We start from the raw sequence: 57,671 nt of genomic DNA on the forward strand, positions 1-57,671 counted from the left end.
CTGCTAACGGGAGTTTCTGTTGCTAACGGGTGGGGCGACCCCAAAAACCTGCACGCAACTCGGCTTAAAAACGACGAAGGGCGGATGGAGAGTCTCCATCCGCCCTTCGTTCACTGAGCTCAAACCGAAGTTCGAGCCTCAGCTAGACGATCAGTCTTCTTCGTCTTCTTCCTGCTTCTCGACAACCAGCGATTCGGTGGTGAGAACCAGTGCTGCGATCGATGCTGCGTTGCGCAGTGCCGAACGGGTGACCTTGACCGGGTCGATCACGCCCTTGCCGATGAGGTCGCCGTATTCGCCGGTTGCGGCGTTGTAGCCCTGGCCGAGTTCGAGTTCTTCGACCTTGGACACAACGACGAAGCCGTCCTGTCCGGCGTTTTCGGCAATCCAGCGAAGCGGCTGACGCACAGCGCGGCGCACGATGTCAGCACCGGTGGCTGCGTCACCTTCGAGGCCGAGGTTTTCGGCTGCAGCGGATGCGTGCACGAGTGCGGTACCGCCACCAGCGACGATGCCTTCTTCGATGGCTGCACGGGTAGCAGCGACAGCGTCTTCGACGCGGTGCTTTCGTTCCTTGAGCTCAACCTCGGTGGCTGCGCCGACCTTGATGACGGCAACGCCGCCGGCCAGCTTAGCCAGGCGCTCCTGTAGCTTTTCGCGGTCCCATTCGGAGTCGGTCTTTTCGACCTCAGCGCGAATCTGGGCGACGCGACCGGCAACAGCTTCGTCTGCTCCGCCGCCGTTGACGACCGTGGTGTTGTCCTTGGTCACGGTGACGGTACGTGCGGTGCCGAGCTGTTCCAGCGTGGCCTGTTCGAGCTTCATGCCCATGTCCGGGGTGATGACTTCGCCGCCGGTGAGGACTGCGAGGTCTTCCAGGATTGCCTTGCGGCGGTCGCCGAAACCGGGAGCCTTGACGGCGGCAACGTTGAGGATGCCGCGCATCTTGTTGACAACCAGCGTCGACAGAGCTTCGCCTTCGACGTCTTCGGCGATGATCAGCAGCGGCTTGGATGCCTGCTGAACCTTTTCGAGCACCGGCAGGAGGTCCTGGATGTTCGAGATCTTGCCCTGGTTGATGAGGATGTAGGGGTCCTCAAGCACTGCTTCCTGACGGTCTGCATCAGTGATGAAGTACGGCGACAGGTAGCCCTTGTCGAACTGCATGCCCTCGGTGAATTCGAGTTCAACCGCGGAGGCCTGGGATTCGTCAATGGTGATGACGCCGTCCTTACCGACCTTGTCGAAGGCGTCGGCGATGAGCTCGCCGATTTCTTCGGACTGTGCCGACAGTGCTGCGACGTGTGCGATTTCCTTGGAACCGGAAACGTCGCGAGCGATTTCGAGCAGGCGGGCCTCAACGGCTTCGACTGCTGCTTCGATGCCGGCCTTGAGCTGGCCGGGGGCTGCACCGGCGGCAACGTTGCGCAGGCCTTCGGACACGAGTGCCTGTGCGAGAACGGTTGCGGTGGTGGTGCCGTCACCTGCGACGTCGTTGGTCTTGGTGGCGACTTCCTTGGCCAGCTGAGCGCCGAGGTTTTCGTAGGAGTCGTTGAGTTCGACTTCGCGGGCGATGGTCACACCGTCGTTGGTGATGGTGGGTGCGCCCCACGCCTTGTCGAGGACGACGTTGCGGCCCTTTGGTCCCAGCGTCACCTTGACGGTGTCGGCCAGAACGTTGACGCCCTTTTCGAGTGCCTTGCGGGCTTCGTCGTCGAACAGAAGGGTCTTAGCCATGGTTCACTTCTCTTTCTGTAAGCCGTTGCCTGTACGGCAAGCGCCGCCCGTCAGGCGGCGGTTGCTGTGGGTGCGGAAGTGATCAGGCGATGACTGCGAGGACATCGCGAGCCGAGAGCACCAGGTACTCTGCGCCTGCGTACTTGACTTCGGTGCCGCCGTACTTGGAGTAGATGACCTTGTCGCCGACTTCGACGTCGACGGGCACGCGGGTACCGTTTTCGGCAACGCGGCCGGGTCCGACTGCGACGACTTCGCCTTCCTGCGGCTTTTCCTTGGCGGTGTCCGGGATGACGAGGCCGGAGGCAGTGGTCTGTTCGGCTTCGACCTGGCGGACGACGATCCGGTCTTCAAGCGGCTTGATGTTCACCGACATGGAGGAAACTCCTTCGATCAGTTGTATGAAGGTTGCTGTGTTCAACTTGAGCGGAGGGGACAGCTGGGGCGCTGTCTTCTGACCATGCGCCGCCTGCTTTGGTCTGTTTCCTGCCGTCGTCGCGGGTGCCGGCTGGAACGGTCCTTGACGAGTGCGGTGTGCTGAGGTTTTCGGCTGAGCCCTGTGCTCAGCTCATTGTTCAGCGATTAGCACTCGCACCACTCAGGTGCTAATTCCGACTGTAGTCTGCGCTTGGCACTCGGTCAAGCGGAGTGCTAACCAGGCACATCTGGCTGCCTGGCGGTCACTCCAGGCAAACAGCGGATGCTCGTCAGTTCAGGCCCACTCCCCGATTGCCCGCAGCGCGTTGGCGGTGGTGATGTTCGCAATGTGCTCTTCAGATACTCCGCGAACTTCGGCCAGCTTGCGCGCGTTGAGTGCAGCGAGATACGGCCCGCCGGGCTTGCCGCGGTGTGGGTGGGGTGTGAGGAACGGTGCGTCGGTTTCAGTCAGCAGGAGTTCGTCCGGTACGACCGCCGCGGCTTCGCGCAGCCCGGCAGCGTTTTTGAACGTGATGTTGCCGGCAAAGGACATGAAGTATCCGCGGCGAGCGCATTCTTCGGCCATGTCAACATCCCCGGAGAAACAGTGGAGGATGGTGACGTCTGGCGCACCGACTTCGGCCAGGGTGTCGAGGACATCCTGGTGTGCTTCACGGTCGTGAATCTGCAGGGCGAGGCCGCGGCGCTTGGCGATTTCGATGTGCGCGCGGAAGGATTCCTTCTGCGCGTCCATGTCGGCGCTGTCGGATGCGTCGGTGCGGAAGTAGTCGAGCCCGGTTTCACCGACAACCCGCACGCGTTCGCGGCCTGCGAGTTCGTCGATTTCCGCCAGGGCATCGTCCAGCTGTCCTGCGCGGGCAAGCGTGGGCGCTTCGTTGGGGTGCAGAGCGACTCCACCCAGCAGCCAGGGCCTTCCAGCTTCGGCTTCGGAGGCCACGATGTCGGCCGTCCAGCGGGCGGCCGGCAGGTTGCATCCGATCTGGACTACTCGTTCGATGCCGGCCGCCATGGCGGATTCGTAGAAGAACGACAGCGGCGGGAACTGTTCGTCTTCGCCGGGCACGACGTCTTCTGCGATGACTTCGCCGGCCTTCAGCGGCAGGCGCACGCCGGTGCAGATGTCCAGGTGGGTGTGGGAGTCAACACCGGGCGCTGCCAATTGTTCGGGTACGTCCGGGTACTCTCCCGCTGCGCGTGAGGCCACGCTTATCAGTCCTCCGGTTCGACGTATTTGGGGAACACGGGTTCGGGTTTGGGAAGCTCAGTGCCGCCTGCCAGGCGTTCGTCCAGAGCAGCGAAGCTGCGCGGGTCGCTGGCTTCGATGTTGTGTGCACCCGCTTCAGCCTTACCGGCTTCCACACCCAGAAGGTCAAGGACCTTGGATGCGGATTCGGGCATGATCGGCTGGACCAGGATGGTTACGCGGCGCAGAACTTCAAGCGTTGTGTAGAGCACAACCGCCATGCGGCGTTCGTCGGTTTTGCGCAGCTTCCACGGTTCTTGTGCCGAGAAGTAGCGGTTGGCGGCTTCAAGAACTCGCCACAGGGCGCCCACGTAGCGGTGCAGTTCCTGCAGGTCGACTTCCGATCGTGCCTTGTCGAGCAGTGCGGCAGCGGCTTCCAGGAGTTCACGGTCGTCGTCGGTGAATTCGTCGTCGGAAACGTCCGGCACAATACCGCCGAGGTTCTTCGCGACCATGGACAACGAGCGCTGTGCAAGGTTGCCGTACTCGTTGGCGAGGTCTGCGTTCTTGCGCGAAATGATGCCTTCGGCGGAGTACGAACCGTCCTGGCCGTAGGAGATTTCCCGCAGCACAAAGTAGCGCAGGGTGTCCAGGCCGAAGCTGTCGATGAGGTCGTAGGGGTCGACCACGTTGCCGATCGACTTGGACATCTTTTCGCCCTTGTTGAACAGGAAGCCGTGCGCGTGAACGCGCTTGGGCAGTTCAACACCTGCACTCATAAGGAATGCCGGCCAGTAGACCGCGTGGAAGCGCAGGATGTCCTTGCCGATGATGTGCACGTCGGCGGGCCAGAATTCGCGGAACGATTCGGATTCGGCGTCCGGGTAGCTCACGCCGGTCAAGTAGTTGGTCAGCGCGTCAACCCACACGTACATGACGTGCTTGTCATCGCCTGGAACCGGCACACCCCAGTCGAAGGTGGTGCGCGAAATCGAAAGGTCCTGCAGTCCCTGCGACACGAACCCGATGACTTCGTTGCGGCGGCTGTCCGGGCCTACGTATTCGGGGTGCTCTTCGTAGAGCTTGAGCAGTTTGTCCTGGTAGGCCGACAGACGGAAGAAGTAGGACTCTTCTTCTGTCCATTCGACTTCCGTGCCGGTGCTGATGGCCACGCGGGTGCCGTCTTCGCGCACCGTGGTTTCGTCGTCTGCGTAGTACGCTTCGTCCCGCACGGAGTACCAGCCGGCGTACTTGTCCAGGTAGATGTCGCCGGCATCGACCATTTTCTGCCAGATGAACTGGCTGGCCTTGATGTGGTCTTCGTCCGTGGTGCGGATGAATCGGTCGTAGCTGCTGTTGAGGTCGTCGTGAAGCTTCTTGAACTTCGCAGCGTTGAGGTCGGCGAGTTCGCGGGTGCTGATGCCCTCTTTCTGAGCTGTCTGCTGCATTTTCAGACCGTGTTCATCAGTGCCGGTCATGAAGAATGTGTTTTCGCCGTCCAGGCGCTTGAACCGCGCGATCGTGTCCGCTGCGATGTATTCGTATGCGTGGCCGATGTGCGGCTGGCCGTTGGGGTAGGCGATCGCCGTGGTCATGTAGAAGCTCATGTGGCACAGTCTACGGCCGGACACTGACATGACGAGGTGCCGCCCACCATCCGAACCGGCACCTGACTTTCACTGGGGTCAGGCTCCGGCCCCGGGTCACTCCCTGTGCAGGTACGCCTCGTAGACTTCGCGGGTCTTCAGCCCCGCGGTTTTGGCGACCTGTGCTGCTGCGTCCTTGCCGCGCATGCCCTGGGTGACGAGTTCAGACACCCTCTCCAGCACATCCTCCGGCTCTACACCCGGACCATCGGTGCCGGAAACGACCAGGGCGATTTCACCTCGTACGCCGTCGGCAATGTCGAGCAGCACATCCGCGGCGCGACCGCGGATGACCTCTTCGTGCAGTTTGGTGAGTTCTCGGCACAGTGCGATTCTGCGGTCGTGGCCGAACACCTCGACGATCGCTTCGACCGACTGGACGATTCTGTGCGGGGCTTCGTAGAAGACCATGGTGCGCTCTTCGCGTTCCAGCGATTGCAGCAGGGCGCGGCGTTTGCCGGATTTGCGCGGCAGGAAGCCTTCGAAGGTGAAGCGGTCGGTGGGCAGGCCCGACAGCGCCAGCGCGGTTGTCACAGCGGTGGGGCCGGGTGCGCTGGTCACGGGCAGTCCGCGATCGGATACGGCTTTGACCACGTGGTAGCCGGGGTCGGAAACACCGGGCATGCCGGCATCGGTGAGCAGCACGACGCGCATTCCGGACTCGACGGCGTCGGCGATTCTTTCGGCGCGGGACTGTTCGTTGTGGTCGAACAGGCTCATGATTTTGGCTGTGTGCTGGACTTCGAGCCGTTCGGCTAAATCGAGAAATCGGCGGGTGTCTTCAGCCGCAATGAGATCGGCGGCGGCGATTTCTTCGCGCATGCGCGGCGATGCGTCCCCGAGGTTGCCCAACGGCGTCCCCACGAGCACGAGGGCAGCGCGGTCTGAGCTGTCAGTCACGGTCGTGTCCTTTTGTTCTGGAAGTGCCGAGGTGTTGGGGAGGTGCCGAGGTACCCGCCGGTCAGCGGCCCAAGCGCGGTTCGGCGCGGGGCAGGTTCCGAAAGCTGGGGGTCAGGATCCTGCGAAGGCACCGAAGCCGATGAGAACGCCGAAGAGCGCGAGGAAGCCCAGCATGAGCAGCACAAAGATTGCAGTGCCCAGGTAGCCGCAGATCAGTCCGCCGATGGCCAGGCCTCGACCCTGTTCGCCCGTCTTCTTGATCTGGGAAAGCGAAATGTGTCCCAGCACGATGCCGACCAGCATGCCCAGGAACAGCGGGCTGAAAGCCCAGCCGAGAACGAATCCGACAAGAGAACTGACCAGCGATCCGATTGCCATGCCGTTGGTGCCCGGTTGCTGGTAGTACCCAGTCGGCTGTCCGTAGGGCTGGCCGTACGCCTGCACGTACTGCTGGCCATAGGGCTGTGCGTAGGCCTGATCCCGGTAGCCGTAGGCCTGCTGCCCGTATGCCTGGCCTTGGTAGCCGCTGTTGTCAGGCTGTGAATACGGCTGAAGACTGCTCTGCGGCTGTTCCTCAGGCGGCTGGGGAATATACGAGCTGGACACTGCGGCTCCTCGAAGATCGGGGTGCGTACGCGCCCAGTGTAGCCCCGCCGCCCCCAGCGCTGTCAGTTCAGCTGTGTCGGTGCCTCCATCTAAACTGGCGCCGTGAGTTCATTGGCATCGGGTACGCGCAGCAGCGCCGGAGCACAGCGCATCCGGCTAACCGGGCTGCGCGCTTGCGTGCCGCAGAACCCTGCGCTCACCTCCGTGTGGGGCTGGGTGTGGCCGCTGCTGATCGCCGCTGTCGGCGGATTTCTGCGCATGCTGCGCTTGGACCATCCGCGCGAACTCGTTTTTGACGAAACCTATTACGTCAAGGACGCCTACTCGATTGCCCATCACGGGGTCGAACTCAAATGGGCTGAGGACGCCAACGGCAAGTTCGCCGCCGGCGATTTCTCGGCGCTGACCGATGACCCTTCGTATGTTGTCCATCCGCCGCTGGGCAAATGGATGCTCGGGGTCGGTCAGCTGCTTTTCGGCGACGGCACCAATCCTTTTGGCTGGCGCTTTACGGCAGCGCTCATCGGCACCATCAGCATTGTGATCATCGCCCGCATTGCCATCCGCATGTTCGGTTCGGTGTGGCTGGGTGCAGCGGCCGCCCTGCTGTTGGCGGCTGACGGGCAGCATTTCGTCCATTCGCGCACGGGCCTGCTAGACATTTTCGTCATGTTCTTTGTGCTCATCGCGTTCTTGCTGCTGCTCATTGACCGCGACGACGCCCGCAAGAAGATCCTGCAGCGCACAGGTCCTAGTGTCGACAAGCAGCACACGGGCTCCAAACCGTGGTTCATGCCGGCTTCTTTCGGCCCATCGCTGGGTCTTCGTCCGTGGCGACTGGCCGGCGGCATTGCCTTAGGTCTTGCCTGCGGCGTCAAATGGAACGGCCTGTACGCGCTGGCTGTTTTCGGCATCATGATTGTTCTGTGGGATGTCGCCAACCGTCGCGCAGCAGGCATTCGCCGCCCGTGGCTTGCGGCACTCGGCAAAGACTCCGTGCCTGCGTTCATGTCCCTCGTTCCGGTGGCCGGCATCGTGTACCTGCTGTCCTGGATCGGGTGGATCCTCAGCCCCAAGGGCTGGGACCGCAGCTGGGCCGCCGACAACAGCGGCTGGTGGGATTTCCTGCCTGACTGGTTGGTCAGCCTCGCGCACTACCACTACACGGCCTACAACTTTCACGTCGGACTCAACAAACCTCACACCTACATGTCCAACCCGTGGGGCTGGCCTGTGCAGTGGCGCCCCACCAGCTTCTACTACCGTTCCTACGGTCTTGGTGAACACGGCTGCACGGTTGAGAAGTGCTCGGCTGCGATTCTCTCCGTGGGCAACCCCGTGGTGTGGGGCTTGGGCACCGTGGCTCTCGTCGTTGTTCTGCTGGCCTGGGTGCTGCGCCGCGACTGGCGGGCCGGCGCGATCCTCGCCGGGCTTGCCGCAGTGTGGCTGCCGTGGTTCAACTACCAGCACCGAACAATCTTCACCTTCTACACCATCGTCATGGTGCCGTTCATTGTTCTTGCACTCGTCTACGCGCTCGGCATTGTGTGGGGAACAGCCACCGGCAGCACATCAGCACGGTCATTGCGGGCCCGCCGCCTGGCCGTCGCTGTGGTCCTCGCGGCAGCGGTCCTCGTATTCGCCTTCTACTACCCCATCTGGACGGGCACCACGTTCCCCTACGATTCGTGGCGCATGCGCATGCTCAACCCCACCTGGATCTGACCGAACCCCACGCCCAGCACCAGCAGAACTGCGCAGCACAGCCACACCTCGGCAGCCTGCCCACCCAGGAACCTCCTCCGATTTCGGAGGAAGGTTAACCGGAATCTATCTGTCGCGTAGCTTCAATTTAAGGTTCCGTTCGCAAGGGGATACCGATAATGGCCCCCTATGACCATTTCAGCCAACACTCCCCCGTCCCCCGCCGCAGATAACGCAGCCAGCGAAAAATCCGCATCGGCGGTGGCAATCATTCCGGCCCGTGGTGGTTCCAAGGGCATCCCGCTGAAGAACCTGCAGAAGATCGGTGGGCGCTCCCTGTTGGCGCGAGCCATCGAAGCAGCTCAGCGAAGCACTGAAATCGACACTGTCGTCGTTTCCACTGACCACCAGGGCATTGCCGAAGAAGCACGCGCTCACGGGGCCGAAGTTGTTATGCGTCCCGACGACATCAGCGGCGACACCGCTTCGAGCGAATCCGCTCTGCTGTACACGCTCGCGCAGCTCAGCCGCACCCACCGCCCCTTCGACATCACGGTGTTCATTCAGTGCACCTCGCCTTTCATCAACCCGCAGGACCTCGACGAAGCCACGGCAGCTGTCGCAGCTGGTCGTCACGACGTTGTGTTCTCGGCCGCTGTTGATCATTCGTTCCTGTGGAAGCTCAGCCCGGACAACACTGCCGAGGCCGTCGGCCACAGCGCGGAGTTCCGCCCCCGCCGTCAGGACCGCGAACCGCACTTCTCTGAAACCGGCGCGTTCTACGTCATGCGCACTGCCGGCTTCCAGGAATCGGGGCACCGCTTCTTCGGTTCGATCGGCATTCAGGAAGTCCCGGAAGATGACGCCCGCGAAATCGATTCACTGTCCGACCTCACGCTGCTTCGCGCACTGGCTGATCAGCGTCAGCAGGACACTTCACAGCTGAGCGAACTCGACATCGACGCTGTTGTCACGGACTTCGACGGTGTGCACACGGATGACCGCGTGTTCGTAGCCGAAGATGGCACGGAGTCGGTGCCGGTCCACCGCGGCGACGGCATGGGTGTGTCTCGCCTGGTCAAGGCTGGTGTGCCGTTCCTCATTCTGTCGAAGGAACGCAACCCGGTGGTCACCCGCCGCGCAGAGAAGCTGCGGGTAGAAGTTGCTCAGGGCATCGACAACAAAGCCCACGTGATTGCCGGCTGGATGGCTTCACACGGCCTGGATCCAGCCCGGGTTGCCTATGTCGGCAATGACATCAACGACCTTGAAGCCTTCAGCGAGGTCGGCTGGCCGATTGCGGTTGCCGATGCTCACCCGGCTGTTCTTGCCGCCGCACGTCACGTGCTGGCATCAGAAGGCGGCCGAGGTGCCGTCCGCGAGGTCTGCGACCTCGTCCATGTGCCCACCCGCCATTCGGCAGGTGTCCAGGAATCCCAGCCATCCACCACCCTCTGAGCCAAAAACCTCCCACCCGAAAGGATTGACATGACTGCTGTCCCCTACTCCAGCACCAGCGAAGGCAAGACCATCACCCCCGTTGCCATCGGCGAACACAAGGTCGGACCGGGCAACCCCACCTACCTGATCGGCGAAATCGGCATCAACCACAACGGTGATGTTGAACTGGCCAAGCAGCTCATGGACGTTTCCAAGGTTGCCGGCGCACAGGCTGTGAAGTTCCAGAAGCGCAACCCCGAAGTTGCTGTTCCGGAGCACCAGAAGTCAAAACCGCGCTCCACCCCGTGGGGCGAAATGACCTACCTGGAATACAAGTACCGCGTTGAGTTCGAAGACGAGCAGTACACCGAAATCGACCGCTACGCCAAGGAACTGGGCCTGCAGTGGTTTGCCAGCCCGTGGGACGTTGACTCAGTGAACTTCCTCGAAAGGTTCGACGCTGTCACCCACAAGGTTGCTTCGGCGTCCATCACCGATGTCAAGCTGCTTGAGGCTCTGCGCGACACCGGCAAGCCGCTCATCATGTCCACCGGCATGTCGACTCTCGAGCAGATTGACCGCGCCGTGGAGATCCTCGGCACCGACAACCTGGTTCTTATGCACGCCACCTCGACCTACCCTCTGCCGGCGGAAGAAGTGAACCTGCTGGCCATCCCGGCTCTGCGCGAACGCTACGGCGTTCCGGTCGGGTACTCCGGCCACGAACTGGGCACCACCATCACCACCGCGGCAGTCGCCCTGGGTGCTGTGACCGTTGAACGTCACATCACACTGGATTCGACCATGTGGGGTTCGGACCAGTCGGCCTCCATGGAACCTGCTGAGTTCATTTCGCTCGGACGCCAGATCCGCGAAATCGAAACCGCCCTCGGTGACGGCAACAAACGCGTCATGCCGGGCGAAGAACCCAAGATCGCTTCGCTGCGCGTTCACAGCTGACGCTCGTAACTGCCAATCACCCAGCTGACGAGGCGCCGCTTGCCGGACGCTTGCTCGTTCGCCTGCCGGCGCCTCGCCTGCTTGTGCCCGCCCTCCGCTACGTGAAAGTACCCGTGTGAGTACGCCTCTGCTATCGCTCATCATCCCGGCCAAGGACTGCGCCGAATACCTGCCAACACTTTTTGAATCGCTGCTGTTCCAAGGCACGGAACCCGGCGGAAACTTCGATCTCAGCGCACTGCAGATCATCTTCATCAATGACGGCGGAACCGACAACACGCCCGAGGTCCTCAATGAGTACGGTTCGCGCTTTGCCGATTTCACGGTCCTGACCAACCCCGAAGCCACCGGCTTGGCGAACGGTCGGAACCAGGGATTGGAAGAAGCACGCGGCCGCTATATTCAATTCCTTGACGGCGATGATTGGCTCTCCCCTGGGCTGCTCACAACGCTTACTGCTGCAATCGATGGCTTGGGTGTTGATTTTGTCCGCACGGACCATACGACGGTCCTGGGCAATAAGCGCGAGATCCGCAGGGCGCCCATGGCACTGCGCAATCGCGCCCTCAATCCGCGGGTAGGGATTCTGCCGTCCCACAAGTCAACAATGGTCGACTACCCCTACGCATGGGCGGGAATCTTTGACGGGAAGCTGCGCGAAACAGGAATGCTGCACTTCCCCAAGGACTTCATGACTGCAGAAGACCGCAGCTGGATCTGGAATCTGCATCTCAATGCAGAGTCATTCGCTGTAGTCAGCCATCCAGGTGTGTGTTACCGCCGCGGACTGTCCAGTTCGCTCACACAGATTTTCGATGAGCGCCAGCTCATGTTCCTCGATGCTTTCGAGCTCATCTTCGATCTCATTGATAACGACCGCGAACGCGAACTGCTATACCCCAAAGCCGCACGCAACTGGCTCGCTTTGCTGCACCACCACCACAAGCGATTCATTGACCTGGCGGCGCATGCCGAAGCCATGCATATCCTCGGCCTGAATGACAGTCAAGCTTCGGGGCGCGAAGCTGATCCCAGTGCTGGACGCCATTCTCAACAGTTCGAGGATGCCGTTTCATTGGCAATCCAACGCATCGAAGCCCAAAAAGCCGAGCAAATACCTCCCGCTCAACACATCCCCCACTCGCTCATCGAACAGCTACGCAACCGCGGACAGCAGGTGTCTGCACGAATTCCACGCACTGTGCTCTTGGCCGAAGTTGCTGACAGTACCACCGAACGCCGAAGCCACGTGGATTGGTTTTTGCCCAGTGAAGTCGATGTGACTGGAAAGGCACCGAAATGAAACAGCTCTTCTTCACATCGACATTTTCGCAAATCGTCACCCTCGCCGCCGGTATTGATGCAGGCGCGTATGACACAGCCCATCTTCCAGCGCTTGCCGCAGTGCCCATCGGAGCGGATTTGGGCAGCTTGAGTGAACTCTCGGCGCAGGACCGGGCCGTGGAGAAATCAGACCCCGTGAGCGAACGGATTCTTGTGGTGTCGAATCACTCCTACGCCCCGGAGCTCAGCACCCCCGTGCACATGACGCCAGATGCGCGTCCGCTCCTGAGTCGCTTCGATCGAGTCATCGATTTCAATGCCACACTCCACCCCGTTCTGCCCTCAGTGTGGAACCCGCAGCAGGCTGAACTTCCCGCGTGGGAACGCGTGCTGCGCACAATGTGGGACCTCGGAGAAGAAGAGCTCGAACTCATCGTTGAATCTCCGCAGGTCAACCCAGCAAAGGCAATCGGCCGCGTATTCTCTACCGCGCTTCAACGCGTTCACGCCGATGGCCTTATGAGTTACGGGCCCACCCGCAATTCGCTGCTTCTCACCAACGGACAGCGAATGACATCGCTGCATTACCTGCCGTACGTCGAAGGGGTCGTTCCCCGGCTACTGAGCGAATTCGATGCAGTCCCAGTCCCGTTGGATGTCACGTATTTCCGTGGGGTCGTTGATGAACTCGTGGAGGCTGCTAAGAGTCCACTCGAAGCTGAGCTCGGCGCGCTGCGCGGCCAGCCGACCGCACTCGTCGTGGGCCAGTACTTGGCGCAGCTGGGGCTTATTACGGATGACGATGAAGCTGGACTCCACCAGCAGATGGTGCGCGAGGCCGCATCACGAGGCGCCCGCCACGTGGTCTTCAAACCTCACCCCGCTGCACCCCCGGCCGCGCTTGAACCTTTGCGCCGTGCAGCGCAGGAAATTGGAGTTGGTTTTTCGGTTTTTGCCCGCCCTATCATTGCTGAAGCCGTCATCAGCTTCCTCCAACCGACAGTGGTCGTGGGCTGTTTTTCGACAACGCTCGCCGTTGCACGAACCGTCTATTCCATTCCCGCAGTCGCAGTCGGCACATCACAAGTTCTGCAGGCCATTACGCCGTTTGAGAATTCCAATCGTGTGCCGGCAGTCTTGTGCGATGTTCTCATGACCGGCGATCCCACCCCATTGACCTCTGCTCAGCAAACGCATATTCAACAACTCATCGATTCGGTCGCATATGCGGCACGGCCAAACATCGTGCCGCATCTGCGGCCGACAGCCGAAAGGTTTCTTGAGACCGCTCAACACACTGCAGATCTTGGCTACTTCCGCCGGCGGCGGCTCACAAAGCTTGGCTTGCCTGGAGCACTGCCCAAGAAACCCAAGGTGGCTAAGCTGCAGCCAGGCGGTCTGCGCATTGAACAGCGTCTGCCACGTCCACTGCGGCGTCCTTACCGGATGGTGCGACGCCGCTTGCGCTCGGCTATGAAGAACCGCCGCTGACCACGTGTGTTCCCGTGTGCGCTTCCCGCAATAGCGAGCACACATGCCAAGCTCACGGCGACGGCTGGCCAGTACGTGTAGCGGAAGTGAAAGGCCGGAATCACCGGAATGTAGGCAAGCATGTAGACCAGTGCTGATGTAGAAAGCGCAATGATTTCTCTGCCAAATTGCGGCCGGAAAACGATAGCCGCAAGGCACATCAATGTGCTCAGGGCAAGCCAAAACCATGCTTTGAATACAGCAGTTGGTTCAGCGGCGAACACTACCCCACGGACAGTTTCACTTACAGGATTAGGCGTAAACGGCATTCCAATTTCAGCGCCTCGACCATGTTCTCGCAAGGTTACCAATTGAGTGGTCGTCAAATACCTAGAATAATTTTCCAGCCGGTAGTCAAACCAGCGAAACGGATGGGTGAGCACGTGCTGTTTCCACAGCTGTTTGAGTTCACCAGCGTGCTCTACTGGCTGATAGGCCTCTCCATCAAGTCCGCGACCCCAGCAGCGCCAATAGGCATCAGAAATCCACCCAATGTCCAAACAATGGCGGCGCGCAGTATCCAAGCGGGTAATGAGCTCTGGTGACGCTCCACTCTTGTGCAGCTCTTCACTGGGAACAGAGAACATGACGTCATCCAGAATGATCTGGTCGATCTGGTGCGTTTGTTCAATGGTGTGGGTTGATTCCACCCACAGATTCATGCCGACCCCGGCACAGCCAACCGCTGCCACTACAGCAAAGCTCCGGACTGCAAACCTGCCCGCACTGCCAGCAGCAGTGCGCAGTCGCCGTGCAACTGACGAACCCGTCATATGCAGCCGTCCCAGCACCGCCTGCCGGGGACTCCAAACAGCGGCAGCATAAAGAACCACCGGCACAACGGCTGCCACGGCGTTCTTGCGCACAAGAACCGCAAATGCAATTGAAATGACAGCCAGCACCATGAGTCCAATGGGCGCCACGTTAACTCGGCCTTGCCGCTTGCGGCACTCTGCAGCGAGGAACACCGCCCCGCAGCCAAAAACAAGTGCTGCGGCCATCGTAGTGTCCTTCCACAAAAGGACCAGCTGCGACAGCGTCCACGGCGTGACAAGCACTGCCAGGGGAAGGCACGCTAGCCCTGGGCGGTCGGTACGGAGCAGAATCGTCCAGCAGAGAAGCCAGATTCCCGTGGCCATGAGCAAAACATTGATGCTCAGCAATACGTCCATGGTTCCCATGAGCTGAGCCAGTGCACCCCACAGCGCACTCATAATGGGCGGGTGCCAGTCCGACATGGGAGTCTGTCCAGTTGCCTGGTTGGCTTGTTCGTAGATGTCGTTTTCAATTTGGCCCGGAGCAATGAAGATCCGCATGGCAATCGCCCACAGAAAAGCGCCGCCGGCCAAGTACCACACGCTCGGCCGGTTGAAAGATTCCGCGCGAACCGTCAAAGCTCCAACTTCTTAGCGATGGAAGGTGCAAGCGTCCACATGTACGTACCTGTAACGTGGTTGTGATCCCGGTACACCAAGGTTGAACCTACTATCGCTGGACAGACGCCATGTGGTTCTTCTGTGCAGAACATTGACGTAGTGCCCACGAATTTCACGTCTGCGTTTTGAGCTGCCGTGCGCATCACGCGATTCGCACCGGTATTTTCCGAACTGTCAGCCCGAGGAATATCGCACGCTTCCAGGTCATCAGTGTGCCGCGCCAAGCAGTCGGGCACATTGCCCGGAGGCACGGGATTGTCCTGCAGCGCATACACCGTGGCGCCGGTCTTCTTCAGCTGCTTGAACATCTTGGAGTATCCGGTGACGCCGGGGCGTTTCTCTCCATCCATGCGCTCAAAGCCAACCTTGGCGTAACCGGCCACGACTATTTTTTGCGGCCGGAGATCTTTGAGCCGCTCAAGTGTCTCTTTGTTGGCTTGCTTGCACTTAATTGTGCCGTCGGCTTCCAAGGAACGCTCGCCCAGGGAGAACGGACACGAGTTGTGAAGGTAAACGACAACCCTCCAATCAGTGCCTTCGACAGCCTTTTTCAAGGCAGGTGTCCACTGCGAAGCGTGAGAATCACCAACGACAGCCAGTGTCTTCTTGCCGTCGGGATTGGCAATGACACACTGAGGTGTTGTTAAGGAATCAGCCGGCGCTGGCGTCTGGTCACAGTCATATTCTGGTTCGTCGTTGAGGGCGTCGGTGATACTTGGAACGGTCACGCCTTCTTGACCCACAAATCGCGTGAAATCGTGCCGGCCCAATGAATTGTGGCCGAGCTCGTCGGCATGCTTATGCAGCAGGGTTTCCACCGCCACTTTTTGCTGATGCTGATCAACGGCAAAGGCCAACTGCGGCAGGACGGCTACAGCGGCTGCAGTCACCATGGATACGCCTGCGGTGAGAATTGTTTTCCACTGAAAATCTGTCCAGTGCCGCCACCGGCGCACGGGGTTTTCAACAAAGAAATAACTGCCAGCAGCAAAAAGAAGCGCCAGCACGAAAAGAGCTGAGCCCGCAAACAATCCGGGATGGCGCCCCTTTGCTGCCACGAAAAACGTGATGAGGGGGAAATGCCACAAGTACAGCGAATACGACAGGTTGCCCACCAGCTGAACTGGCTGCAGATCAACCACGCGGTGCAGCGACAAAGGCCCCGAGGTACGGCCCGCCGCAATAACCGCCATCGTTCCGAGAACTGGCAGAAGAGCTGCAACGCCAGGAAACGGCGGTTGAGCACCCGTGTAGAAAATACAAGCCACACCAATTGCCACAAGGCCACCCAATGCAAGCACGCTACGCACAGTGCGGAACCGCTCGGTATCCACCATGACAAGCGCGAGCAATCCCCCGGCACCAAGCTCCCACACGCGCGACTGGGTGACAAAGTAGGCCTCTGGTTCGCCCGCGAGGGTGATGGTTGCCGAATAGACAAAAGACGCCGCAACAACCAACCCGAACACCATCGCGAGGAGAACGCGGAAGCGGCGGTGAGCGGCGCCTCGGCTACCCCAACGGAACGCGATCCTACCAGCACCGAGGGCTAACAGCGGCCAGAAGAGATAAAACTGTTCTTCAATGGACAGCGACCAGAAGTGCTGAAACGGCGAATCCGCGGAATCTTGGGTCAGATAGTCCACGGACTTAAAGGCGAGCGCCCAGTTCTGTACGTAGAGCGCAGAAGCCATACCCTGCACGGCGGCCGCCGTGAGCTGCGTAACGGGCAGCAGGAACACAGAAGCAATAGCCGTGAGCACGATCGTCAGGGTTGCCGCCGGCAAAATGCGTTTGGCCCGGTTAACCCAGAACTTCAGGAGGGACAACCGCTCCGTGCGCTCCACCTCGCGAATCATGTGCCCGGTAATAAGGAAGCCGGAAATGACAAAGAACACGTCCACGCCCACAAAGCCACCGGGCAACCAGGATGGGTTGAGGTGATAAATGACTACCGTCAGAACCGCGATAGCACGCAGCAGCTGAATTTCAGGGCGGAAAGTCCGCGGCTTGCCCCGCTTTGAGGGAACAGCGGGCGGGGCAGAACGGACGGGGTCGAGAACGGCAGACATCGAGTGGAGCCTGCCAGCCGAAGAAAAACCAGCAGGAACTTAAAAGTAAACGCTCGGTGTCATGAGCCGGGTGCAGAAGGGCGCGACTATGGGTGCCGCGTCAGGCGGCGAGCAGCTCAGAGCTTAAGCGCTCGCTTAGTCCGGGTATCGAGTGTTTCTGCGTTGCTAGCGGTGGTGTGGTTTTTCCCGGTATACAACAACCGAACCAATAACTGCCGGACACTGAGCGATCTCCGAACAGAAATAGGGAGTGGGGTCCCAATAGCGCAAATTGAGCTCCTGCGCGGCGTTCTGCAGTGCCTGCTGCAATCCATTGCGCAGCGGCTTCTTGCGCGTGAAGTCACACTCAGCAGGGTTGTTTTCGCTCCGTACCAAGCAGTCAGCCATATTCTGTGGCGGCAATGGGGTGTCGCCAAAGACCGTTAAGTCAATGCCGGCGTCCTTGAGCGGTTTGAGTGAATCGTGTCGAGTTTGATGGAGGGTAACGAAACCCGGAAGGACCCGCCATCATGGCAGCACCACGCAAGTACCCCGCCGAGTTCAAAGAACGAGCGATGCGCATGGCGATCGACGCGCGGAAAGATCCCGAGGCGCGCACCGGTGCTTACAAGCGCGTCGGTGAGCAGCGCGGTGTCCATCCCGAGGCGCTGCGCACCAGGGTGAAGCAGGCGTCGGCTTTCTTCGCGGCGGAGCTCGACTGCCCCTCCCGATGAGTGAGCGCGTCCGGTTCGTCGCGGAGCATCGCGGCAAGCACGGGGTTCGCCGATCTGCCGAATTCTGGAGGAAACGCCTGCGCAGGTCGCCCCGTCGACGTTCTATGCGGCCGTGTCCAGGCCGCCGTCGGCGAGGGAGATTCGTAACGAGCAGCTGTTGGTGCTGATCCGGAAGGAACATGCGGAGCTGCGTCGTCAGGGCGAGAGGGCCGCGGAGCCGACGGTCCGCCGCCTCATGAGCGACGCTGGTGGGAGGGGATCTCGCTCTCGACGCGCTGCGGATGGGTATCTGGCGTCGTCAGCATGCCGGCGACGGCCACACCGGCCTGATCCATCACAGTGACAGGGGTGGTCCGTATCGAGCGATCCGTTATGCGGAGCGCCTCGACGAATGCGACGCGGTCGCTTCCGTCGACTCCAAGGGCGATAGCTACGACAACGCGATGGCTGAGGCGCTGAACTCGCTCGATAAGGCCGAGCTGATCCGCAACCGCGGCCCTTGGACGGGTATCAACGACGTCGAGACCGCGACGGCGGACTACATCGACTGGTTCAACAATCGTCGCCTGCACGGCGAGATCGGGCACGTCCCACCCGCCGAGTTTGAAACGGCTTACCGCGCTACCCAGCGCGGGCTTTCACTGCCCCACCCCAACCGGAGCCGGGTGTTCACTTCTCGTCCGTATCAATCCTGAGTGCCTTGACCACATAGTCGGACATGGTTTCCGAATACGATGCCGAAATATGGTCCTGGTCGCGGTACACAACCACCGAACCGACGACGGCGGGGCATGTTGTGGACTGTCCGCAGAAATAGGGCGTGGGATCCCAACGGCGAATGTCGAGGTCCTCCGCAGCCTTTTTCAGTGCGAGGTCAGCACCGTCTGGTTTGGGGTCTTCGCGCTTGAAGTTGCACTCTGCCGGATCGGCTTCGTTCAGGCCCATGCAGTCGGCCATGTTGAATGGAGGAACAGGAGTGTCGCCGAACGCTACGACGTCGATGCCAGCGTCCTTCAGCGGTGTGAGCGTTTCGATGTACCCGTCATAGCCGACCACATCAGATTCGGCGAGTCCCTGCTCCCGCGCTGCATCCACGTCATAGTCGTCAACGTCCAGATTGGCGATGAGCACCTTGTCAGGTTTTTCGTCCACAAGGTGTTTGACGAGCTTCTTCACCGGCTCGACGCAGTTGAGCCCTTCGTTCTTGTAATTGCGCGGGGTGGCGTTGAGCCCGCAGGCGTTTTTCGCATACACCTGCAGTTTCCAGTCTGTTCCTTCGAGTGCTTTTTCCAGTCCCGGCACCCACTGGGCCGCGTGGGAGTCCCCCACGACAGCCAGTTCCTTTGATCCCTCCGGGTTGAGCACAGTGCAACCGCGGATGGTGTCCGATTCCTTTTTATTCGGATACGGGTGGCACTTTTCGGGGAACTTCGGACGGTCCTCAATGAGGTCGACCGCTTTGGGGAAGTAGTCCTTCTGTCCTTCCGCGTGCATGGGCAGGTCAAGCGACTCCAGCGGATCGCTGATTGCCCGAGCACCGAACAGCGGTTCACCGTCTTCAGGTTTCTGCGTGGCCTGATCGTCTGCAACAGTGTCGTACTTTTCCTGTGCTTCGGGCACCCGTTCGTATTCACGGTTGACTGCCCACTGCGGAACAAGCGCCACCGCCGCGGCAACGACCATGGACACTGCTGCGGCTTCGACCGTCAACCACCTGCGCTTCTTGAACATTTCGTTACGGCGCAGCGGCTCTTCGACAAAGTTGAAGCTCAGGTAGGCCAGAGCCAGTGCGAAGACCAGCAGACCCGTACCTTCGATCGTGTTGGCGTGACGTTCGAACTGCGCGGTGAAGAACACCACCAGCGGGAAGTGCCACAGGTACAGCGAGTACGACCAGTTGCCGATCTTCTGCACGGCTTTCAGATCAACAATCGGGGTGAGCGACCCCAATCCCTGCGTGCGGCCGGCGGCAATGACAGCCATCGTGCCCAGAACCGGCAGAAGCGCAGAGACACCTGGGAATGCAGGTGTCGTGCCGGTGTAGAAAATGCAGGCCACAAGAATTGCGGCAATACCGGTAAGCGCCATCGCCGTGCGCAGGCGCGGGAACCGCTCCGTGTCCACCATGACAACGGCCAGCAGACCACCGGCGCCGAGCTCCCAAATGCGGGACTGTGTGACGAAGTACGCCGTGGGGTCCCCCGATCCCACCAGCACTGCCGACCACACGAACGACACCAGGATGATGATGGCAAAGAGCACGCCGACAACCACCCGAAACGTCCTGTGGAACTGCTGTTCGGGCGACACGTGGTGAGCACCCCCAGTGCCGATCTTGCGCAGGGCACCGGGGACGGCGCCTCGGGAGTGGCGGGCGACAGTCCGGCCCGCAATCCATACGGCGAGAATCACCGCCAGCGGCCACATGATGTAGAACTGCTCTTCGATTGAGAGCGACCAGAAGTGCTGGAACGGTGACGGCGAATTCTGCGCACCCAGATAGTCAACAGAGTTGATGGCCAGCGCCCAGTTCTGCACGTAGAACGCCGAAGACAGCCCTTCGATTGCCGCTTGGGACAGTGAGCTGCGCGGCAGGAAGTACAGGGAGGCCAGGGCGGTGACCACAATGGCGACGGTCGCGGCCGGAAGGATGCGGCGGGCACGGTTGGCCCAGAACGTCAGAAGGTTGACCGTTTGGGTGCGTTCGGCTTCGCGCAGCATGTGCGCCGTGATGAGGAACCCGGAGATGACGAAGAAAACGTCAACGCCCACGAATCCGCCCGGCAGGAAATCCGGGTTGATGTGGTAGATGACCACGGTGACGACGGCCAGTGCGCGCAGCATCTGGATTTCCGGTCGAAACCTACGGTGCATGGGCTCCTCGTTCGTTTGGCGGCCTGTGGGCGGTCAATTGGCTGTCTGTGTGATTCGCACTCTAAGACTAATAAGAGTCGGCGGCGGAATCGTGCGCGACTGGCTGGATGTCCTTTTCAGTGCGGCTCTGCTTGGCGACGCGGTTCTTCTTTTCGGCGCGGAGCCTGCGGGTGTGTCTGCGGGATGCGGCGATCAGCAGCCAGCCGAACATCGCTCCGGCAAACGGCCAGTAGCTGTAGCGGTACAGGTCTGCCGGTGCTGTGGGGAAATACGTCAGAACGTACAGAATGATCGAGGTGAACACGGCGCACGCTCCCAGGGACCGGGTGCGGGTGCGCAGGCTGACGACGACACCGGCAATGCAGGCGGTGAACGCCGTTATCCCTAAAAACATGAACGGCATGTAGCCGTAGGCTGCAGCGTAGACGTAGCCGGAGTGGATGTCCCGGGCTTTCGGGTGGGTGGGCGGCAGGTCCACCTGGTCTCCCCGGACGGCTGAGGATGCCACGGACGAGGTGCTGGTCAGGAACCGCCACGTTGTTTTAGCTCGGTATTCGGCGTAGTCACCCAGGTGGTGTGGAACAGTTGCCTTCCACAGGGCGACCACCGCGTCGGGGTCCTCAACTTCTGTGTACGCTCCGTTGACGCCCAGGCCGTAACAGTTCCAGTAGGCGTCCCAGATGATTTCGCGGCCTTCTTGTTCTTCGCGCTTTTTGCACGTTTCGCGGGCGAACATGATGCGGTCTTTTTCTGCCTGCGGAGCATCCGCGCTGCGGATCGCCTCTTCGGGCATGCCGAAGACGATGTCATCGATGAACACCTGGGTGAACTGCGAGTTCTGCGTGGCGCCGGTGGCGGCGGCGAGTGCTTTGTCTGCTGCGAGCACAGTTCCGCCGACAACGCCGGTGGCGATGATCGAAATGGCGCCGACTTTGGCCAGTTCGCCGCGGACGCGGCTGCCGCGGGCCCGCAGGAACCACAGAACGAACACCGCAACAATGGGCAGCACTGCAACGGCGGAGTTTTTGCGCACGAGTGCCGCGTACACCAAGCTGCCGAACGCCACCGCGGCCCACACCCAGCGGCCCTTTGGCTGGAGCAGCACCAGGAACATCATGAGAACAGCCAAGTACAGGGCGAGCGCCAGCTGCACGTCTTTGTAGAACACACCCAGGATGTTGATCATGTTCGGCATGAACAGCATGAACAGGCCCAGGGCTGCAACCCAGGTGCGCCGTGAGATCTTCAGCAGCACGTAGCTGGTGAGCAGTGCGCACACCCAGCCGAAGAACACCTGTGCGCACAGCAGTGCCGTGACGGTGCCAAAGACCTTTGTCAGCTGGTGCCACGTCCAGGTCATCGAGACCGGCTGCCAGTCGTTGTACGGGACTTCGCCGCGAATCTGCCGCACCTGGAAAACCCCGTCGGGGCTGATTCCACCGGGGTACATGGCAAAGATGATGAGGCCGGCAAGCACCGTGCCGATGGCTGCGAGCACGCCCATGACCCGGCGGTGCTCCGCGCTCAGAGGAGCACGTTCAGACACGGCGGGCAAAGGGGGAGCGTGGGGTTGGGCAGCGGTTTTGGGCACAGGAGAACTGTACGGGCTGATCCTGCAAAACCAGTGAACTCCCGGGCGTCTGCCCGTGTGAGAGCTATCTCATCGCACCCGGCGTCGTCCCTGGCGTTCGGCCCACAGAACGAGCCAGCCGAGTATTGCGGCCAGCCACGGCCAGAAAACGTACCGGTAGTCATTAGCTGGTGCGGTGGGCACGTAGGTCATGAGGTACAGAACGGCAGAACTGAAGATGGCCAGCCCGGCGAGCGAACGGCGTTTCTTCTTCGCACCCACAGCGATTCCGGCGGCTGACATTCCCAGTGCCGTTGCACCCAAGTAGAGCCACGGGAAAGTGGCAACGCCGAAGTCGACAACGTAGATGCGCAGGGATGAGCGAAGTGCCTGCGACTGTGCGGGGTAGTCGAAGTTGCGGTCGCGAACGAACTCGAGTTTCGAGGTGAAGAGGAATTTCGTGGTGGTCTGCGCCCGGTATGCGACATAGCTGTCCAAGTGCTGCGGCACCGTCTGCTTCCAAATGCTGGTGACGGCTTCCGGGTCTTCGATTTCTGTGTAGGCGCCTTCCGCTCCCTTGCCGTAGCAGGCCCAGTATCCGTCCCAGATGATCTCCGGCCTGCCGTCTTCATGGCGCACGCGATTCTTATTGCCGCACGCGGCTTTTGCTTGGGCCAGCCGCGTCTTCTCCGCCGCGGAGGCGTCTGCGTCGTCAATGGCCGCCTGCGGCACAGCAAAGATGAGGTCGTCGAGCATCACCTGGGTGTACTGCGAGTTCTCGGTCGGCTTGAGCGCAGCTTTCAAACCGGTGTCAACGCCCATGAGCACCGCGCCGAAGCCGACAACGGCCGCGACCGCGGCAATCAGTTTGCGCCGTTTGGACAGCGTGCGCTTTTCTCCCCCGGGCTTCTTGCTCTTGATACGCACCAGCAGCCATACGGCTATGACCGCAATGATCGGCAGGACGGCCACCGCGGAATTCTTCCGCACCAGCCCGGCATAGACCAGGGCTCCGAAAGCCAGCACCGCGAATACCCAGCGAAGCTTGGGCACAACCGGTATCAGCAGCATGAGGATAACCGCGAAGTACAGTGCCAAACCCAGATGGGTGTCTTTCCACACGACTCCGACGAGGTTGACGGTGTTGGGCAGGAAGAGGATGAACAGCCCAGCCAGAGCACTCGAGCCGCGCCGGGACACTTTCAGCAGGTAGTAGGAGGTCAGCACAGCACAGACCCAGGCAGCAGATACCTGCAGGACGAGCATCGAGTTGATGGTCCCAGTGAGGTCAATGAGCCACTGCCACGTCCAGGTCATGGCTATGGGGTGCCAGTCGTTGAGGGGAAGAACCCGCCTAGCCTGCTCCAGCTGAAAAACGGTGTCCTTGGTGAAACCGCCGGGGGCCATCGCGGCATACAGCAGCCAGGCCAGCAGTGCGCCGATGACCGCAGCGGCGGCGAGGATCTGACGGTGGCGGCGGTTGAGGGGCGCCTCAGCGGCGGGGTTACCAGTGCGCGCAGAGGTCAACGACCGCGGCTTTCCACCGCGCTGCGGGCGATGTCCTCCAGGGTGAACTGGGCTTTCCACGCCAGGTCGGCGTTGATGGCCGCGGGGTCGGCAATAAGCTGCGGCGGGTCGCCGGCACGACGATCGGCCATGATGGGCTCGAGGTCTTCGCCGAGTGCCTTCCCAACAGCGTCAATGACTTCGAGGACAGAAGCGCCAGTGCCCGTGCCGACGTTGAACGATGTTCCGCGGATGTTGCCGCCCTTGAGGTAGTCGAGGGCGGAAATGTGGGCTTCTGCGAGGTCAGCAACGTGGATGTAGTCGCGGATGCATGTGCCGTCGGGGGTGCTGTAGTCGTCACCGAAGACAACCGGCTGCTGGCCCTGGTCATAACGGTTGAGAACAATCGGAATGAGATTCATAACCGCGGTGTCGGCAAGTTCCGGCCATCCGGTACCCGCCACGTTGAAGTAGCGAAGCTTCACAGCAGACAGGCGGCCGGCGGCCATTTGGGCGTCAATGAGCCATTCGCCGATCAGCTTGGTGTGGCCGTAGGGGTTGATGGGGTGGCAGTCAGTTGTTTCGCGCACCATGTCGACATCGGGCATACCGTAGACCGCGGCCGATGACGAGAACACGAGCGTTTCAATGCGGGCGTCTTCCATGGCCTGCAGCAGGTTGGTGAGTCCTCCCACGTTCTGCTGGTAGTACCACAGCGGGCGTTCGACGGACTCGCCTACCTGCTTCTTCGCGGCAAAGTGGATGACGGAGTCAACACGGTGTTCGGCAAACACTCCGCGCAACACCTCAGGTGCCTCTGGTGAGGCCAGATCGACTTCGACAATCGGAAGTCCGTCAACGCGCGAACGCACACCGTTGGACATGTCGTCAACGATGACCACGTCATCGCCGCGCTGCTGCAGCAGTCGTACTACGTGCGAACCGATGTAGCCGGCACCGCCGGTCACCATCACTGCCATGTGTTTACCTTCCGGTCATCTGTTTGATTCACGCTGGGCCCATAGTCTCACAGCGCACCCCGGCCTTCTCACAGTCTTCGCCGGGCCGCACACCTAGGAGGATACTGCGTGGCAGGAACGTACATTCTGGCTGAATCACCTCTGCAGCTGCTGTCAGGGCTGGAAGCTCTGCACGCTGTTCAGCACAGAAATGACGTGGTGGTCTGCATACGCGAAGACAGCCCCTCGCTGGCGGCGTTCGCAGGCAACCTGCCGGCGGGACTGCTGCCGGATGACTGTCTGCTGCATTCGGGTTTCCCCTCCCCCGCTCAGGCCGCGCAGGCTGACCACTTGTTGCTGGGCGATCCTCTCTCCGGCAGGATTCAGCGGCTGTTGGCCGAATGCGCGGTCCGCCCGGGCGGGCTGCCCCACATCACGATTCTTGATGACGGCTTCGCCACGGTCCGCGCGATCCGCCTGATTCTCAGCCCCACACGCCAGGCGCTCGTTCGTGCCCGCGTTAAGCCGACAGTCCGCCGCACCGCCCTGGGCCACGCCGCCGCCGCGGTGCTGCGTAGCGCCATCAAGCTGGGCCGGCTTTCGTGGTTCAGCGCGCTCACTCCCGATGAATCCCTGCCGCAGCGCTTTACAGCAGCCGGCGGGAAACTCATCCGCCATTCCTTTGCACAGGTGCGCACGTGTTTGGAGGCCACGGCCCCTGACACTCCCACCGATCGCGCCGTCATTGTGGGAACGGCCCTTGCCGCAGATGGCCTTATCAACCAGCGGGCGCTCATTGACTGGGCCGCCGAGATCGGCGCACAGCAGCCTGCCCTGTTCTTTGCCCACCGCCGTCAGACGGCTGACGAACTCGCTGTTCTCGATTCCCTGCCCGGCATCACAGTGGTGGAGTCCGGTACGCCGCTGGAATTGCGTTTGGCGCCGTTCCCCGCGCAGACCGCGGTGTATTCACTGCCGTCAACGGCGGTGCAGACTCTGCCTCTGGTCATGGACTCACCCGAAATCCACATCACTGAGATTCCGCGCGCTTGGTGGGAAACCTCCGCTCCGGACTCTCTGCGTCGAGAACTCAACGCACAGTCTGCTCTCTCACCCGGTCGGATGCTCGATTCTCGGGGCACGAGGCGCCACCGGCTTGTCGCTGTCTGTGACAGCGAGTCGTATCTCAAGTGGGCCGCCGCGATGCTCGACGGCTTCGATGACAGTTTTGAGACGGACCTGTGGATTGTCGAATCCCCCATTCAGCCCACCGGTGAGCAGATTGCCAACGCTGTTGCCGGAACCTCGAGGGCCGAAGCCGAAGTTCCCGTGATTCCCGTGTCGCGTTTGGAGGGTGAACTGTCAGCAGTGAGCCCAGACGTGGTGCTGGCGGCGGCCACGGGCCCTGTCGTACAGACGGTGTACTCCACGGCTGCTCGCCTGCCGCGCCGGCCCGGTTTGGTGTCGGGCCTCCCCGGTGTGGGTCTGCCGGCAACCATCAAGGGACAGCGCTACCGCCGCCGCGGCGATGCTTTTATCGCTCATTCTGAACACGAGCGCCACCTGTACCGCAAAGTCAACCGGCGTTTGGGCCTGCCGGTCGATGTGTGGGTGGGGCGCCTGCCCATGCTGAAGTCTGTGGGTGCTCCGCAGCCGCAGTTTGCTGACGGCACTCCGCCGAACCGCATTGTCTTTGCCCCGCAGGCCAAAGTCCCCGAAGAACGCAGTCAGCGCCGCACACTTCTGCTGGAGCTTGCGCGTGCCGGTAAACAGCTCGATGTTCCTGTCATCATCAAGGTCCGCAGCCGTCCGGGTGAACACGAAACCCACCACGAACAGCACACCTACATTGAGATCTTGTCGGAGCTCATTGCCGAAGGGGCTGTTGGGCCCGATGACCTGCAGGTGGAGGTCGGGCCCATGGCTGATTTCCTCACCGACGGCGCAGCACTCGTCACGGTGTCCTCAACCGCGGCGTTGGAATCCCTCGATCGAGGCCTGCGCACTTTCATCATCGGCGACTTCGGTGTCAGCCGAAGCATGCTCAACGAGGTTTTTGCCGGTTCGAACCTCATCGGCAGCTTCGATGATCTTGTTGCAGGCAGGTTCCGTCATCCTGACCCCGAATGGCTTGAGGCAAACTACTTCCAAAAGCCCAGTGAGGAGCTCTCCTCACAGCTGGCGTGCCTTGCTCGCCGCTCGGAAAACTACGAACTCGATGGTCGGAAGACCCGCGATTCTATTCAGTCGTGGCCGACCCTGCGTGCGGAGCTGCGAGCTCACGCACCCAAGCAGGTGGTCAGCGTGTACCGGTCAGGACGCAGACTCGTTAAGAACCTCACGCGTGTCGCGAAAAACCCAGGTGCGGTAGGCGTAGAAGCGGAACGCCATGGCCAGGGCGATGCCGACGATGTTCGTTGAAATGTTGTAGGCGATCGGACCACGTAGGCCGAGAACGTACCAGGTGAAGGCCAGCGGCAGCACGGTGATGATCATGCCGGCCCCGTTGACCAGGACGAACAGCACAAAACCGCGCAGGTTCGAACCTGTTTCCCGATCACCGTAAGTCCACAGTTTGTTGCCCATCCAGGCGACAATGACTGATGCGATGGTCGAAATGATCTTCGCTTTGATCGGACCGTCGTGCAGCAGTGCGGGCATTGCCCACAGGCCGTACACCAGAAGGTTGGACAGCCCAACGTCGACGATGTAGCTGACACCGCCGACGGTCAGGAACTGCAGCGCCTCTTTTATCAGCGAGCTACGCCGGCTCTCATTCATTTCCGGGTGCCGGCAGTTCCAGGTAGTGCAGGCGTGAGGTTTCGCGGCGAGCGCGACGCACGCCGTCCATGATGATTCCCACCGATCCCATGAGGAACGCAAGGATCATGCAGCCGGCTGACAGCAGCGCGGTGGGCAGGCGCGGCACGTAGCCGGTTTGGAAGAACTCCCACACCACGGGAACGCCCAGGGCCAGTGAAATGAGTGCGAACAGCGCTGTCAGTCCGCCGTAGAACAGACGCGGCCTTTCGTGGGCTGTCAGCTGAGTGATGAGCCACAGGATCCTGAAGCCGTCTTTGAACGTGGACAGCTTTGAGAAGCTGCCTTCGGGGCGGTCACGGAAGCCGACGGGGTATTCGGCGTTGGGCAGCCGCAGCGACATGGTGTGCACCGTGAGTTCGGTTTCGATTTCAAAGTGGCGGCTGACCGCGGGGAAGGATTTGACGAATCTGCGCGAGAACACGCGGAATCCGGACAGCATGTCGGTGACGTTGTCGCGGAACATCCAGCTGGTCAGCACGTTGAATGCGCGGTTGCCGCGTTCGTGCCCTGGCCGGTAGGCCGATGAGTCGGCGGGCGTGCGCACGCCGAGCACGTGGTCGTAGTTGCCGTCGATCATGGTCTGCACCATGGCGGGGGCGTCGGCAGCTTCGTAGGTGTCGTCACCGTCGATGATCAGGTAGATGTCCGCGTCGACGTCCGCGAAAGCCCGCCGGATGACATTGCCCTTGCCGGGACGGTTTTCAAAGCGCACGATTGCACCCGCTTCCCGTGCGACTTCGGCTGTGTTGTCGGAGCAGTTGTTGGCGTAGACGTAGATGTCAGCTCCGGGCAGGGCGGCACGCAGGTCAGAGACGACTTTTCCGACCGTCAGTTCTTCGTTGTGGCAGGGGACGATGGCTGCAATGCGGCGCGAGCCGAAGGGGTTGTTCTCTTGCACTCTCAGCTTCACAGATTGGACGGGACTGTACGCACAGCAATGGTAGCCCTCCACAGTGAGGAGCATTGCCGAAAAACGGATTTATTCGGCAGGTGTGACCAACGGGACGATATCGCGGGTGATGTAGGTACCGAGTGTTTTCGAGTATTCGACGGTGATGTGGTTGGAATCGCGGTAGACGGCGCGCGATCCGATGACCGCCGGGCAGGTGCTCTCGGTGCAGAAGGCGTCGAGGGTGTCGGCATAGTCGACCGTGTCTCCTGCGGCTTCTGCTGCAGCCCGCAGCGGCTTATTGGATTTCTCTTCTGCCGCTCCGGGCCTTGGGAAGTCGCACGTGCTGGTGTCGTCACCTGCGGCAGCCACGCAGTCGGCCATGTTCTCCCCGTCTGGGACTTCGGGAGAATCGCCGAGTGCGATGATCTTCGCACCATTCAGCCTGCCCGTCAGCTGTTTGAACACCGCATCGTAGCCGCGCTGCGCAGCTGACTGGCCACCGGCGAAGTCGTCGTAGCGTCGGTTGGTGATGACGACCGCATCGGGTTTCTGCTGTTCAATGCTGCCCAGCATGTCAGGCACAGCCTGCGAGCACACGAAGCCGTTCCGCCGCTCTTCGAAAGTACGCGGTTCGGGGTTGAGCGGGCAGTTTTCGCGTGCGATGACGACAATCTTCCAGCCGTCGCGGCTCAGCGCTTCTTCGAATGCCGGCACCCACTGCACAGCGTGGGAATCCCCTGCCACGACGAGGGTTTTGGTTCCGTTCTTGTCCCCGGTGACACACGGCCGGGTATCTGACGAGGTGCCAAGGGCGGGCACATCTCCGCACCCTGCGAATGTGGGATAGTTTTCGCCGATCGAGCCCAGGCCCGGTTTGAGGGGCTGGTTTTGGTAGCGCGGTTCGTACATAGTGGTCCGCAGGGAACGGAATCCGGGCCCGAATTCCCCAGCCGTGTTGAGTTCTGGTGGGGCAAATACTTGAGCTTCAGCGGCGGCGACCTTCGCCTCGTCCATTTTCACCAGCGCGTGCGGCACGGTACCGATACCGACTGCGGCGGTGACTGCGATGAGCGCCCCGGACAGGGTCAAGGGTGATGAGCGGCGCATGGTCGGTGAGTGCAGGATCGGCTTTTCGAACAGGTAGAAGCTGAATCCTGCAATGAGGATGGAGGCCAGCACGATGATGACGGCTTCGAGCACGGTGGCTTTGCGACCGGCGAGCGCTTCGAAGAACACAATGATCGGGAAGTGCCACAGGTACATGGAGTACGACCAGTCGCCGATTCTCTGTACGGGCCACAGTTCGAAGATCCGCTGTGGGGATCCCCAGCCGGTGGTGTGGCCGGCGGTGATGACGGCGGCGGTTGCAGCGACCGGGACGAGTGCGGTCAGACCGGGGAACGGAATGTCGCCGGAGTACACGAAGGCACACGTGATGATGGTGAGCGAGCCGACCAGAGCCAGCCACTTGCGCGTGCGGGGGAAGCGCACAGGATCGCCCAGGTACACCGCGAGAAGGCCGCCGACTCCCAGTTCCCACACGCGTGACAGCGTGTAGAAGTAGGCGCTGGTGGGGTCCTGCGCGGTGATGTAGACGCTGTAGGCGAACGACCCTCCGACCACTGCGAAGAACAGTACGGTGGCGATCACCCTGACGCGGCGGCGGTGCCGGATGTCGTCGGTGGGGCTGGCCCAGCGGATGCGCTGGGCTATGTGCCATGCGGCGACCACCAGCATGGGCCAGAAGATGTAGAACTGCTCTTCGATCGACAGCGACCAGAAGTGCTGAAACGGTGTGGGGGCGGTATCGGCTGCCAGATAGTCGACGGATTGTTGGGCCAGTGCGTAGTTCTGCACGTAGAAGCCGGAAGCGACAGCCTGCAGGCTCAGGGTGGCAAACTGTGAGCGCGGCAGTATGAAAAGCGACGCGATTGTCACCGTGATGATGGTCAGTGTGGCCGCCGGCAGGATTCGGCGTGCTCGGTTAGCCCAGAAGTCGGCGGCGGAGATTCTGCCGTGTTCGGCTACGCGGCGCAGCAGGCCCGCGGTGATGAGGTAGCCGGATATGACGAAGAAGACATCCACACCGATGAATCCGCCGGGCAGCCAGTCGGGGTTGATGTGGTAGACGACGACTGCGAGCACTGCGATCGTGCGCAGGGCTTGAATTTCGCCGCGATACTTCCTCACCATCGGGCTTATCTTAGTGAACTTCTTCTGTGCGCGATTTCACGACGCTTTATGACGAGCAGAGCGGTATAGGCCGTCATATGGTGTCACAATTTTCTTTGCTGCCTGTGCTGGTACTCCCCGCCTGCTTGGCACAGCGGCTTATCCCCATGGAAAGGAAATTGCCGGGTGATCACTCTGACTGGCCTGACGAAGGAATTCGCGGGCACCACGGCTTTACGCGGCATCGACTTACAGGTTGATGCCGGACTCATTCACGGCATTGTCGGCCGTTCAGGCGCCGGCAAGTCGACCCTCATCCGCTGCCTGACGGGGCTGGAACGCCCGACGTCCGGCACGGTGGAAATCGATGGGGTCGATGTTACTGAGCTGCGCGGAGCCGCTCTGAGGAAGGCCCGCCGCAATATCGGCATGGTGTTCCAGCACGCTGAGCTGCTGTCGGCGAAAACCGCGCTGCAGAACATTGCCCACCCGCTGTTGGTTGCCGGTGTGCCGAAGAAGGAAGCCTTCGCAAAAGCCGAATCGCTGCTGGCGCGTGTGGGCTTGGAGGGCCGCGGCGGCAGCTACCCCGCTCAGCTGTCGGGTGGTCAGCGTCAGCGTGTGGGCATTGCCCGTGCCCTGGCAGTGGACCCGCAGATCCTGCTGTGTGATGAGCCCACCTCGGCCCTTGACTCCACGACGACAGCCCAGATTCTGGGCCTGATCCGCCAGCTGCGTGACGAACTGGGCATTACGGTGCTCATCATCACCCACGAAATGTCGGTGGTGCGTGAAATCTGTGATTCGGTGACTCTGCTGGCTGAGGGCAAGAACATGAAGACGGGCCGTCTGCGCGACATTCTTGCTGATCCGTCGTCGCCGCTGGCGAAGGACCTCATTCCCCTGCCGTCGGCACCACTGCCGAAGGAGGGTGAGGAACGCAGGACTCTGGAAGTCAGCTTGGCGGGAACGTCGGCTGCACAGCTGTTTGCGTTGGCTGAATCTGCTGGCGCCCCGGTTGCCGAGGTGCAGGCGGGAACTCTTGAGACGATCGACGGCCTGGAGGTCGGCAGGCTACGGGTGCGCAGTACCGATGACGCTGCCACTGTGCGCCTGGGCAAGGCTCTGGCGGATGCCGGAATCTACTGCAAGGAGGCACGCTGATGTTTGCTTCTGATGTTGTGCTTGCTGCTGCCGACAAACCAAGGTGGCTGAACAACCCGGCAATCACGAAGGACCTTCTGCCGGCGACGATTGAGACGCTGCAGATGACGGTGTTTTCCACGCTGTTCGCCGTTCTGCTGGGCCTGCCTCTGGGCATTTGGCTGTGGGTGACGGCGAAGGGTTCTCTGGCTCCGCAGCTGACTGTGCACAGGGTTGTCAGTGCGATTGTCGACTTCGGCCGGTCGATTCCGTTCATCATTCTGATGATTGCGATCATCCCGTTCACTCGATTTGTTGTGGGCACGGCTTTGGGTTGGCAGGCGACTGTTGTTCCGCTGGCCATTGGCGCTATTCCGTTTTTTGCCCGTCTGGTTGAGGTTGCGCTGCGCGAGGTTGCCAGCGGCAAGATCGAGGCTGTGCAGATGATGGGTGCTACGAACTTTCAGATCATCCGTCAGGTGCTGATTCCCGAGGCGCTGCCGGGCCTGATTTCAGCTGTCACCGTCACGGCGGTCAACCTGGTGTCGTACACGGCTATGGCCGGTGCTGTTGGCGGTGGTGGTCTGGGCGCTTTGGCTATTTCCTATGGCTACCAGCGCTACCAGGGCGATGTCATGATTGCCTGCATTGTGCTGCTGGTGGCGATTGTCGTCATCATCCAGCGTGTGGGTGACTGGCTGGCTCGCCGGGTCGACCACCGCTGATCTGAGCTTTCTGGCAACTGACGAGGCGGAGGTCCGGTCCCGCGGTAACCCGCGGGAATTCTGAACCTCCGCCTCGTTCGTGTGTGGGGTCAGAACAAGCCGGAGATGACCCCGTCGTCGTCCACGTCGATGGACAGTGCGGCGGGTTTTTTGGGCAGGCCCGGCATGGTCATGATGTCGCCGCAGATGGCGACGATGAAGCCCGCTCCTGCGGACAGGCGCACGTCGCGGACTGTGACGGTGTGGCCGGTGGGTGCGCCCAGCTGGGCGGCGTCGGTGCTGAATGAGTATTGGGTTTTGGCGATGCACACCGGCAGGCTGCCGTAGCCGTCGGCGGTGAACATGTCGAGTTTGCGTTTGACCTTGGCGGGCAGGTTAATGCCGTCGGCACCGTAGATGCGTGTTGCGATTGCTTCGATTTTGTCTTCCAGCGGCTGGTCGAGTTCGTAGGCGAACTTCGGCTGCGGCTGGGTGCTCTCAGCAGCTTCGATGACAGCTTGGGCGAGATCGATCGCACCGGCTCCACCTTTGGCCCAGTGGTCGGCAATGGCGACCGTGGCTATGCCGTCGAGTTCTGTTTTCAGCGCTTCGAGTTCAGCATCGGTGTCGCTTGGGAAGCGGTTGACGGCGACGACGGTGGGGATGCCGTAGACCTCGCGCAGGTTGTCCAGGTGTTTGCGCAGGTTGGGAAGCCCGGCTTTGAGTGCGTCGATGTTTTCGGTTTCGAGGTCGTTTTTGGCCACTCCCCCGTGGTACTTGAGTGCGCGGACGGTGGCGACGACGACTGCCGCGCTGGGGAAGATGGCTGCGGTTCGGCATTTGATGTCGAGGAACTTTTCGGCCCCGAGGTCAGCTCCGAAGCCGGCTTCTGTGATGGCGTACTGGCCGTGGGTCAGCGCTGCTGTGGTGGCGAGAACGCTGTTGCAGCCGTGGGCGATGTTGGCGAAGGGCCCGCCGTGGACGAATGCCGGAGTGTGTTCGATGGACTGCACCAGGTTGGGTGAGAGTGCTTCTGCCAGGAGGGCGGCCATGGAGCCTTGCACGCCGAGGTCGGCGACTGTGACGGGTTCTTTGTCGAAGGTGCGGGCTACGACAATGCGGCCTAGGCGGTCTTTGAGATCTTTGATGGAAGTGGCCAAGCAGAAGACGGCCATGACTTCGCTGGCTACGACGATGTCGAAGGCGTCTTCGCGGGGCATGCCGCCGGTGAAACCGCCCAGGCCGATGGCGATTTGGCGCAGGGCGCGGTCGTTGAGGTCGACCACACGACGGATTTCCACGCGGCGCGGGTCGATGCCGAGTTCGTTGCCGTGCTGCAGGTGGTTGTCGAGTACGGCTGCGGCGAGGTTGTTGGCCAGAGCGATGGCGTTGAAGTCGCCGGTGAAGTGCAGGTTGATGTCTTCCATGGGCAGCACTTGTGCGTATCCGCCGCCTGCGGCGCCGCCTTTCATGCCGAAGACGGGGCCCAGGGATGGTTCGCGCAGGGCAAGCACGGCAGGCTGTTTGCCTTCTGGGACGTCCCAGTTTTCCTGCTGTGCAAGTTGGTTGATGCCGTCGGCCAGGCCGATGCTCGTGGTGGTTTTGCCTTCGCCCGCAGGTGTTGGGCTCATGGCGGTGACGAGGATGAGTTTGCCGTGCTCGGCACTGTTGCCGCGCCCCACAACATCAGGTGCGGGTACTTTCGCTTTGTAGTGGCCGAACGGAATGATGTCGTCAGCGCTGAGTCCCACCGACTGGGCAATTGAGTCGATGCGCTCAATCTGAGCTTTGCGTGCGATCTCCTGGTCAACAGTCATGAGACCAGTGTCTCACTGAAGAGGGAGTCTGCGAGGATCAGCCGCTGTACGAGTTTGGTGCCCAGTACAATGAGCGGGTCAATCGTCATTTTGGAGGCACAGTGGGCAAGCGTCTGCGCAGAACACTGCGGAAGGTACTTCGGTCAAGAGCGTGGAAAGCAACGAGCCAGCGGATCCGCGGCACAAGGCAGTACACTCTCACGGCCCGTGAGTTCAAAGAAAGCACTGCTCCTGAGGCGAAGGTTTTTGCCTACTTCGGTGACACGAAGGCGAAGCTCTACCAGCTGAAGCAGTGGATTCCCGTTCTCGAAGAACTCAACAAGACGGTTCCGACCGCCATTTTTCTCCGCAGGCCTTCTGCGATTGCCGCCGTCGCTGAAGCTACAACGCTGCCCATCGTGTTTCGACAGTCGTTCGACAACATGATGACGTATATAGAGGAAAACCAGCCGAAGCTGTTCCTATACGTCAACAACGGGCGTTCGAACTTCCAGGTACTGAGTTACGCGCCTGCAGTTCACGTCCACATCAACCACGGTGAATCTGACAAGCTGTCCATGGTGTCCAACCAGGCGAAGGCCTATGATGCCGTGTTCACAGCAGGCCCTGCTGCACTGCGCAGGCACCAGCGGGCACTTGTCGACTTCGACGAATCCAAACTGATCGAAGTCGGACGCCCCCAGCTGGACCTCGACTACGAACCCGAACTTCCCCCAAGCGACAAGCGCACCATCATGTATGCGCCCACGTGGGAAGGCGAGAACGACAACAACAACTACACATCGGTCGACTGCTTCGGCCCCGCGATCGTTGCAGCTGCCCTGGCGACGCCTAACACCCGTCTTGTCTACAAGCCGCACCCGCGCGTGGCTGGTTCACGCGACGAAGACATGCAGACCGGTCACGCCATGATTCTGGAACTGATCGAGAAAGCCAATGCCGAGGGTGGCGAACACCTTGTTCTGACCGAAGGCAACATCCTGGCCATGTTCGACGATGTTGACCTCATGGTCACCGATATTTCCAGCGTCGGGCTGGACTTCCTCTACCTCAAGGCCGACAGTCCGCTGCTTCTAACGGACCGCCGCACAGACCGAGCCAAGCTCGTCGATGAGTCTCCCATTGCGTCCAGTGTGCCGATCATCGACGATTCGACCGTCAACGACATTCAGACGATGATCGACGCAGAGCTGACAAGCGGCGGCAACGTCGAAGCCCGCGCCGAAGCGCGAGCTCTGTACTTTGGTGGGCACGATGTTGGCGAGTCAAAGCAGGCGTTTATTTCGACCGTTGAGCGCCTTATTGCCGAACGCGAGGCAAAGCACATTGACCGCAGCTACATGGTGTCAGCAGCCGAAGCTAATGAGGACGACAACGAGAGCGAAGACTGAAAGCAAAAGAGAGTGGCCGCTGGCGCAAACGCCGGCGGCCACTCTCTTTTGGTTGTATGAAGCTTTAACCAAGAACTGGCATCTCTAGATAACCGGCGGACGGCCTTTGAAGCTCATGCGCAGGACGCCGCGCTTGCTGAGTTTGGCCTCGTCTTCTTCGCCATCCCACGGGTCTTCGCGCCAGCCGTCAGCCCATCCTTTGAACCACGGTTTGAGCTGTTCGGGCTTGCGTGCCCACCTGAGCACCTGGACGCCCGTCCATGAACCCACATAGGCCCAGCTGAATGGCCACGGCAGGTTCCTGCGTGCCAACCACACGCGGTTACGGGCGTTCATGTAGAAGTATTCGTCGTGGCGTTTCGGGTCTATCACGGGGTGGGCCACTGCAAGATCGCCCATGTACCACACGTCGTAGCCTGCATCCCATACGCGCCAGGCCAGCTCAATGCCTTCGTGGGCATACCAGAACGAACCCGGCCAGCCCCCGCATTCATCGAAGGCCTTGCGCTGCATGCCGATGGCGCCTTCCCATACAGAGAACACATTCGATGAATGGCTTGCCGATTTCTTGCGCAAACGCGGAATCCACCGCTTAGGCGCATTCGGGTTGTCCGGATCAACCACACGGGGCTGAACCAGACCAACACTGGGGTTTTCACGCATGTACTGTGCCATCCGCCACAGCGTGTCCTCATCCGGCAGCCAGGCATCGTCATCGAGGAAGAACAGGAACTCGCCCTTAACCAGGGGCACACCAGCATTGCGTCCGGCAGGAATTCCCACGTTTTCGGGCAGCATGTGGGTTTTGACTTCCTCCGGCAGTCCCACAGGGTCCCAGCCATTGCCCACGCACACAACGTCGAGGTTGACGTTCCGCTGGGCCAACAGCGAATCGATACCCCTTTTCAGGTCATCCATCCTTTTGCCCATGGTGAGGATGACGACGCCGTAGTCGAAAACTTCCATCAGCCGAGCCTCCTGGAGAACCAGATCGACACAAAGTGCCCGACGACCGACAGCGCGGCAAGCGGGACCATCACCAGGATCATCCACCGTTCACCAGTCAGTTCTGGGCCGCCGGAAGCAACCACGATGAGTGACACCACGCTTGCCGCAACAGCCAGCATCGACATTTCGACCGAATGCCAGATGCGGTGGAACGGCACAAAACGCGCAAGCTGCTTCACTCGGGCAAGACCGCCGTGTGTCACAGCAGTTGCCGCAGCGGAGTCTTCCAGCTTGTCCAGGCCGTTGAATGCGCGGCTCATGTGCACCAAGCTGTTCAGCGCCTTGTTCAGCAGAACGAGTGATGACACCACTCCCCCAGCAACCAGGTAGGGGTAGGCGAACCCTGGATCGGACTTCAGCAGTCCCAGGTCACTCACTGCCCGCACGCCCAACATGAAGGCGACGAAGCCTTCTGTTGTGTAGTGGCCAACCGCGTCAAGGAAGACACCCTTTGCACTGCGGGTGCCGCGCCAGCGTGCAACTTCGCCATCACAGCAGTCGAAGTACAGCTGCAGCTGCGAAAAGAACAGTGCGAGGAGTGCACCCCACACACCGGGGATGAGCAGCGCAAAGCCGATTGCCCATCCGGAGAGGATCATCAGTCCCGTCACGCCGTTGGCGGTGATAGGCGTGCGCACCAGCAGCGCGGTCAAGTAGATGGAGATGTGCCGCAGGTACAGCTCTGCCGTCCAGTGTTCGGCGTTTTTGCGCGCGCGCACTTCCGGCGGCTGGGCAACAGCTCGCAGCTGTTCCAGCGTCGGATTCTTAGGCCGGGAAGAGTGTGCTTCGCTCATATCTCAAGGCTAGGTGTCACTCCAGCAGAAGTGCTGGAGTTTACTGACTGAGGTCTCCCTTGATCTTGGTGGTGGAGATTTCCGGCGTGCGCGGGAGGTAGACGACGTCGCACAGGTCTTTGAGGTCGTCGAACTTGCCTTCCCAGTCGTCACCCATGACAAAGGTGTCAATGTGGTACTTCTCGATGTCGGTCCGCTTCTGTTCCCACGTGTTTTCGGGGATCACGAGGTCGACGTAACGGATAGCTTCGAGCATGTTCTTGCGGTCGTCCCACGAAAAGTACGACTTCTTGCCCTTACCGGCGTTGAATTCGTCAGTGGACAGGGCGACTACCAGGTAGTCGCCCTGTGCTTTACAGCGCTGCAGCAGTCGGATGTGACCGTAGTGCAGCAAGTCGAAGGTGCCGTAGGTGATGACACGGCGCATGAAAAAGCCCCTTGCTTAACTTGAAGTTAACTTGCAGATCATATAAACGATACCCCACGGCCCACTTGAAGTCCCGTCTAACCGCCTGTTGAGCGGGTGCTGTTCCCCACAGACACGCACACCGGTCACAGGAGCTAACCGATACCCCCTCGCCTAGAATGAACGGACGATGAATACCAGTCTGGCCGGCCCTCTGCGCCGAGTAGCTTCGCTCTTCAAACCGCAGTCCCCTCGCGGAGTTTTGCCGTCGGGTGACTACTACAACATCCTGTGGGGCATCCCGGAGACTTTCGGCGGGCTAACGTCCGCCTCACTTGAACGCGCTTCAGCATTCGCCCGGCAGGACAACCGCCCCGTCACGATCCTCACATTCTCCCCGCACAACAGCGGAAAAGAACGCGAACAAGCCCTCAAAGACGAAGGCCGGTTGGATAAACGCGTTTCCATCCTGAACATCTGGGAAGACCTCAGCACATGGTCAGACACCGAACGTAAACGAATGAAAGGCACTGCTCGGCGCGCGCCAGAAGCCGTTGAAGATGTCTTGCCACATGCGGCGCGGAACACACGCGAACAGCGCACAGACGATGCCGGCGCGGTCCTCCAGACTGACCACTACGACGCGCAGGGCCGTTTGTTGGTCATCGACCGCCAGGACACCACAACACGCGGCACGAAGGGCGGGCGCCTTCTGACACTGTTGAACCCGCAGGGCGACATCATCGGTCAATGGCGGACGGCGACTGCGTTTTACAAGGCATGGCTTGACGTTGTCTTCGGCGAGGACCCAAGCTACGTCATTGTCGATTCAGCTTTTGCCGGCCGCCTTTTTCATGGGTACCGGCGGGACAACGTGATTTTCTGCCAGGTCATCCACAACGCCCACGCCGTCGACACTTCGCTGCGGCCAGTCGAACTATATGAAGGTAACTTGCCGCTGATTCAACACCTCGACGAGTTCGACCGCGGTATCGCCCTTACAGATGGGCAGAAAAACGACCTCGTCAGCGAACACTACACATCGGGGAACGTCCGTGTTATTTCGAACCTGATCCCTGATCTCCATGGCTCTGCCCGATCACGCCGGGACCGCACAGACGGTCAGATAATTGCTCGCCTCACCGGGCAGAAGCGTCTTGACCATGCTGTTCGAGCTTTTGCACGCGCGAAAGTCCAAGTGCCCGAACTGAGCATCGATGTTTACGGAGAGGGTGGCGAACAGCAACACCTAACCTGCCTCATTGAAGAAGAGGGGATCACTGACAGTTTCCGTTTGCGCGGACACGACACACAGGCTAAGAGTTACCTGCGCAGCGCTTCATTTCTCGTTCTATCAAGCCTGTTTGAAGGCCAAGGTCTCGTGCTGCTCGAAAGCATGTCGGCAGGGTGCATCCCAATTGCATACGACATCAAGTACGGGCCTTCCGACATCATCACCGATAGCGTGGACGGTTTCCTCGTACCTGCGGGCGACGTTGACGCTCTGGCTGAAGCGATCGTCAAAGTCGCAACGATGGACGACGCCGCTCTGCGCACCATGCGCCGCAATGCCATTAAGAGGGCGAAGGATTTCTACGAAGAATCAATCGTGCGGGACTGGGCACAGATGTTCGCCGAATGCTCTTTCGACCCCATACAGAAATCCGCAGCAACCGCAAAGCTGACTTCACTGACAGTGACAGACACCGCTCTCGAGATCGAAGCAGCCGTTGAGAAGCACCCGTGGGAGAAGACTTCTCACAGCTACGTGTCATGGCGGCTGGCTGGCAAACCCTATTACGGCCGAACACCTGCCGAATTCGACGGACCCACCCTGCGCGCAGTGATCCCTCTGTCCGAACTGGAACTGTTGCCCACAGGCGCGTTGGAACTATCAGCAGACTTCGTGGAGGGTCGTTCCTTCCGTCGCACCCGCATCCTCGCTGACGAAACCCCCGCCGCAGCCGGTTCTTTCTTCACCCCGGTACTGAACGACAAAGGCCAGTTGAACCTGCAGATAGAAGCTGACTGACACCTCGTAAGGCCGGGCCGGCCAACGATCACTACCGCGTCCCGTTTCATCAGGCTGTTCATGGTCAGGACCTACAACCTGTGATCCCACTCAGGTACGGGAAATAAAATAGATGGCTATGAAAGCGTCACTGTCACGGCTTCTGCGCCGCATCATCCCCAACTCAAGCGGTCCCCGCCCCCAGCAAGTCCTTCCGGCGGGGAACTACTACACCGTGCTGTGGCGCATCCCCGAAACATTCGGCGGGCTGACTTCCGTTGCTCTCGAACGATCGTCAGCTTTCGCTCGCCAAGACAACCGTCCCGTCGAAATCCTCACGTTTTCCCCGGATAACAGCGGCAAGGAGCGCGAGCAGAAACTCAAAGCCGAAGGCCGACTGGATGACCGCGTTTCCATCCTGAACATCTGGGAGGACCTCAGCACGTGGTCAGACACTGAACTTAAACGAATGAAAGGCACGGCAGAACCTGACCTGGGTGCCCTCAAAGATGCACTCCCCCACACCTCGGGAAACACACGCGAACAGCGCACAGACGATGCCGGTACGGTCCTCCAGACCGACTACTACAGCACGCAGGGCCACCTGCGCATCATCGACCGTCACGACGCCACAGAACGCGGCACCACAGGCGGCCGCCTGCTGACGCTCCTAGACTCCCGCGGAAGGATTGTCGCACAGTGGCGCTCCGGCGGCGCATTCTACAAAGCGTGGCTCAACGCAGTATTCGGCGACCAGCCGAGCTACGTCATTGTCGATTCTGGTTATGCAAGTTCAATCTTCCGCACCTACCGGAAGAAGAACGTTGTGTTCTGCCACGTGCTGCACAGTAACTTCCTCAAGAACGAAAGCGTGCACCCGCGCGAACTCAACCGCGCCAGGTTCGACATCTTTCACAACGCCGACCGTTTTGATCGGGTCATCGCACTGACCCACGCCCAACAGCAGGACATGTTCGCGCTGAACCTGTCTTCGGGCAACCTCACGGTCATACCCAACGTGGTTCGCGACCTCCACGGCGATGCGGAAGCACCCCGTGATAAGGCTCACGGAATCATGCTTGCAAGGCTGACCCCGGGCAAGAGGATCGATCACGCTATTCGCGCTGTGGCAGCGGCACGCTCCAGCGCATCCGGACTGCACATGGACGTCTACGGCGATGGCGATATGCACACCGAACTCACCCAGCAGATCAACGCCAACAACGCAGGTGAGCACATCACCCTACGTGGCTACGCAAGCGATGCAAAAGATCACTTCCGTGAAGCATCATTCAGCCTCCTGACAAGCAAGCAGGAGGGCCAAGGCCTGGTTCTCCTCGAAAGCATGTCTGCTGGATGCATCCCGATTGCCTACGACATCAAGTACGGCCCAGCCGACATCATCACCGACGGTGTCGATGGCTTCCTCATCCCCGACGGGGATGTTGAAGCACTCACCCAGGCAATCATCCGCGTGGCCACCATGGACGATGCCGAGCTCACCCAGATGCGCCGCAACGCCCTGAGACGAGCTGCCGACTTCTACGAAACCGCTGTCGTCAACAAGTGGGCGACCATGTTCCGCCAATGCTCCTTTGAGCCATTCCAACGCTCACAGGCCACCGCAGCGCTGACCTCGCTGACTGTGACAGACACGGGACTGGAACTCGAAGCCACCGTCCACGACCACCCCTGGGCGCAGACCTCCCACACCTCCGTGTCATGGCGGCTGGCCGGCAAAACCTATTACGGCCGCACACCCGCCGAATTCGACGGAACTACCCTGCGCGCAGAGGTCCCACTGTCCGAACTGGAACTGCTTCCCGCAGGCACCCTGGAACTGTCCGCCGACTTCGTTGAAGGCCGCTCATTCCACCGCACCCGCATCCTCGCTGACGAAACCCCCGCCGCAGCTGGCTCCTTCTTCACCCCGGTACTGACCGACAAAGGCCAGTTGAACCTGCAGATAGAAGCTGACTGACACCTCGCGAGGTGGAGGTCGGCTCTGCAGCCACTTGCACCAGAGTGAGGTGGTGAGAAAACGATTGTGGGCGGTTCCGCTAATGCGGAACCGCCCACAATTGTTTATCGGCCTGTCTGCGTGCGCGCCCGGTTCTCACCAACCGGGCGCGTCAGCAGATGAGCGTCAGTTGTTCTTGCGGCGCGAGCGAGCAACCATCAGAACACCTGCGGCGAGCAGACCAGCTGCTGCAGCCAGTGCACCAGCGATCTCAACACCGGTACGGGGCAGCGGAGCATTGCTCGAGCCCTTGTCACCGGAGTCACCAGGCTTGCCGGGGGCCGGTGCAGGCTTACCTTCACCAGAGCCGGTCTTGCCCTTGTCGTCCACCGTGACAGTGATGGTGTCAATGACGTTGCCGTCCTTGTCCTTCACCGTCACGACGATCTTGTCACCGGGCTTGGCGTCATCGTTGATGTCAACGACGATGTTGCCGTCCTTGTCGATTTCAGCCTTACCGGGGCCTTCGACCTCAACGGTCGAGCCGTCTGGAACCGGGCCGCCATCGTTCGGGATGACAATCTTGTCGCCAGGCTTACCGTTGCCGTCCTTCCAGTCAGGCTGGTCAGCAGGCTTTTCAACCTCGACGACTACGCGGTCGATCTCGTTGCCGTCCTTGTCCTTGACAACGACTACAACCTTGTCACCGGGCTTGGCGTCCTTGTCGATGTCGACAATCAGGTTGCCGTCTTCATCGATTTCAGCCTTACCAGGTCCTTCCGTTTCGACGGTGCTGCCGTCCGGGACCGGACCGCCGTCGTTCGGGATTTCGACCTTGTCGCCAGGCTTACCCTTGTCGTCCTTCCAGTCTGGCTTCTCAGCAGGAGCGTCAGGCTTCTCGACCGTGATGGTGACGTCAACGTTGTCCTTCGAACCATCCGGGTAAGTCACCTCAACCGGAACGGTGATCTTGTCACCAGGCTTGGCGTCTTCCGGAATCGGAACCGTGATTTCACCGGTGTTTTCATCAACCTTCACACCGTCGGGAGCGTCGTCACCAGGGGTGAACGTGGTGCCGTCAGGAGCTTCGGTCGGGTTGCCGTCCTTGTCCTTGAACTCAGGAGCAGGAACCTTGACGTCTTCACCAGGCTTACCCGAACCATCTTCGTAGCCGGGCTCGAACTCGTCCTTCTGTTCGGTGTCAGGCTTGGACGGTTCGGTAACAGTCACGGTCGAGTCGTCGATCTTGTTGCCGTCCTTGTCCTTCACGACGATGACGATCTTGTCGCCAGGCTTGGCGTCCTTGTCGATGTCAACGACGAGGTTGCCGTTTTCATCGATTTCAGCCTTACCGGGGCCTTCGACCTCAGTCGTGGAGCCTTCCGGAACGTCGCCACCGGTGTTCGGGACGGTCACCTTGTCACCGGGTTCACCTTCGCCGTCGCCCCATTCGGGCTTCGAGTCAGGGTCGGTGACAGTAACAGTCACGTCCACCTTGTCGGTGCTGCCATCCGGGTAGGTCACAGTCACAGGAACCGTGATCTTGTCACCAGGCTTGGCGTCAGCCGGAATCTGGACCTTCAGCGATCCATCTTCAGCAACTTCGACACCGTCCTTGTCGGTGGTGAACTTGGTGCCTTCCGGAACGGTGACCTTGTCGCCGTCCTTGTTGGTGAAGGTCGGAGCGTCGACCGGAGCGGTGGTACCAGGCTGGCCAGCACCGTCGGTGTACTTCGGTTCGAGCTCGTCAGCCTGCTTAGTGTCAGGCTGCTCCGGAGCATCAGGTTCTTCAACCGTGACGGTGACGTCAACGTTGTCCTTGCTGCCGTCTGGGTAGGTCACCTCGACAGGAACAGTGATCTTGTCACCAGGCTTAGCATCCTCAGGGATGGTAACGGTGATCTCACCAGTGTTCTCATCGATAGTCACACCATCAGGAGCGTTCTCACCAGGACCGAAGGTCGTGCCGTCAGGAGCCTCGGTCGGGTTGCCGTCCTTGTCCTTGAACTCAGGCTTTTCGACCTTGACGTCTTCACCCGGCTTACCCGAACCATCTTCGTAGCCAGGCTCGTAGGTGTCAGCGTCCTTGTCCTTAGCGTCAGGTTCTTCAACCGTGACGGTGACGTCAACGTTGTCCTTGCTGCCGTCTGGGTAGGTCACCTCGACAGGAACAGTGATCTTGTCACCAGGCTTAGCATCCTCAGGGATGGTAACGGTGATCTCACCAGTGTTCTCATCGATAGTCACACCATCAGGAGCGTTCTCACCAGGACCGAAGGTCGTGCCCTCAGGAGCCTTGGTGTCCTTACCGTCCTTGTCAGTGAAGGTCGGAGCGTCAATTGTGACGTCGTCACCCGGCTTACCGGAACCGTCTTCGTAGCCAGGCTCGAAGATCGTGTTCTGGTTAGGCGACTTCGGGTTGGTGTCGTCTTCCTTTTCCTTTTCGTCCGGGACACCGTCGCCGTCGTCGTCCTCGTCCTCGGTGTCAGGCGTACCGTCACCATCGGTGTCCAGCTTGAAGTTCGCCTTAGCGTCGTCCTTGCTGCCGTCCGGGTAGGTCACCGTGACAGGAACGTCGAATTCTTCGACAGTGTCCTTGTTCAGCTTGGACTCGTCCGGGAACGTAACGGTGATTTCACCGGTGTTCTCGTCAATCTTGACTTCGTAGCCTTCAGGAGCCTTGAAGTCTTCAGGAATCGAGAACTTGGAGCCTTCAGGAGCCTCGGTGTCCTTACCTTCCTTGTCAGTGAAGGTCGGGGACGACTTCGTTTCCTTACCAGGAACAACCAGCTTGTCTTCGTAGCCGGGCTCGAAGATCGTGTTCTGGTTAGGAACCTTCGGGTTGCTGTCCTCGTCGTCCGGGATGCCGTCGTTGTCGTCATCCTCGTCCTCGGTGTCAGGCTTGCCGTCACCATCGGTGTCCAGCTTGAAGTTCGCCTTAGCGTCGTCCTTGCTGCCGTCCGGGTAGGTCACCGTGACAGGAACATCGAACTCCTCAACGGTGTCCTTGTTCAGCTTGGACTTGTCCGGGAAGGTAACGGTGATTTCACCGGTGTTCTCGTCAATCTTGACTTCGTAGCCTTCAGGAGCCTTGAAGTCTTCAGGGATCGAGAACTTCGAGCCTTCAGGAGCCTTCGCGTCCTTACCGTCCTTGTCAGTGAAGGTCGGCGACGACTTGGTTTCCTCACCAGGAACAACCAGCTTGTCCTCATAAGCAGGAGTGTATTCGTCGCTCTGCTTGGTCTCGTCAACGACCTTAATAGGTGCGTTGATGACCTTGGTGGTGCCATCTTCGTAGGTGACCTTAACCGGAACGTTGTACGTACCCGGCTTGACGTCTGCACCCGGCTTGATGGTCAGGGTTCCATCTGCGTTTACGGTGACCCAGTCCTGCGGAGCGACATCTTCCGGAAGGCCAGCCTTCTGGAATTCCGGAGCGTTCTTGACATCGTCTGCGGTTGCTGCAGCGAACTTAGCGGAGTCAGGAACTGCGGTGCCGTTCTTGTTGACCGGCCGCTCAGCCGTAGCTTCTTCGCCAACCTTGACCTCGGTCTCCTTGTATTCAGGAGCAACGTAGGCCAGGAAAGAGTCAGCCATGAGAGGCGTGCTCTCGTCTGACGCGTTGTACACCGTAGCGGTGTAAATGGTGTCCTCAGCGAGGTCTTCCGGAACCTGGAAGTCACACGAAGGAATCACACCGAGGTTGTCGGAGTTCGCCTCGCAACGGTGAACTTCCTTGCCCTCGCTGTCAGTCCAAACAATGACGTGAGCAGTGTTCGGAGTCAGGCCGAAGGTGTCGGTCTTTGCGGTGTCACCCGGAGCAGCAGGCTTATCCGTGGTGTTGTACGGCGTGACGTCAAAGCCGCGCGAAGTCTGGCGCAGCGAGAAGTCAAGGTTGTCGATGTAGTTACCCGCGTGGCCTCCACCGGAGACTGCATGCACCATCGAAGTGCGCATGATGTTCTGGAACATCGCGCTCTGCGAAGAGTCCATGTTCGAGTCGACGCCCTCGGGGAGAACCGGCGAGACGTACATGTACTCGTAGTTGATGTGCTTCGAACGCAGGTTACCGGTTGCCCAGCTGCCTTCGTCAGACGAGGGAGCCAACTCGCCCCACTCGCCAGCGTTCATGATGCCCTTGGCCTTGTAGTTGTTACCCCACAGTCCCTTGAACTGAAGGTGGTACTTGCCTTCGTTATCCGTTTCGGTGATTACGGTTTCGGCGATAGCGCTCTTACCGGTCTCGGCCTCGTATTCGGCCATGATCTTCTTCTGCGCTTCACGGAAAGCTTCAGTGGTGTAGCCCTTGTTGTCGTCAGCCCACTTGTCGAAGCGGCGTGCAACCTCATCCTGCACGTACGAGCCGCGGATCTTCACCTTCGGGACAGCTACATCGCCGTAACGCTTCTCATACTGGTTGGTGAAGAGGGTCTTACCGAAGGTACCGCGCTGGTCGTAGTAGACGCGTCCCTTGGCTCGGCCACCATTAGCGACCTGCTTTTCGCCGGTGGTGGACTTATCCTCAGGCAGGTACAGCCAGTCCTGACCATCCTTAGCGGCATCGCGCTCGTGGTAGGAGATGTTGTAGTTCTCGGCAAGCTGGATACCGACCGTGCCGTTCCAGGTACCGTGGTAACGGTCACCCTGACCGCCGAACACCGAGTCACCTTCAATGAAGGCAACCTGGAGGTTCTTCGGATCTGGGTTTTCAGCCCAAATGCGAAGCTTCTGACCAGCAGTGGCCTCCCACTTGTGGACAGTACCGAGAGCATCGGTCCAGTCCGGCAGGCTAATCGAGTACGTACCGTCAGCCTTAGTCTGCGCGGTGTAGACAGGCGATACGGCGCCACGCTGCTTCTTGTTGGGGTAGTCGATCCACTGAGCATAGACCTTGACACCCGCAAGCGGTTCGTCAACATTCTGAGCAGTGGCCGCGTTGCCGTCGCGGTCCAGGAAGACTTTACCGTTGACGGTCTTCTGCCCCAGCCAGTTACCCGGAGAGTCGATCGCATCCTGGGCAGCATGAACAGGTGCAACTTCCACACCCGGGAACAGGCCCGGTGCGAATGCCACAGCCATTGCGAGAGTCAGACCAGCTGCTGCTGTCTTCATCCCGCGGCGTCGGTGAGAACGCTGTTGGCTCATCAATTTTCCTTTCGGTTGACACCCGCGCCGTTCCGCGCAGGCATAGATTCACTCACAGTTTCCGCAGCGGCGGAAAACCGCTCCGAAAACCGTGAAGAACTTAGGGCCAAGTATTAATACCCTCATAAATACTTTAACTATCTGCCAGACTTCCCACAGGATTCGGAAGAGTTGAAACTTCACTCAATACCAGCACGGCCCAGAAACATGCGCCTATCTCCCGGACCCGCCCGGAAGCTACCGTCCGGTACACCGGACGGTGTGATGGCAACCTCAAGAGAAATCTGTGAGCTGCCTGTCTGCCCACCGCTGTTCCACCACACTTGCGACAGCTGCCACAAACCGTCTGCGCTGACTTCCAAGCCCTGTATCCCCCAGATAATAACGGCACACTTTTTCCCGTTCAGCCCGACCGGACTCCCCAGAGCCCAGCCCTTGCTGCACCATGTGCGAAGCCCGCCGACCACCATCTGCAGTGCCGACCACCGACGGCACTCGTTCAAGCAGACCACCGGCAGGCACCTCGGCACCCGGGTCAGTCGGAGCAACCCCCACAAGGGGCTTATGCGTTGACAGCCAATCAAAAGCAACCGACGACATTTCGGCCACACACGCATCAGCCGCAGCAAACTGCCACGACACCGTCGGCGAATCGTCAAACACACAACCAGCAGCACCGGTCACAAGCTCGCGAATCTGCGCATCGGCCCGCGCAAACTCCGGCTTCACAACACCCGTACGCGGATGCGGCCTGTAGATGACACCAAAACCAGCCTCGACCAGCCCTTCCACCAGCGGAACACCCGACTGCGCCAAGGTGCCGTAGGCCATGGACGGCGAATCGCCCTCCCACGTGGGCGCATAGAACACAGTGGGCCTGCTGCCATCCAGAACCTGCTGGAAACGCTCCGGCACCGGCCCCGCATAATCCAGCTGCGGCCGGCCCACATCGATCATGTCCGGCAAACGGCCCAACAGCGCCTTCTCAATACGCTCCCTGGCAGCCAAACCAGCCGTGAACACACAGTCATAGGCCTTCAGCTGATTCGACACCATCGAAATCTTTTCGCTCTCGCCATGCGACAAATGCACATGAGCCGGCCCCGGATACCGCAAAGCCTGAAAGTTCAACACAGCCTGATTGACATACAGCACCGCACACAAGGTCGGCTGTGTCATGAAGCGATCGACATCAGATGTCAACCGCGCATACCGCACAGGAAGCTCCGTCAACTGCGCGATCTCACGCGCATTGTCCAAATTGCGCATCAGGATGCCCACCGGCCACGGCGCACCCTCCCCCGGACCGTCCAGAGTCATCCCCGACTCCAAATGCATCGTCGCCGCAAGATCTTCAATCGGGGCCAACCACTGTTTGAGCTGGTACGTCGAGGCCCTATCCCCCGCGTGATACACACCAACCACAAAACCGTCATCACGCGACGGCACAAACTTCGGATCCAACCGCCGCTCAGCAGCCCGCACCGACAGTTCACGACCCACCTGAGATGAGAACCGCTTCGCCGACGAAAACACGTGGGACACCCTGTTCATCATGCAGACCAGTATGCCAGCGCAGAAACCAGCACTGTCGCTGTTTCCTTCCGAGTAACCGGAAATCACTACACTGACGACCGACCCATACCAACCCAGGAGCACGATGAATTCGAACCCCTACGACAACAACCCCTACGGCAGTGGCCCTGGTGGCGGCCCCTACGGAAGCGGTCCCGGCGGGCAACCCAGCTACGGCGGCAGCAGCCCCTTCGGTGACAGCAGCCAGTTCGGCGGGCAGCCGGGCAACGGCGACAACCCTTTCGACAACAGTCCCTACGCCCACAACCCCTTCGGCGCTGGGGCGCCATCCGCCCCGCAGCGCCGAAAAATCACCGAAAAGGACTACCGCGGCACCGGTCAAAAACCACCGCTGTCGCAGCCTCTCTACGGCGCGGGCCCAGTGACCGCCTACACGCGGTTCTGGAAGAAGTTCGCACGGTTCAAGGGCTACGCATCGCTGTCGGAATACTGGTGGCCGCAGCTGATCAACACCTTGATCTGCTTCGTTCTGTTCGTCCCCGGCATCGTCGCCGTCATCATGGCCGAGGCCGAAGCCCAAAGAACCTTCGAGGCCACCGGATACGAGGTCGAACCTGACGTCCCAGCGCTTGCGATCATCGGGACCCTCGTTTCGTTCCTGTTCCTGTTGGTCGCCGCAGTGCCCACCCTGTCCTCCGGCTGGCGACGCATCCAAGACGCCGGCATGCACGGCGCCCTCATCTTCCTGGCGTTCATTCCCTACCTGGGCGGACTCATCAACATCGTCCTGTGCATCCTGCCCACCAAACTGACCGCCCGCCAACCCGGACGCGACGACCTCACCGGCGACTGAACCCACCACCACATGACGAGGTGCCTGCTCACGTAAGCAGGCACCTCATATTTTTCTGGGGTCAGGTCAGTCCGCGGGTGTGCCCGGACGTCCGGCTGAAGCCGGGCCAGACGCGGCAGATTCGGCAGCCTGCTTCAGCGCCCTTTGGCGCTTCTGCAGATTCCATTCGTGACGGGTGAGCCACACGATGAAGATGTCGAAGATCGTCAGCAGCAAAAAGAAGATCGAGTGACGGGCAAAGATTTCGTAAGTCTGGTAGATGATGAACGCCGCCAAGAATCCCATCATCCAGGGGTAGGCCCACATCTTGCCCTTCAGCACAGCCCACACCAAAACAATCTTCGTAGCCGCGTGGCTGATCATGTAGATCGCCGCATACAGCTGAATACCCGAATCCAGATTCTCCGTCTGATGCAGAAGCCACGCCGTAACAGGGTTGCCCGTATTGCCCGCCGTAAGCTTCACCGCCAGCTGATGCCACACGTGCCGCGGCACAACAAGAACCACAATGCCCGAGGCCATCTGACCCAAACCAAACAGACCCTTGCCGATCAGCGTGATGTAGAAAATCACGTGCAGCCAATGCTCGCGCTTGCGCTGGTCCGGTGGAATGAGATCGGCTGAGGTTTCCGTATCCGCCAGGGTTGGGACGAGGCGGTCGGTGCTTCGACTATGCGCTTTGTGGTTGTTGCGTGCCGTGTGGCTGCTGGAGATGCGAGTCATTGCCGTGTTTCTGTGTTCTGCAAAGCGTGGGCGCTGCGCAGTTCATTGTTGTGCTGCTGTTCGCGCGATTTCCGCAGGGCTTTTCTGCGCTTCAACGACATCATCCTGTGCCTGACAAGCACGTACAGCACCAAGCAGGCACCCACGCCCACCAGGCAACCGGCCGTCACATCAGTGAAATAGTGCACGCCCAAGTACAGGCGCGACAGACAGATAAGCGCGGTCATCCCCAAGGCGCCGGCCCAAATGATGGCCCGCTGCCACAGGCGCACAAACAGCAAGCTGAACACAACAGCCGATGAAAACAGCAGCGACGACGTTCCCGTGGCGTGCCCTGACGGGAACGAAAAGTTCGTCTCCAACACCAGCCGGTGCTCTACTGCCGGGCGTGGACGCGCATACAGCGGTTTGAGCGAATGCGTGATCGCCGAGGCGAGCGCAACACAGCCGGCAATATAGGCCGCCGGACGCCAACTGCCAGCCAGCACCCACACGAACACTGACACAAGCACGCCCAGGATGATCGTGCCCAAAGGGCTGAAGATATTGGTGAAGAACACCAGGAAGGCTGTACGCGGGTCGCTGCGGTGTTCGATCATGTCGCCAAGCACCTCGCGGTCGGCCTCCATCACCAAGCTCGTCTGCACAAACAGACCCAAGATGACCACCAGAGCGAAAAGCAGCACGCCGGTGCTGATCCGCTTGACCGGTGGATTCGGCTTCTGGTCGTTCACTCAGTTCACCTGGCCAGCAGCCAGACCGCGAGCCAGCAGCTCAGGGATAACGTGATTGCGCGTCAGCGGAGCAAAAGAACGCTCCGCCGTGTCCTGGGGAAGATCCGCGATCGGGAACCACTCCGCCTGGTCAATTTCATTGAAGAACCGCGGTTCCTGAACATTCAGACCACCCGGAGTCCCGCGGTAGGCGAACACCGTGCCGGTCACATGAGTGTTCGGTTCATTCGCCGCATCCGTCGTCCAGGAGCCCAGCAGATCCAGCTGATCCGGGTCGAGGTCTAGGTGCAGTTCCTCGGCGATTTCGCGGACAGCGGTGGCAAGAGGCTCCTCGTCAGATTCGATCTTGCCTCCCGGCAACATGAACGAGCTCGTCCCCTTCTTCCGAACCATCAGCAGCTCCGGCCTGTCCGGATGGATCAAGCACACAGCGGCGACGACAACAGACTTAGGGGATTGCTTCGGGGACTTGCTCATTCCACCAGTATGGCCCACCGGTATGGGAGTCACATGAGACAGTGCGGGCTGCCGGCGGCTGTGCAGCGCGGTGGGCGGTTGTGCACCCCGTCAGGCGAGGAAGCTCACCGCGAACAGGGTTCCACCCAGCACAATGCCCGAACCCACGAGCGTCATCGTGGTGTAGCCCAGAATGTCACGCATCTTCAGACCCGCAATCGCCAGCACCGGCAGAGCCCAGAACGGCTGGATCATGTTCGTCCACTGGTCACCGTAGGACACAGCCATGATCGCAACCGAAGGGTCGACGCCCAGTGATTCGGCGGCCTTGAGCATGATCGGGCCCTGCACCGCGAACTGCCCACCCCCGGAGGGGACGAAGAAGTTCACAACGCCTGCCGCCACGAACGCCAGCACGCCGAATGTGTGCGGACCAGAGATCGACACCAGTGCGTTGGAGAAGATCTCAATGAGACCAGACGCACTCATGATGCCCATAATGCCGGCGTACAGCGGGAACTGCAGAAGGATCTCGCCGACGTTGACCGCCGCACCCTTGGCCAAGTAGATGATCTCGAAGGGGCTGCGCACCAACAGCAGGATGAGCGTCAGGAAGCTCCAGTTGACGATGTCCAGAGTCATCGTGCCGCCCCGCGCAAAGTGCACCACGATATACGCCGCAAGCAGCAGGCCCACCAGCAGCGTGGGGATGCGGGATGCGTCAATGCGATCAGCCGGGGTGACGACCTCTTCGCCCACGAAGGGCTTTTCGCCGTGCTCAACTTCAGCAGGCATTTCAACAATCGGGGCGCCCGGCTTCGGGGCGGTCAAAGCAAACAGAATCGCCATGACAATGAGCACCAACGCAGCCGCCGCCAGGTTCCACCACACAAAGATGGTCTGCGAAACAGGAATGGTGCCGCCCATGGCCTCGTCAAGGAACGAACCGGGCGTTGCCGCAGTCAGCGGGCCCGAAGCCGAATAGCCCATGTGCCACACGACCATGCCCGAATAACCAGCCGCAACAAGCAGCGGGAAGTGCACCTTGAAGCCGCGACGGCGAGCCGAACGAGCCACCTCGACCGCCAGCAGAGCACCGACGACCAAGGACAGACCCCACGTGATGAGGGCCGACATGCCCGCCACCACAAAGACCAGGACGTAGGCAGAACGCGGGCCGGAAGGCACATCGGCAATCTTGGCCAGCAGCTTCCGCACCGGTGCGGTGTGCGCCAACATATGGCCCAAGAAGATGATGAGCGCCATCTGGGTCATGAACTCCAGCAGGCCCGACAGGCCATCACCCCAGCCGACCAGCACATCGACAGGTTTGGTCGGGGTGAGGATGAGCGCCAGGATGCCAACGACAACACTCAGCACGATCGCAAACATGAGCGCCGACGGTGTCCACTTCTCAAGCAGAGAATTAAGAGGACGCATGACCGCCGGGGCGGCTGCCGAGCTGGGCGGTGTGTTCACCTGAGTGGTGTTGGCGTTTGGTGTTGTGCCGTCAGGATGACCGTTTGCGGAGTCCGACATGAAAGCGCTCCTTTGCGTTCGTGTGCTGATTCACAGTTATCGTAGAGAACACACAGCCGGAGCGCGAAAACTCTGGTGAGAACGCCTGTCGCAGACACGTGTCTAGAGCGTGTCTGCGCACCCGCTGCAATGACGCCACAGAAAGGACGGCCCATGACCGCCGAACTGTCCCCCACCGACGTTGAAGCTCTTGTCCGCCGCTACTACACCACCGTGGATGCCGGCGACGACAACGCCACCGCAGACCTCTTCGCGGCCGACGGCACCTACGACCGACCCGGCTACGACACCATGGTTGGCGAAGACATCCGCCGCTTCTACCTGGAAAACCGCGTGATCGAATCAGGCGAACACACTCTGCTCAATGTCATTGTGAGCGGCAACCAGGCGGCTTCGCGCGGCGAATTCAACGGCAAACTCAAAGACGGATCAGACGCCCACGAAGGCTTCGCCGACTTCTTCGTCTTCAACGCCGACGGCACAATCGCCAAGCGCACCAGCTACTTCTACCGCGCCGCAGTGTGAGGTGTGGCTAAAAGCTGCTCCGCCGTCTAGGTGGAAGAACGCGACAAAACGCACTTCGCCTCAATCTTCCGCCTAGACAGCAGAAACCCCCGCCGGGCACCAAAAAACCGGCCCGACGAGGGATTTTGACGCTTAAACGAAGCTCAAGCCCCGCTTAACGGCCAGTGGCCCGCCTCAACGCCCAGCGGTCCTCGCGCGGAGGATCGCGTTTTGGATTTCGTCGCGGCGAACAGCGATCGATTCCTCGGGCGGCATTCCGTAGGCGGTTTCAGCCTGATCGAAGATCTCGGCCATGCCCTCCATAGACATGTCAGGCTGCGGCAGATCGATCTGCGCAAAACTCGGCCCAATATGCTCCATAAGCCCGCGCAGACCAGCTTTGCCGCCACCTAAGTGCAGACCCTCAAACGGCCCGACCGCCGCCCACCGGATGCCCAGTGAATTGCGCACGGCAGCATCGAGGTCTTCAACGCTGACAACACCGCTCTGCACCAAGTGCACAGCTTCACGCAGCACGGCATTCTGCAGACGGTTACCCACAAAACCGCGCGCTTCCTTCTTCAGCACAATCGGCTCACGGCCCACACCGCGGTAGAACTCAACAGCTGTCTGCACTGCTTCGTCCGAAGTCTTCGGTGAAGGAACAACCTCGACCAGCGGCATGATGTGCGGCGGGTTGAACGGATGTCCCACCAGGAGGCGAGCAGCAACATCGTCCGGCAGCTGCGCCGCGGTCTCCGAGGCCGGAATCGCCGACGAACTTGAGGCAAACACGGCCTGCGCCGACGCATGCTGGGCGGCCGCAGCAAAGAGTTCGCGCTTCACATCAACACGCTCCGGGCCGCACTCCTGAATGAAGTCAGCACCCGAGGCGGCATCGGCCAGAGGATCTTCCCCCTCGGCAGCCCGCACAGAACCAGCCGAACTCGAACCAGCCCCAGCCGGCACCTCGTCAACCAACACAGAAACGATCTCCCCGAGGTCGTCACGGGGATCGCTCAGAACAACCTCGTGCCCGTGGGAGGCGAACAGCTTCGCCCACGACTGGCCAATAGTGCCAGCACCGATAACAGCAACCTTCATCAGCGGACTCCCTTCATGAGCTTTGTAACCGGCTTAGCTGCGGCAAGAACAATCGCACCGAAGACCAGAGCGGCAATACCGTGCCACATCCAGTACGGCAGCTGGTTGTCCACCGCGTAAAACTGCGAGGTCACACCGGCAAGCGATGTTCCCACACCGGAGGCCAGGAAGAACAGGGCAATCATCTGCGAACGGAACACCCGCGGCGCCAGGCGCGTAGCTGCCGAAAGGCCAATAGGCGAAATGAGCAGCTCCGCGATCACGAACAGCATCAGCAGGAAGATCATGTACAGCAGCGGCGTACGCGCATCACCGGTACCACTGGACGAGAACGGGATGAACAGCAGGAACGCCACACCGATCAGCACCAGCGCCAGACCGGCCTTGACCATGGTCGAGGGCTGCTTGTCACCCATGCGAAGCCACAGCGCCGAGGTGCCCATCGACAGCAGAATCACCCACGCGGCGGGGATCAGCGTCACCCACGAAATCGGCATTTCCCAGCCGAACACCGAACGGTTAAGGCTTTCATCGGAGTACACAACCAGCACACCGAAGATCTGCTGATACAGCGCCCAGAAGACAACAGACGCCAAGAAGAACGGAATGAACGCAAACACGCGCGAACGTTCAACAGAGGTGACCTGCTTGCTGGTGGTCATGATCGTGAAGTACACAATCGCCGCAAACGCCGAAACACCTGCAATCCACGTGGAGATGTTCGACACCGTCAGCCAACCAAGAGCCACAACAGCCCAAATGGCCAGACCGACCGCAACAACCGCGGCAGGCAGAATCCACAGCTTGTTGCGCGGCAGCGGGTTCACCGTCTTACGCGAATCCGCAGGCAGGTTCTTCCGACCGGTCATGTACACAATCAGGCCGAGCGCCATACCGACAGCAGCGGCACCGAAGCCGATGTGGAAGCCGATCCGATCCTGCAGCAGACCCACAATCAGCGGACCCAGCAGAGCACCGATGTTGATGCCCAGGTAGAACAGCGAGAACCCGGCATCGCGCCGCGGGTCCTTTTCCGAATACAGCGTGCCGACAATCGCTGAGGCCGTCGCCTTCAGACCACCCGAACCGAGCGCCACAAGCCCCGTACCGATGAGCACGCCCGCAAAGCCCGGCACAACCGCCAAAGCCACGTGGCCTGCAACGATGATGATCGCGCTGCTGAACAACACACGCTCGGAGCTGAGCACACGGTCGGCAATCCAGGAGCCCAGGATGGTCGCCAGGAACACCGCCCCGCCATAGGCACCGACGAACGCGGTAGCCGTGGTCTGGCTATAGCCCAAACCTCCGTCGGCAACCGAGAAGTACAGGTAGATCGCCAAGATCCCCTGCATGCCGTAATACGAAAAACGCTCCCACATCTCCAAGCCGAACAGCTGGGCGAGCGGGAGCGGATGACCGAAGAAACGAGTGTCCGCCTGGACCTCGTCAGAACTCTTTGCTGGGGTTTTCATCACCCCACCAGGGTAGAGGAAACACATCACGAGGCGCCGCTCACCATCCCGGACACCGCACCAGGGTGTGGTGCGGCTGGGAGGCAGGCGGCGCCTCGTGAGGGTGAAGGTGCTGGTCAGGTCAGCTGTTCTTCTGTTCCCATTCGCTGCGCAGAACCTTCTTGTCGAGCTTGCCGACCGAGGTGCGGGGCAGCTCGTCGGTGATGACGATCTTGTCCGGCAGCTGCCACTTGGCAAAGCGGCTCTTGAGCACGTCAATGACCATGTCATCGGTGACTTCCTTGCCGGGGCGGGGCACAACGAAAGCGACGGGACGTTCGTCGTACTTGGCATCCGGCACACCGATGACAGCGGCTTCGAGGACAGCGGGTTCGTCGAGGATGGCGTTTTCCATGTCGATCGAGCTGATCCACTCACCACCGGACTTGATGACGTCCTTCAGGCGGTCGGTGATCTTGCGGTGACCCGACGGCAGGATGACGGCGACATCGCCCGAACGCCACCAGCCGTCCATGAAACGGTCGTCGTTGTCATCGAGCTTGTAGTACGACTCCGTGATCCAGGGGCCGCGCATGATGATCTCGCCGTTGGACTTGCCGTCGTGCGGAACATCCTCGCCAGTGGGGTCGACCACGCGGGACTCCACACCCAGCAGCGGCAGGCCCTGGGCACGGCGGATGTCCCACTGTTCGTCCTCCGACAAGTCGTTGAGCCAGGGCGGCAGCTGCCAGTTGATCGACGCCAGCGGGGACGTTTCCGTCGCTCCGTAGCCGTGGATGACATAGGCACCGGTCAGTTCCTTGAAGCCCTTCATGAGCGCAACCGGAGGTTCGGTGGAACCGGCGATCATGCGGGTGCGCGACAGGTCCGGCGGAGTGTCCAGCGAACGGAAGTACTCAAGAATCGGCGCAAACAGTGCGGGGGCTCCGTTCGTGGCGGTCACACCCTCGCGGGCAATCGCCTCGGCCACCGGACCGATGTCGGTTGCCGAGAACATGCCCGGCAGCACGAGCTTCGCGGCCGCACCCATTGCAGCCTGCGGGAAGCCCCACGACAGCACGTGGAACATGGGCGTAAACGGCATAACAACGTCAGTGAAGTCGACCTTGAGGTTGCTGATGACCGCCATAGCGTGCAGGTACATGGAACGGTGCGAATAGTAGACGGCCTTCGGGCGGCCCGTTGTGCCGGTGGTGTAGCCGGCGTAGCAGGCCGTGGTCTCTTCGACCTGCTGGAATTCGTAGTCATCGCCGTGCTCTTCCGCGGCCTCAGCCAGCAGATCTTCGTAGAAGTAGGCGTTCGGCAGGTTGTGATCAACTTCCGACGACGGCTTGTCCGTCATGATGACGAAGCCCTTAACGTAGCTAGCCTTGGCAATCGCCTCAGCAATCGGCAGGAGGGATTCGTCAATGAAGATCCACTCGGCGTTCGAGTGGTTGACAACGTACTGAATGTCAGTCGGAGCCAGGCGGATGTTGATCTGCAGCATCGTCGCCGCAACACCCGGAATGCCGAAGTAGAGCTCGAAGTGGCGCAGCGAATTCCAGTCGGCAACACCGACCATCGTGCCCGGGCCGATGCCCAGTTTGTCCAAAGCGTGCGCCAGACGGCTGACTCGCTTGCCGAAATCGGCATACGTCGTGTTGTGCCACTCACCGTCATTCGTGCGGTGGGTGATGACCTGCTGCGGGAAGTTCTTCACCGCGTGCCGCATCAGAGTGGTGGTGTTCAGCTGGTAGCTGTCACCGAGAGTTGAAGGGATTCCCTTGAGCATGTGTCCTCGCTTCCTGTGGAAACAGCGTGCCGCCGCACAGGCCGAAGCGCAGAAGCCAACCCACGTCTATGTGGGCCGACCGCTGACACACGAACTGTCCGGCGGATGGCTACTGACGAGTCTAAACCCAATGTGCCCACGATCACACAACG

At 60.5% G+C, this 57,671-nt stretch carries 43 protein-coding genes and 1 pseudogene; 15 read left to right on the forward strand and 29 right to left on the reverse strand.

Features of this window, described 5'->3' with window-relative positions; all coding sequences use genetic code 11:
- Positions 1–150 precede the first annotated feature (150 nt).
- From groL to HMPREF3087_RS03470, 6 genes are all read right to left on the reverse strand, one after another.
- Positions 151–1,737: a chaperonin GroEL gene (gene groL, locus HMPREF3087_RS03445; RefSeq protein WP_070428067.1), complete on the reverse strand. Its 1,587-nt coding sequence runs from the start codon at positions 1,735–1,737 to the stop codon at positions 151–153.
- An 82-nt stretch (positions 1,738–1,819) separates the two neighbouring features.
- Positions 1,820–2,113, reverse strand: a complete 294-nt coding sequence (groES, locus tag HMPREF3087_RS03450) for a co-chaperone GroES (RefSeq protein WP_019176058.1) — start codon at positions 2,111–2,113, stop codon at positions 1,820–1,822.
- A gap of 336 nt (positions 2,114–2,449) precedes the next feature.
- On the reverse strand, positions 2,450–3,379 hold the full coding sequence (locus HMPREF3087_RS03455) for a TatD family hydrolase (protein WP_070428068.1): 930 nt from the start codon (positions 3,377–3,379) through the stop codon (positions 2,450–2,452).
- A 5-nt stretch (positions 3,380–3,384) separates the two neighbouring features.
- Complete coding sequence (gene metG, locus HMPREF3087_RS03460) at positions 3,385–4,965, reverse strand: methionine--tRNA ligase (protein ID WP_070428069.1); 1,581 nt, start codon at positions 4,963–4,965, stop codon at positions 3,385–3,387.
- Positions 4,966–5,061: 96 nt separating this feature from the next.
- The gene (gene rsmI, locus HMPREF3087_RS03465) at positions 5,062–5,904 is read right to left on the reverse strand and encodes a 16S rRNA (cytidine(1402)-2'-O)-methyltransferase (protein WP_070428070.1); all 843 of its coding nucleotides are present in this window, start codon (positions 5,902–5,904) and stop codon (positions 5,062–5,064) included.
- 111 nt (positions 5,905–6,015) lie between these two features.
- The gene (locus HMPREF3087_RS03470; protein WP_070428071.1) at positions 6,016–6,510 is read right to left on the reverse strand and encodes a DUF4190 domain-containing protein; all 495 of its coding nucleotides are present in this window, start codon (positions 6,508–6,510) and stop codon (positions 6,016–6,018) included.
- Between the two features lie 102 nt (positions 6,511–6,612).
- Between HMPREF3087_RS03470 and HMPREF3087_RS03475 the strand changes: the two genes are divergently transcribed.
- The 5 genes from HMPREF3087_RS03475 to HMPREF3087_RS03495 all read left to right on the forward strand — a co-directional run bounded on the left by HMPREF3087_RS03475 (position 6,613) and on the right by HMPREF3087_RS03495 (position 13,389).
- Positions 6,613–8,235, forward strand: coding sequence for a dolichyl-phosphate-mannose--protein mannosyltransferase (locus HMPREF3087_RS03475; protein ID WP_256173023.1), 1,623 nt, complete (start codon positions 6,613–6,615; stop codon positions 8,233–8,235).
- A gap of 168 nt (positions 8,236–8,403) precedes the next feature.
- Positions 8,404–9,672, forward strand: a complete 1,269-nt coding sequence (locus HMPREF3087_RS03480) for an acylneuraminate cytidylyltransferase (RefSeq protein ID WP_070428072.1) — start codon at positions 8,404–8,406, stop codon at positions 9,670–9,672.
- Between the two features lie 30 nt (positions 9,673–9,702).
- Positions 9,703–10,614, forward strand: a complete 912-nt coding sequence (locus tag HMPREF3087_RS03485) for an N-acetylneuraminate synthase family protein (RefSeq protein WP_070428073.1) — start codon at positions 9,703–9,705, stop codon at positions 10,612–10,614.
- A gap of 115 nt (positions 10,615–10,729) precedes the next feature.
- Positions 10,730–11,917, forward strand: a complete 1,188-nt coding sequence (locus HMPREF3087_RS03490; RefSeq protein ID WP_070428074.1) for a glycosyltransferase family 2 protein — start codon at positions 10,730–10,732, stop codon at positions 11,915–11,917.
- On the forward strand, positions 11,914–13,389 hold the full coding sequence (locus HMPREF3087_RS03495) for a polysialyltransferase family glycosyltransferase (protein WP_083272009.1): 1,476 nt from the start codon (positions 11,914–11,916) through the stop codon (positions 13,387–13,389). Before HMPREF3087_RS03490 ends, HMPREF3087_RS03495 begins: the two co-directional genes overlap by 4 nt.
- Here HMPREF3087_RS03495 and HMPREF3087_RS03500 read toward each other — a convergent pair.
- The 3 genes and pseudogenes from HMPREF3087_RS03500 to HMPREF3087_RS10790 all read right to left on the reverse strand — a co-directional run.
- On the reverse strand, positions 13,338–14,822 hold the full coding sequence (locus HMPREF3087_RS03500) for a hypothetical protein (RefSeq protein WP_070428075.1): 1,485 nt from the start codon (positions 14,820–14,822) through the stop codon (positions 13,338–13,340). The two genes, HMPREF3087_RS03495 and HMPREF3087_RS03500, sit on opposite strands and share 52 nt — an antisense overlap.
- Positions 14,819–16,936: an acyltransferase family protein gene (locus HMPREF3087_RS03505; RefSeq protein WP_083272010.1), complete on the reverse strand. Its 2,118-nt coding sequence runs from the start codon at positions 16,934–16,936 to the stop codon at positions 14,819–14,821. The genes HMPREF3087_RS03500 and HMPREF3087_RS03505 overlap by 4 nt, the downstream gene beginning before the upstream one ends.
- Before the next feature lie 165 nt (positions 16,937–17,101).
- A pseudogene (locus HMPREF3087_RS10790) lies at positions 17,102–17,383 on the reverse strand (SGNH hydrolase domain-containing protein); the annotation flags it as partial.
- A 62-nt stretch (positions 17,384–17,445) separates the two neighbouring features.
- On the opposite strand from HMPREF3087_RS10790, the gene HMPREF3087_RS03510 reads away from it, so the two are divergent.
- Positions 17,446–17,649: a helix-turn-helix domain-containing protein gene (locus tag HMPREF3087_RS03510; RefSeq protein ID WP_070428076.1), complete on the forward strand. Its 204-nt coding sequence runs from the start codon at positions 17,446–17,448 to the stop codon at positions 17,647–17,649.
- Positions 17,650–17,897: 248 nt separating this feature from the next.
- Positions 17,898–18,344, forward strand: a complete 447-nt coding sequence (locus HMPREF3087_RS03515; RefSeq protein WP_070428077.1) for an integrase core domain-containing protein — start codon at positions 17,898–17,900, stop codon at positions 18,342–18,344.
- Here HMPREF3087_RS03515 and HMPREF3087_RS03520 read toward each other — a convergent pair.
- The 4 genes from HMPREF3087_RS03520 to galE form a co-directional block, all read right to left on the reverse strand.
- On the reverse strand, positions 18,319–20,523 hold the full coding sequence (locus HMPREF3087_RS03520; RefSeq protein WP_083272011.1) for an acyltransferase family protein: 2,205 nt from the start codon (positions 20,521–20,523) through the stop codon (positions 18,319–18,321). The two genes, HMPREF3087_RS03515 and HMPREF3087_RS03520, sit on opposite strands and share 26 nt — an antisense overlap.
- A gap of 67 nt (positions 20,524–20,590) precedes the next feature.
- On the reverse strand, positions 20,591–22,114 hold the full coding sequence (locus tag HMPREF3087_RS03525; RefSeq protein ID WP_141738858.1) for a hypothetical protein: 1,524 nt from the start codon (positions 22,112–22,114) through the stop codon (positions 20,591–20,593).
- Between the two features lie 69 nt (positions 22,115–22,183).
- Positions 22,184–23,620: a hypothetical protein gene (locus tag HMPREF3087_RS03530; protein ID WP_070424307.1), complete on the reverse strand. Its 1,437-nt coding sequence runs from the start codon at positions 23,618–23,620 to the stop codon at positions 22,184–22,186.
- Complete coding sequence (galE, locus tag HMPREF3087_RS03535) at positions 23,617–24,579, reverse strand: UDP-glucose 4-epimerase GalE (RefSeq protein ID WP_070428080.1); 963 nt, start codon at positions 24,577–24,579, stop codon at positions 23,617–23,619. The genes HMPREF3087_RS03530 and galE overlap by 4 nt, the downstream gene beginning before the upstream one ends.
- A 108-nt stretch (positions 24,580–24,687) precedes the next feature.
- Between galE and HMPREF3087_RS03540 the strand changes: the two genes are divergently transcribed.
- Complete coding sequence (locus HMPREF3087_RS03540; protein ID WP_070428081.1) at positions 24,688–26,979, forward strand: DUF6716 putative glycosyltransferase; 2,292 nt, start codon at positions 24,688–24,690, stop codon at positions 26,977–26,979.
- Here the strand turns inward: HMPREF3087_RS03540 and HMPREF3087_RS03545 are convergent.
- The 3 genes from HMPREF3087_RS03545 to HMPREF3087_RS03555 all read right to left on the reverse strand — a co-directional run bounded on the left by HMPREF3087_RS03545 (position 26,872) and on the right by HMPREF3087_RS03555 (position 30,466).
- Positions 26,872–27,339 carry a GtrA family protein gene (locus HMPREF3087_RS03545; RefSeq protein WP_070428082.1) on the reverse strand — a complete coding sequence of 156 codons (468 nt, stop codon included), beginning with the start codon at positions 27,337–27,339 and terminating at the stop codon, positions 26,872–26,874. The genes HMPREF3087_RS03540 and HMPREF3087_RS03545 overlap by 108 nt on opposite strands.
- Positions 27,332–28,291, reverse strand: a complete 960-nt coding sequence (locus tag HMPREF3087_RS03550) for a glycosyltransferase (protein ID WP_256173024.1) — start codon at positions 28,289–28,291, stop codon at positions 27,332–27,334. The genes HMPREF3087_RS03545 and HMPREF3087_RS03550 overlap by 8 nt, the downstream gene beginning before the upstream one ends.
- Before the next feature lie 69 nt (positions 28,292–28,360).
- Positions 28,361–30,466, reverse strand: a complete 2,106-nt coding sequence (locus HMPREF3087_RS03555) for an acyltransferase family protein (protein ID WP_070428084.1) — start codon at positions 30,464–30,466, stop codon at positions 28,361–28,363.
- Positions 30,467–30,631: 165 nt separating this feature from the next.
- On the opposite strand from HMPREF3087_RS03555, the gene HMPREF3087_RS03560 reads away from it, so the two are divergent.
- Together HMPREF3087_RS03560 and HMPREF3087_RS03565 are read left to right on the forward strand one after the other, a co-directional pair.
- Entirely contained in the window at positions 30,632–31,606 is a 975-nt protein-coding gene (locus HMPREF3087_RS03560; RefSeq protein ID WP_070428085.1) for a methionine ABC transporter ATP-binding protein, read from the forward strand.
- Positions 31,606–32,310 (forward strand): methionine ABC transporter permease, encoded by a 705-nt coding sequence (locus HMPREF3087_RS03565; protein WP_062020454.1) that lies wholly within the window; start codon positions 31,606–31,608, stop codon positions 32,308–32,310. The genes HMPREF3087_RS03560 and HMPREF3087_RS03565 overlap by 1 nt, the downstream gene beginning before the upstream one ends.
- Before the next feature lie 89 nt (positions 32,311–32,399).
- Here HMPREF3087_RS03565 and HMPREF3087_RS03570 read toward each other — a convergent pair whose 3' ends face one another.
- Positions 32,400–34,106, reverse strand: coding sequence for a formate--tetrahydrofolate ligase (locus tag HMPREF3087_RS03570; protein ID WP_070428086.1), 1,707 nt, complete (start codon positions 34,104–34,106; stop codon positions 32,400–32,402).
- Positions 34,107–34,207: 101 nt separating this feature from the next.
- Between HMPREF3087_RS03570 and HMPREF3087_RS03575 the strand changes: the two genes are divergently transcribed.
- Positions 34,208–35,497: a CDP-glycerol glycerophosphotransferase family protein gene (locus HMPREF3087_RS03575; RefSeq protein WP_070428087.1), complete on the forward strand. Its 1,290-nt coding sequence runs from the start codon at positions 34,208–34,210 to the stop codon at positions 35,495–35,497.
- 84 nt (positions 35,498–35,581) lie between these two features.
- Here the strand turns inward: HMPREF3087_RS03575 and HMPREF3087_RS03580 are convergent, their stop codons facing one another.
- Genes HMPREF3087_RS03580 through tagD form a run of 3 tightly spaced genes read right to left on the reverse strand, consistent with a single transcriptional unit; the run spans position 35,582 to position 37,726 of the window.
- On the reverse strand, positions 35,582–36,463 hold the full coding sequence (locus HMPREF3087_RS03580) for a glycosyltransferase family 2 protein (protein WP_070428088.1): 882 nt from the start codon (positions 36,461–36,463) through the stop codon (positions 35,582–35,584).
- Positions 36,463–37,299 carry a CDP-alcohol phosphatidyltransferase family protein gene (locus tag HMPREF3087_RS03585; RefSeq protein ID WP_070424294.1) on the reverse strand — a complete coding sequence of 279 codons (837 nt, stop codon included), beginning with the start codon at positions 37,297–37,299 and terminating at the stop codon, positions 36,463–36,465. Before HMPREF3087_RS03585 ends, HMPREF3087_RS03580 begins: the two co-directional genes overlap by 1 nt.
- Positions 37,300–37,339: 40 nt before the next feature.
- The gene (tagD, locus tag HMPREF3087_RS03590) at positions 37,340–37,726 is read right to left on the reverse strand and encodes a glycerol-3-phosphate cytidylyltransferase (RefSeq protein ID WP_061941971.1); all 387 of its coding nucleotides are present in this window, start codon (positions 37,724–37,726) and stop codon (positions 37,340–37,342) included.
- 169 nt (positions 37,727–37,895) lie between these two features.
- Here tagD and HMPREF3087_RS03595 point away from each other — a divergent pair, with 169 nt between their 5' ends.
- Positions 37,896–39,737, forward strand: a complete 1,842-nt coding sequence (locus tag HMPREF3087_RS03595; RefSeq protein WP_070428089.1) for a glycosyltransferase — start codon at positions 37,896–37,898, stop codon at positions 39,735–39,737.
- A 118-nt stretch (positions 39,738–39,855) separates the two neighbouring features.
- Positions 39,856–41,697: a glycosyltransferase gene (locus HMPREF3087_RS03600; RefSeq protein ID WP_070428090.1), complete on the forward strand. Its 1,842-nt coding sequence runs from the start codon at positions 39,856–39,858 to the stop codon at positions 41,695–41,697.
- A gap of 165 nt (positions 41,698–41,862) precedes the next feature.
- On the opposite strand, the gene HMPREF3087_RS03605 is transcribed toward HMPREF3087_RS03600, so the two are convergent.
- Both HMPREF3087_RS03605 and HMPREF3087_RS03610 read right to left on the reverse strand, forming a co-directional pair.
- Entirely contained in the window at positions 41,863–46,821 is a 4,959-nt protein-coding gene (locus HMPREF3087_RS03605) for a YPDG domain-containing protein (protein ID WP_070428091.1), read from the reverse strand.
- Positions 46,822–47,094: 273 nt separating this feature from the next.
- Positions 47,095–48,378, reverse strand: a complete 1,284-nt coding sequence (locus tag HMPREF3087_RS03610; protein WP_070428197.1) for a CDP-glycerol glycerophosphotransferase family protein — start codon at positions 48,376–48,378, stop codon at positions 47,095–47,097.
- A 103-nt stretch (positions 48,379–48,481) separates the two neighbouring features.
- Between HMPREF3087_RS03610 and HMPREF3087_RS03615 the strand changes: the two genes are divergently transcribed.
- Positions 48,482–49,210, forward strand: coding sequence for a DUF805 domain-containing protein (locus HMPREF3087_RS03615; protein WP_070428092.1), 729 nt, complete (start codon positions 48,482–48,484; stop codon positions 49,208–49,210).
- A gap of 66 nt (positions 49,211–49,276) precedes the next feature.
- On the opposite strand, the gene HMPREF3087_RS03620 is transcribed toward HMPREF3087_RS03615, so the two are convergent.
- The 4 genes from HMPREF3087_RS03620 to HMPREF3087_RS03635 form a co-directional block, all read right to left on the reverse strand.
- Positions 49,277–49,933: a DUF2127 domain-containing protein gene (locus tag HMPREF3087_RS03620; protein WP_070428093.1), complete on the reverse strand. Its 657-nt coding sequence runs from the start codon at positions 49,931–49,933 to the stop codon at positions 49,277–49,279.
- On the reverse strand, positions 49,930–50,667 hold the full coding sequence (locus HMPREF3087_RS03625; protein ID WP_070428094.1) for a phosphatase PAP2 family protein: 738 nt from the start codon (positions 50,665–50,667) through the stop codon (positions 49,930–49,932). Before HMPREF3087_RS03625 ends, HMPREF3087_RS03620 begins: the two co-directional genes overlap by 4 nt.
- Positions 50,668–51,144, reverse strand: a complete 477-nt coding sequence (locus tag HMPREF3087_RS03630) for an NUDIX hydrolase (protein ID WP_083272013.1) — start codon at positions 51,142–51,144, stop codon at positions 50,668–50,670.
- A 90-nt stretch (positions 51,145–51,234) separates the two neighbouring features.
- Positions 51,235–52,563 carry a short-chain fatty acid transporter gene (locus HMPREF3087_RS03635; RefSeq protein WP_070428198.1) on the reverse strand — a complete coding sequence of 443 codons (1,329 nt, stop codon included), beginning with the start codon at positions 52,561–52,563 and terminating at the stop codon, positions 51,235–51,237.
- Positions 52,564–52,815: 252 nt separating this feature from the next.
- Here HMPREF3087_RS03635 and HMPREF3087_RS03640 point away from each other — a divergent pair, with 252 nt between their 5' ends.
- Positions 52,816–53,187 carry a nuclear transport factor 2 family protein gene (locus HMPREF3087_RS03640; RefSeq protein ID WP_070428096.1) on the forward strand — a complete coding sequence of 124 codons (372 nt, stop codon included), beginning with the start codon at positions 52,816–52,818 and terminating at the stop codon, positions 53,185–53,187.
- A gap of 174 nt (positions 53,188–53,361) precedes the next feature.
- Here HMPREF3087_RS03640 and HMPREF3087_RS03645 read toward each other — a convergent pair whose 3' ends face one another.
- From HMPREF3087_RS03645 to HMPREF3087_RS03655, 3 genes are all read right to left on the reverse strand, one after another.
- Complete coding sequence (locus HMPREF3087_RS03645) at positions 53,362–54,270, reverse strand: 3-hydroxyacyl-CoA dehydrogenase NAD-binding domain-containing protein (RefSeq protein ID WP_070428097.1); 909 nt, start codon at positions 54,268–54,270, stop codon at positions 53,362–53,364.
- A complete protein-coding gene (locus HMPREF3087_RS03650) occupies positions 54,270–55,745 on the reverse strand; it encodes a peptide MFS transporter (RefSeq protein WP_062020486.1) in 1,476 nt (491 codons plus the stop codon). The genes HMPREF3087_RS03645 and HMPREF3087_RS03650 overlap by 1 nt, the downstream gene beginning before the upstream one ends.
- A gap of 121 nt (positions 55,746–55,866) precedes the next feature.
- Positions 55,867–57,519 (reverse strand): long-chain-fatty-acid--CoA ligase, encoded by a 1,653-nt coding sequence (locus HMPREF3087_RS03655; RefSeq protein WP_070428098.1) that lies wholly within the window; start codon positions 57,517–57,519, stop codon positions 55,867–55,869.
- Between the last annotated feature and the right edge of the window lie 152 nt (positions 57,520–57,671).

This window comes from Brevibacterium sp. HMSC22B09, assembly GCF_001806795.1.
Taxonomy (GTDB): Bacteria; Actinomycetota; Actinomycetes; order Actinomycetales; family Brevibacteriaceae; genus Brevibacterium; species Brevibacterium ravenspurgense.

Coding starts and splice junctions, on each gene's coding strand:
- HMPREF3087_RS03485 (WP_070428073.1), top strand. CDS start 9,703: ATGACTGCTGTCCCCTACTCCAGCACCAGCGAAGGCAAGACCATCACC.
- HMPREF3087_RS03630 (WP_083272013.1), bottom strand. CDS start 51,144: ATGAGCAAGTCCCCGAAGCAATCCCCTAAGTCTGTTGTCGTCGCCGCT.
- groL (WP_070428067.1), bottom strand. CDS start 1,737: ATGGCTAAGACCCTTCTGTTCGACGACGAAGCCCGCAAGGCACTCGAA.
- tagD (WP_061941971.1), bottom strand. CDS start 37,726: ATGCGCCGTGTCATCACCTACGGCACCTTCGACTTGCTGCACTACGGT.
- HMPREF3087_RS03600 (WP_070428090.1), top strand. CDS start 39,856: ATGAAAGCGTCACTGTCACGGCTTCTGCGCCGCATCATCCCCAACTCA.
- HMPREF3087_RS03615 (WP_070428092.1), top strand. CDS start 48,482: ATGAATTCGAACCCCTACGACAACAACCCCTACGGCAGTGGCCCTGGT.
- HMPREF3087_RS03555 (WP_070428084.1), bottom strand. CDS start 30,466: ATGGTGAGGAAGTATCGCGGCGAAATTCAAGCCCTGCGCACGATCGCA.
- HMPREF3087_RS03650 (WP_062020486.1), bottom strand. CDS start 55,745: ATGAAAACCCCAGCAAAGAGTTCTGACGAGGTCCAGGCGGACACTCGT.
- HMPREF3087_RS03645 (WP_070428097.1), bottom strand. CDS start 54,270: ATGAAGGTTGCTGTTATCGGTGCTGGCACTATTGGCCAGTCGTGGGCG.
- groES (WP_019176058.1), bottom strand. CDS start 2,113: ATGTCGGTGAACATCAAGCCGCTTGAAGACCGGATCGTCGTCCGCCAG.
- HMPREF3087_RS03635 (WP_070428198.1), bottom strand. CDS start 52,563: ATGCGTCCTCTTAATTCTCTGCTTGAGAAGTGGACACCGTCGGCGCTC.
- HMPREF3087_RS03595 (WP_070428089.1), top strand. CDS start 37,896: ATGAATACCAGTCTGGCCGGCCCTCTGCGCCGAGTAGCTTCGCTCTTC.
- HMPREF3087_RS03580 (WP_070428088.1), bottom strand. CDS start 36,463: ATGGAAGTTTTCGACTACGGCGTCGTCATCCTCACCATGGGCAAAAGG.
- HMPREF3087_RS03510 (WP_070428076.1), top strand. CDS start 17,446: ATGGCAGCACCACGCAAGTACCCCGCCGAGTTCAAAGAACGAGCGATG.
- HMPREF3087_RS03505 (WP_083272010.1), bottom strand. CDS start 16,936: ATGTCTGCCGTTCTCGACCCCGTCCGTTCTGCCCCGCCCGCTGTTCCC.
- HMPREF3087_RS03620 (WP_070428093.1), bottom strand. CDS start 49,933: ATGACTCGCATCTCCAGCAGCCACACGGCACGCAACAACCACAAAGCG.
- HMPREF3087_RS03565 (WP_062020454.1), top strand. CDS start 31,606: ATGTTTGCTTCTGATGTTGTGCTTGCTGCTGCCGACAAACCAAGGTGG.
- HMPREF3087_RS03520 (WP_083272011.1), bottom strand. CDS start 20,523: ATGCACCGTAGGTTTCGACCGGAAATCCAGATGCTGCGCGCACTGGCC.
- HMPREF3087_RS03545 (WP_070428082.1), bottom strand. CDS start 27,339: ATGAATGAGAGCCGGCGTAGCTCGCTGATAAAAGAGGCGCTGCAGTTC.
- HMPREF3087_RS03610 (WP_070428197.1), bottom strand. CDS start 48,378: ATGATGAACAGGGTGTCCCACGTGTTTTCGTCGGCGAAGCGGTTCTCA.
- metG (WP_070428069.1), bottom strand. CDS start 4,965: ATGAGCTTCTACATGACCACGGCGATCGCCTACCCCAACGGCCAGCCG.
- galE (WP_070428080.1), bottom strand. CDS start 24,579: ATGGCAGTGATGGTGACCGGCGGTGCCGGCTACATCGGTTCGCACGTA.
- HMPREF3087_RS03640 (WP_070428096.1), top strand. CDS start 52,816: ATGACCGCCGAACTGTCCCCCACCGACGTTGAAGCTCTTGTCCGCCGC.
- HMPREF3087_RS03585 (WP_070424294.1), bottom strand. CDS start 37,299: ATGAGCGAAGCACACTCTTCCCGGCCTAAGAATCCGACGCTGGAACAG.
- HMPREF3087_RS03655 (WP_070428098.1), bottom strand. CDS start 57,519: ATGCTCAAGGGAATCCCTTCAACTCTCGGTGACAGCTACCAGCTGAAC.
- HMPREF3087_RS03570 (WP_070428086.1), bottom strand. CDS start 34,106: ATGACTGTTGACCAGGAGATCGCACGCAAAGCTCAGATTGAGCGCATC.
- HMPREF3087_RS03605 (WP_070428091.1), bottom strand. CDS start 46,821: ATGAGCCAACAGCGTTCTCACCGACGCCGCGGGATGAAGACAGCAGCA.
- HMPREF3087_RS03495 (WP_083272009.1), top strand. CDS start 11,914: ATGAAACAGCTCTTCTTCACATCGACATTTTCGCAAATCGTCACCCTC.
- HMPREF3087_RS03480 (WP_070428072.1), top strand. CDS start 8,404: ATGACCATTTCAGCCAACACTCCCCCGTCCCCCGCCGCAGATAACGCA.